The following is a 56,972-nucleotide window of genomic DNA, read 5'->3' as shown; positions in this document are numbered from 1 at the left end:
CCCGGCCGCGATCGCCTGGCGGCGTCGACGGCGCTGAGAGGGGGCACGTGAGAGGGGCCGGGTTCTTGCGAACCCGGCCCCTCTGCGTACGACTTCGGACGATCAGTCCTCGTCGTCGAGCTTGATCGAGGAGGTCTGCTGCACCTGCATCAGGAACTCCACGTTGCTCTTGGTCTTGCGCAGCCGGTCCAGCAGCAGCTCGACGGACTGCTGCGAGTCCAGCGCAGCAAGCACCCGGCGCAGCTTCCACATGATCTTCAGCTCGTCGCCCGCCAGCAGGATCTCCTCGCGACGGGTGCCGGAGGCGTTGACGTCGACGGCCGGGAAGATGCGGCGCTCGGCGAGCTGACGCGACAGGCGCAGCTCCCAGTTACCGGTGCCCTTGAACTCCTCGAAGATGACCTCGTCCATCTTCGAGCCGGAGTCGATCAGCGCGGTCGCGAGGATGGTGAGCGAGCCACCGTTCTCGATGTTGCGCGCCGCACCGAAGAACTTCTTCGGCGGGTAGAGCGCAGCGCTGTCGACACCACCGGACATGATGCGTCCGCTCGCGGGGGCCGCGAGGTTGTACGCACGGCCCAGGCGGGTGATGCCGTCCAGGAGCACGACGACGTCGTGGCCCATCTCGACGAGGCGCTTGGCCCGCTCGATGGCGAGCTCGGCGACCTCGGTGTGGTCGGCGGCCGGCCGGTCGAACGTCGAGGCGATGACCTCACCCTTGACCGAGCGCTGGAAGTCGGTGACCTCCTCCGGACGCTCGTCCACCAGGACGACCATCAGGTGGCACTCGGGGTTGTTGGTCGTGATCGCGTTGGCGATCGACTGCATGACCAGCGTCTTACCGGACTTCGCCGGGGCGACGATCAGGCCGCGCTGGCCCTTGCCGATCGGAGCGACGAGGTCGATGACCCGGTTGGTGATGTTCTTCTGGTCGTCCTCCAGGCGCAGGCGCTCCTGGGGGTACAGCGGCGTCAGCTTGGAGAACTCCACGCGCTTGCCGGCCTCGTCGGGCGTCTGGCCGTTGACCGTGTCGACCCGCACGAGCGCGTTGAACTTCTGCCGCGCCGGCGGCTGCTCGCCCTCACGCAGCGCCTTGATGGCACCGGTGATGGCGTCGCCCTTGCGCATGCCGTTCTTCTTGACCATGCCGAGCGGCACGTACACGTCGTTCGAGCCGGGCAGGTAGCCGCTGGTCCGGACGAAGGCGTAGTTGTCCAGGACGTCCAGGATGCCGGCCACGGGGACGAGGACGTCGTCCTCGCGCACCTGGGTGTCGACGTCGCCGAAGTCCTCGGCGCGCCCGCGGCCGCGCTTGCGGTCCCGACCGCGCTGGCGGCGACGGCCGCGACGCTCGTCGTCGTCGCGGTTGCCGCTGTCGCGGTTGCCGCCATCGCGGTTGCCGCTGCGGTTCTGGTTGCCCTGACGGTTGCCACCGTCCTGGCGGTCACGGTCGCCGCGCTCACCGCGGGACTCGTTGCCCTGGCGGTCGTTGCCGCCCTGACGGTCGCCGCGGTTGTCGCGGTTCTCGTTGCCCTGGCGGTCACGGTTGTCGTTGCCGCCCTGACGGTTGCCACCGTCCTGGCGGTCACGGTCGCCGCGCTCACCGCGGGACTCGTTGCCCTGACGGTCCCCGCGGTTGCCACGGTTCTCGTTGACCTGGCGGTTGTCGTTGCCGCCCTGACGGTTGTCGTTGCCGCCCTGACGGTTGCCACCGTCCTGACGGTCACGGTCGCCACGCTCACCACGGGCTTCCTCGCCCTGGTGGTCGCCACGGGGCTCCTGGCCCTGACGGTCGTTCTGCTGGCCGGCCTCGCGCCCACGGCCCTCGGCGGGACGCTCCTCGCGGGCGATGGTGCCGACGGCGCGGTCCTCGGCGCCACGGGGCGCGGAGGGCTCGCGAGTCTCGGTGACCACGGGCTCGACCGGGCTGGTGCCCGGCAGGGTCGCCGCGGCGTCCGGCGCGCTCGCCGGTCGCGCACCCGTGCTGGTGGCACGGCGCGGCGCACGACGCGCCGCGGGCTCGGTGGTCTGGAGACCGCCGCCGCTACGACCGCTGCCGATGGCGGCAACCAGGTCGCTCTTGCGCATCTTGGAGGTGCCCCTGATGCCCATGCTCGCGGCGAGCTGCTTGAGCTCGTCGAGCTTGAGGGCGCTGAGGCCACCTCGAGGTGTCGAGTCGCCCGCAGTGGATGCGGTGACCTCGGTGGTGTCTGTCACGAAGGATCCTTCCCCCTCGTCTGACCCGGTCTGGCCGGGGTTTGGGGTATTCACCAGCCAGGCTCAGACCCTGGCTACGCGCCCCACGGCTGCCCGGACGCCGATGCCGGCGCCACGCGCTCGTGAGGAGAAGAGTGCACCGGTCCCGACGTGTGACGTCGGGTCTGTGACCTCCGAGGGAAAACCCGTGGAGTGGTGGTGCACCCCACAATCTACACCCCGGTGCCCATCTCGGGCGAAACGACCCGCAGACCGGTGCTGGGGATCTGTGGTTCGAGCACTCGCCAGCCGGCGTGCGACCGGGCGGCGTCCACCACCTTCGCCGCGGTGTCGCAGGTCGCGAGCACCAGCACGGACGGGCCGGCGCCGGAGACCGTCGCCGCGTGACCATCCCGCCGAAGCCGGTCGACCATCGCCATCGTGACCGGGTACGACACGCGGCGGGCCTCCTGGTGCAGCCAGTCGCGCGTCGCCGGCAGCAGCAGCGCCGGCTCGGCGGTGAGGGCGTGGGTGAGCAGGGCGGCGCGGCCGCTGTTGCGCGCCGCGTCGGCAAGGGCGAGCCGGTCCGGCAGAGCCGCCCGCGCCTCGTGCGTCGAGAGTCGCTCGTCCGGGACGAGGACGACGGGACGAAGGTCGGGGTGCACGGCCAGGGACGCCGTGCGCCAGCCGCTCCCGTCGGCGTCGTCCGCCCAGGACACGGTGAGACCGCCGTACACGCTCGCCGACGCGTTGTCCGGGTGCCCTTCGATGCCGCTCGCGACGTCGTTGACGATCGCGAGCCCGGCCGCGGACGTCAGGTCCATCTCCGCGAGCCCCGCCGCGACGGCGACTCCGGCGACGATGGCCGAGGCGGACGAACCGAGACCGCGTGCGTGCGGAATCGCGTTGTGGCACACCAGGCCCAGACCCTCCGGCGCCCGGACGCCGAGGTGGTCCCACGCGGTCAGCATGGCGCGGTGGACCAGGTGCCCCTCGTCGTACGGGACCTCCGCGGCGCCCTCCCCGCTGACCTCGACGCGCAGGCCGACCCCACCGACGGTCACCGAGACCTGGTCCCACAGACCGAGCGCGAGACCGATCGAGTCGAACCCCGGACCCAGGTTGGCCGAGCTCGCCGGGACCCGCACCGCGAGCGAACGGCCCACGGCGACGTCCTGCACCTCAGCCCTCCAGGTCGAGTGCCGTGGCGGCGGTGACCGCGTCCACGGGGACCCGGGTCGGCTGCACGTCGCTGCCGTCCGCGTTCTTCAGGGCCCAGCCGGGATCCTTGAGACCGTGACCGGTCACGGTGCACACGATGCGCGCGCCGGCCGGGACCTCGCCGCGCTCGTGCAGCATCAGCAGGCCGGCCACGCTCGCGGCGGACGCCGGCTCGACGAAGATGCCCTCGGTGCTCGACAGCAGCCGGTGCGCCCGCAGGATCTGCTCGTCGCTGACGGCGTCGATCAGCCCGCCCGACTCGTCCCGCGCGGCCTGCGCCTGCTCCCAGGACGCGGGGTTGCCGATGCGGATGGCCGTGGCGATGGTGTCCGGGTGGTCGATCGGATGACCCTTGACAATGGGCGCCGCACCCGCCGCCTGGAACCCCCACATGCGCGGCGTCCGGGTCGCGAGAGCGCCCAGATCGCCTGCGGCGTCGAGGGATTCGCGATACCCGCGCCAGTACGCCGTGATGTTGCCGGCGTTCCCGACCGGCAGGCAGTGGATGTCGGGGGCGTCGCCGAGCGCCTCGGCGATCTCGAAGGACGCGGTCTTCTGGCCCTCTATGCGGGCGGGGTTGACCGAGTTGACCAGCTCGACGGGGTACGCCTCCGCGAGCTTGCGCGCGAGCGTGAGGCAGTCGTCGAAGTTGCCGTCCACCTGCAGCAGCGTCGCGCCGTGGGCAATCGCCTGGCTGAGCTTGCCCATCGCGATCTTGCCCTCGGGCACGAGGACACCGCAGGTCATGCCGGCCTTGGTGGCGTACGCGGCGGCCGACGCGCTGGTGTTGCCGGTCGAGGCGCAGATCACCGCCTTGGCGCCGTGCTTGGCCGCCACCGAGATCGCCGTGGTCATGCCGCGGTCCTTGAACGAGCCGGTGGGGTTGAGGCCCTCGTACTTGATGTGCACGTCGGCACCGACCCGCTCGCTCAGCCGTTCGGCGTGGATGAGCGGCGTACCGCCCTCACCCAGCGTCACGACCGGTGCACCCGCCAGCAGCGGCAACCGGTCGGCGTACTCGTTGATCACTCCGCGCCACTGGTGCGCCATCTCAGATCCCCTCCATGCGCAGGACGGACGTCACCGCGCTCACGTCGTCGAGCAGTCTCAGCCGGTCGACGGTCCTGGCCAGGGCCGCGTCCGTCGCCGCGTGCGTCGCGATCGTGATCGACGCCAGGCCGTCGCCGCTGCGGCGGACCCCCTGACGCATGCTCTCGATCGAGACCCCGTGCTCCGCAAAGGCGCTCGCGACATGAGCGAGCACGCCGGTGCGGTCCAGCACGTCGACGCGGATCGCGTACCGCGTCTCGACCTGGGCGAGCGGGAGGATCGGCAGGTCGGCGTACGCCGACTCCCCCGGCCCGCGGCTGCCCGTCACCTTGTGTCGCGCGGCCTGCACCAGGTCGCCGAGCACGGCCGAGGCGGTCGGGTCACCGCCGGCGCCCTGGCCGTAGAACATCAGCTCGCCGGCGAGCGCGGTCTCGATGAAGACCGCGTTGAACGCCTCGTGCACCGAGGCCAGCGGGTGCGAGCGCGGGACGAGGGTCGGGTGGACGCGCACGCTCAGGCTCTCCTCGCCGCGGTCGTCGCGGACCCGGGCGCAGATCGCGAGCAGCTTCACGACGCAGCCCATCTTCCGGGCGGCGCGGATGTCCTCGGCGGTGACGCTCATGATGCCCTCGCAGCTGACGTCCGGAGCGGCCACCCGGGTGTGGAACGCGAGCGAGGCGAGGATGGCGGCCTTGGCGCGGGCGTCGTACCCCTCGACGTCGGCGGTCGGGTCGGCCTCGGCGTACCCCAGCGCCTGCGCCTCGGCGAGCACCGTGTCCAGGTCCTCGTTGCTGCGGTCCATCTTGTCGAGGACGAAGTTGGTCGTGCCGTTGACGATGCCCATCACGCGCTCGACCGAGTCGCCGGCCAGCGACATCTGCAGCGGTCGCAGCAGCGGGATGGCCCCGGCGACGGACGCCTCGTAGTAGAGGTCGACGCCGTGCCGCGCGGCCGACTCGTACAGCCGGGGGCCGTCCTCGCCGAGCAGCGCCTTGTTCGCGGTGACGACGCTCGCGCCGTGCTCCATCGCGCGCAGCAGCAGGCCTCGGGCGGGCTCGATGCCACCCATCAGCTCGATCACGACGTCGGCCCGTGTCACGAGGCCCTCCGCGTCGGTGGTGAACAGAGCGGGGTCGAGCCCGGAGTCCGGCCGGGGCCGCGCCGGGTCGCGTACGGCAACGCCGACGATCTCCAGCGGTCGCCCGACGCGCGCGGCCAGCTCGTCCGCGTGCTCGACGAGCCGACGGGCCACGCTCGTGCCGACGGTGCCGCAGCCCAGCAGCGCCACCCGTACCGATGACTCGCTCACGGCGCTCACTCCCCTTCCAGCGCCAGCAGGTCCGCGACGGTCTCGCGGCGAACGACCACCCGCGACGCGCCGTCGCGCACCGCGACGACGGGCGGGCGGGGCGTGTGGTTGTACTGGCTGGCCAGGCTCCGGCAGTACGCACCGGTCGCGGGTACCGCGATCAGGTCGCCGGCGTGCACGTCGCCCGGGAGCAGCACGTCGCGGACCACGATGTCGCCGCTCTCGCAGTGCTTGCCGACGACGCGCGACTGAACGGGTGCGGCGTCGCTGGTGCGGTTCGCGAGCACGCAGGTGTAGCGAGCGTCGTACAGGGCCGGACGGGCGTTGTCGCTCATGCCGCCGTCGACCGAGACGTACGTGCGCACCAGGTCGTCGGTGGCCTGCACCGGCTTGACCGTCCCGACCTCGTACACGGTGACCCCGCCCGGCCCGACGATCGCCCGGCCGGGCTCGACCGAGATGTGCGGCACCGGAGCGCCCTGCTCGTGACAGGCCGTCGCGACGATCTCGGCGAGCTGGTCGGCCAGCTCCTGCGGCGCCATCGGCCGGTCATCGGGCAGGTAGGCGATGCCGAACCCGCCCCCGAGGTCGAGCTCGGGCAGGGTGATGCCGTGCTCCCGGGCCACCTCGAGCTGCAGGGCGATGAGGCGCGTCGCCGCGACCCGGAAGCCCTCGGCCTCGAAGATCTGGCTGCCGATGTGTGAGTGAAAACCCAGCAGTGCCAGCGCATCCGGGTGCTTGAGGACCGCCGCGACCGCGTCCGACACCTGACCGCCGGCCAGGCTGAAGCCGAACTTCTGGTCCTCGTGGGCGGTCGCGATGAACTCGTGCGTGTGCGCCTCGACCCCGGCCTTGACCCGGATCATCACCGGGACCACCACGCCGCGCGCCCGGGCGACGGAGGCGACCCGGTCGACCTCCTCGAAGGAGTCCACGACGATCCGTCCGACGCCGTACTCGACAGCCTCCGCGATCTCGGTCATCGACTTGTTGTTGCCGTGGAGCCCGATGTTCGCCCCCGGCACACCGGCGCGTCGCGCGATGGCCAGCTCCCCACCGGTGCAGACGTCGAGCCGCAGCCCCTCCTGCGTGATCCACCGCGCGAGCGCCGTCGACAGGAACGCCTTGCCCGCGTAGTACACGTCCGCCCGCGTCCCGATCCGCTCGAACGCAGTGGCGAACGCGTCGCGGAAGGCGACGGCCCTGCGGCGGACGTCCGCCTCGTCGAGCAGGTAGACCGGGGTCCCGTGCTCGGCGACGAGCGCCCGGACGTCGGCACCGGCGACCTGGAGGGCGCCCTCGGGCGTCCGCGTCGTCGCCGTCGGCCAGACATGGGCGTGCAGGGTGTTGACGTCGGGCGAGGTCACGCGTCCTCCTCAGATCTGCGCAGGCGCTGGTACACCGACCGTCTGCAGGCCGGTCGCCAGAACGATACGGGCCGCCTCCCGCGCCCGGGTCGCCGTCCACGTGACGGTCGCGGCGGGCGGGTCCGGGCGTGGTGAGAGCACCTCGGTGGCGACCGCCTCGACGTGCCGGACCCACGGCCGGGTCCGGCCGGTGCGGACGGTGTCAGCGAGCGCCATCGGCGCCTCACCCACCAGCGCGACGAGCCGTCCCGACGAGATCGGCGCGCGTCCCCGGGCGAGGCGGTCGTGCGCGAGGAGGACGGCGAAGGACGGGTTCTGCGGAGTCGCCGAGGCGAGGTCGTCCACGGCGACGTCCACCCGCGCGCTACCGGCGGAGCGGGCGGACGCCCAGCGAGCGGCGGCGTCGCCCACCAGTGCCGCCAGGTCGTCGTACGTCGAACGCCTGCCGTCGCGGGTGAGCAGCCACGGGCGGGACGGGTCGCGCAGGTCACGCGCGAGCGCGCCGGCCGCGGCCACGTCCGTGTCACTCAGCGGCTCTGCGAGCATCGCCTCCACCCCGGCCGGGTCGACGTCGAACGTCAGCAGGTCCTCGGCGTCGACCGTGACGCCGGGCAGGTCGGTGGCCATCGCGCGGAGCCGGTCGACCCCGCCGGCGTCGCGGACCCGGTGGTCGCGGAGCACGGTGGTGGTCCAACGCACCGGCGCCTGCCCGAGGTCCGGGCGAATCCGTACGGGCGCTCCGAGGACCGCCGAGAGGGCGGCGCCGAGGCGGTACGGGGTCACGAAGGCAGTCTAGGAACGCGGCTCCGGCGGCAGCCGTGGTCGCGCGGAGCCCGACCCTCGCCGAGGCGGCCCTCGAGGGCTGTTAGTCTTTCTCCTCGCGTCCGCACGTCGGGCGCACGCCCCCTTAGCTCAGGGGATAGAGCACCGCCCTCCGGAGGCGGGAGCGCAGGTTCGAATCCTGCAGGGGGCGCCCACAGATCGACGAGACCGCCGCGGAGACCCGCGGCGGTCTCGTCGTCTCCTCCACCGTTCACACGGTTCCGTCTCGTTCACCGTTCCGTGGTGGAACTGGTCAGGAGGGAATCAGACCCTGGTCAAGATCGTCGCGCCCGGGTGTGACTGACCTCACAGTGAGGCGACCCGCTGGACCGCCCGCTCGAGGAGACCCCCCGTGACCACCCACCGCCCTCTCGCCCGCCTCGCGGGCGTTCTCGCCCTCGGCCTGCTCAGCACGGCGGGGCCCTCGGTCGCCGCCGCGCACGCCGCCGACCCGACGCCCGGCCAGCGCACCGTCGCCGCCCTCGCCGCGGCCGGCCTGGACTCGACCATCGCGCTCAACAACTGCTCGGCCAGCCTGGTCCGCTTCCCGACGTCCCAGGACAGCGACCGGGCGATGATGCTGACGAACGGCCACTGCTACGAGGGCGGCTTCCTGTCGGCCGGGCAGGTGCTCACCAACAAGAGCAGCACCCGCAGCGGCACGCTGCTGGACGCGTCCGGCAGCTCGCGCGGCACGGTGAAGGCCGATCAGGTCATGTACGCCACCATGACCGGCACGGACGTCACGCTCTACCGGCTGACCGACACCTTCGCGGCGATCCGGACCCGGACGGGCGCGAACGCGCTCACCGTCTCCGACCAGCACCCGGTCGACAAGACGGCGATGACCATCCCGTCGTCCTACTGGAAGACCACCTACAGCTGCTCCATCAACGGGTTCGTCCCGCAGCTGCGTGAGGGTGAGTGGACCTGGAAGGACTCCATCCGTTACAACTTCCCCGGCTGCCAGACGATCCACGGCACCTCGGGCTCGCCCATCGTCGACAACGCCACGCTGAAGGTCATCGGCATCAACAACACGGGCAACGACGACGGCGCGATGTGCACCGAGAACAACCCGTGCGAGGTCAACGCCGACGGCACCACGACCGTCCAGAAGGGGCAGAGCTACGGCCAGCAGACGTACTGGTTCACCACCTGCCTGAGCAGCACGCGCGCCATTGACCTCACGGTCCCTGGCTGCCTGCTGACCGGCGCCTCCGGCGGCACGACCCCTCCGCCCACCGGCAGCAACCTGCTGACCAACCCCGGCTTCGAGTCGGGCCAGACCGGCTGGACGGGCACCTCCGGCGCGATCACCAGCAGCACCAGCCGCCCGGCCCACTCCGGCACCTGGAAGCTCTGGCTGGGCGGCAACGGCTCGACCTCCACCGAGAACGAGTCGCAGACGGTCAGCATCCCCGCGACCGCGTCGGCCCCGAAGCTGTCGTACTGGATCCGCACCGACACCGCCGAGACCGGCTCGACCGCGTACGACACGATGAAGGTGCAGGTCGTCAGCGGCACGACCACGTCGACGCTGGCGACGTACTCCAACGTCGGGACGAGCAGCACCTACGCGCAGAAGACGTTCGACCTGAGCGCGTACAAGGGCAAGAGCATCACGCTGAAGTTCCTGATGAACGAGGACTCCAGCCTGCAGACGAGCTTCGTCGTGGACGACACCGCCGTCACCGCCGGCTGATCCACGCGCCCGGGCCGGGCGGTCGCCGTACGCTGCGCCGGTACGGCGGCCGCCTGCTGTCAAGAGCCGATCAGGGCCCAGCCAGCACTCCCCCAAGGCTTGGCAAGGGCCGTTGACCGAGGCGTCCGAGCACCGAGACGGTGAGGCATCCATCGTCACCGATCCAGGAGTTACCTCGTGCCCTCCCGCCGTACCGTCGTCCGCCTTGTCGCCACCGCCGCCGTCGGCGTTGCCGGGGTCGGCCTCCCGCTGGCCCACGCCCAGGCGGAACCCGGGCCGAGCGGGCCGCCGCAGACCGTGCAGCGGCTGCAGGCTGCCGGCCTCGCCTCGACGATCAAGCTCGACAACTGCTCCGCGAGCCTGGTGCGCTTCTCGACGTCGAAGGACACCGACAAGGCGATGATGCTCACCAACGGGCACTGCTACGAGGGCGGGATGCCCTCTGCCGGTGAGGTTCTCGTGGACCAGCCCAGCTCCCGTGACGGTGAGCTGCTGGACGACTCGGGCGCCACGATCGGCTCGGTCACGGCCGAGAGCGTCATGTACGCGACGATGACCGGTACCGACGTCTCGCTCTACCGGCTCAGCGACACCTACGCCGACATCGCCGCCGACTCCGGCGCCAAGGCGCTCACCATCTCCTCGAGCAAGCCGGCCGACCAGAGCTCGATCTCCATCCCGTCGTCGTACTGGAGCAAGACGTACTCGTGCGGCGTCAACGGCTTCGTCGGCGAGCTGCGTGAGGGCGAGTGGACCTGGAAGGACTCGATCCGCTACCGGTTCCCCGACGACGGTTGCCAGACCATCCACGGCACCTCCGGCTCGCCGATCGTGGACGACACGAGCCTTGAGGTCGTCGGCGTCAACAACACCGGCAACGACGACGGTGAGATGTGCACGGAGAACAACCCGTGCGAGGTCGGCGAGGACGGCAAGACCACCGCCACCAAGGGCCAGAGCTACGGCCAGCAGACGTACTGGTTCACCACCTGCCTGACCGCGGACAACACGCTCGACCTGTCCAAGGACGGCTGCCTGCTCACCAAGCCGGGCGCCTGACCCTCCGCCTCCCCCGCCGAGTGCGCGTGTCCTGCGTGCTTCCGGCGCTGAGAACCGCAGGACGCGCGCACTCGACCGGAGACCGGCCCACCCAGCGGTGGGCCGGTCTTTGGTCGTCCGGGTTCAGGTTGACATGACCAGAAGGGGTGTTAATGTCGCTGTCACCTTAAGTACGCGACAGGAGCACCATGGGACGCCAGCACGCCGAGCGGGTCGACCTCGCGGTCTCGACGGTGATCTTCGCGCTGCGCCCGAGCCCGGACTCGGACCTGATGACGCTGTGGCTGCCGCTGGTCCGACGCATCCGTGAGCCGTACGAGGGCCGCTGGGCCCTCCCCGGCGGCTGGCTCTCCCCCGAGCACGACCTGGAGACCGCCGCCCGCGCGACGCTCGGCCGCACGACCGGGCTGACGCCGCGCTACCTCGAGCAGCTGTACGCCTTCGGCACGCTCGACCGCTCGGCCGACGACACCCGCGTGGTCTCGATCGTCTACTGGGCCCTGGTCCACGCCGACGAGGCCGCCCAGGCGATCGACAGCGACAACGTCGAATGGTTCGCCGTCGACGACCTGCCCGAGCTGGCGTTCGACCACCGCACGATCGTCGACTACGCCGTGTGGCGGCTGCGCACGAAGATGGAGTACTCCCGCATCGCGCACGGGTTCCTCGGCGAGACGTTCACCCTCGCCCAGCTGCGCCAGGTGCACGAGGCCGTCCGCGGCTGCTCCTTCGACCCGGCCAACTTCCGCCGGCAGATCCTGGCCACCGGATCGCTCGTCGACACCGGCGAGCACCTCACCGGCACGAGCCATCGGCCCCCACGCCTCTACCGCTACGACACCGCAGTGCAGCCGGCCGACCACGGCCCGCTGACCCCTTCGAAGGAGCAGGCATGACGTCCGTGAACGTCGCGATCACCACTCGGCCGAGCAGCAGCTGCGACACCGAGCTGGCCAAGGGACCGTGGGAGTTCGACCTGTCGCCCGGGTACGGACCGGGCGCGTCCGAGGACGACGTCATCCCGGCGCCGGTCACCCGCCCGGGGCAGCTGCCGGTGGCCTACCAGCGGATGAGCGATGAGGAGCTGCACGAGCGGATCCGCAACGCCAAGAAGGCACTCGGCGACCGGCTCGTCATCCTCGGCCACTTCTACCAGCGGGACGAGGTCGTGCAGTACGCCGACTTCCTGGGCGACTCCTTCCAGCTCGCCAACGCCGCGCTCACCAAGCCGGACGCCGAGACCATCGTCTTCTGCGGCGTGCACTTCATGGCCGAGACGGCCGACATCCTGGCCCGGCCCGAGCAGCGGGTGATCCTGCCCAACCTCGCGGCCGGCTGCTCGATGGCCGACATGGCCGACGAGGACTCCGTCGAGTCGGCGTGGGAGGAGCTGATGGAGCTCTACGGCGAGGAGCCGGACGCCGACGGCCGCCAGCCGGTCGTACCCGTCACGTACATGAACTCCTCGGCGGCGCTGAAGGCGTTCTGCGGCCGGCACGGCGGCATCGTCTGCACCTCCTCCAACGCCTCTACTGTGCTGGAGTGGGCGTTCGAGCGCGGGCAGCGGGTGCTGTTCTTCCCCGACCAGCACCTGGGCCGCAACACCGCCAAGGCGATGGGCATCGGCCTGGACCAGATGCCGATGTGGAACCCGCGAAAGCCTCTGGGCGGCAACACCGCCGAGCAGCTGGACGCGGCGCGGGTGATCCTCTGGCACGGGTTCTGCTCGGTGCACAAGCGGTTCACCGTCGACCAGATCGAGCAGGCGCGGGCCGAGCACCTCGGCGTGCGCGTCATCGTCCACCCCGAGTGCCCGATGCCGGTGGTCGACGCCGCCGACGAGGCCGGCTCGACCGACTACATCCGCAAGGCGATCGAGGCGGGCTCGCCGGGCGACGTCTTCGCGATCGGCACCGAGGTCAACCTCGTGAACCGCCTCCAGGCGGAGCACCCCGACATGACGATCTTCTGCCTCGACCCGGTGATCTGCCCGTGCTCGACGATGTACCGCATCCACCCGGGGTACCTCGCGTGGACGCTGGACGGGCTCGTCGAGGGTGAGGTGCGCAACCAGGTCTCGGTCGCACCGGACGTCGCCGCGGACGCGCGCGTGGCCCTGGAGCGCATGCTGGCCGCGCTGCCCGAGGGGCGGAAATGACGCGGGTCCTGGTCATCGGGAGCGGCGTCGCCGGGACGACCGCGGCGCTGGAGGCGTCCGCGCGCGGTCACGACGTCGTCCTCGTCACCAAGGCCGACCTCGCCGAGAGCAACACCCGGTACGCCCAGGGCGGCATCGCCGTCGTGTCGACACCGGACGACAGCGTCGAGTCGCACCTGCACGACACCCTCGTCGCCGGGGCCGGTCTCAGCGACACCGACACCGCACTCGCACTCTGCTCCGGCGGCCCCGAGGCCGTGCAGCGACTGATCGACCGGGGCGTGCGGTTCGACCGCGGCCCCGACGGCGAGCTCGCCCACGGCCTGGAGGCGGCGCACTCCCACGCGCGCATCCTGCACGCCGGCGGTGACGCGACCGGCGCGGCCATCGCGTACGCGCTGGTCGACCGGCTGCGCGACAGCGGCGTCCGAGTTCTGACCAACCGCACCGTCGTCGAGCTCGTGACGCACGACGGTGCGGGCACCGGCGTACGGCTGCTCGACGGCGAGGTCCTGACGGCGGACGCCGTGGTGCTGGCCACCGGCGGTGCGGGCCAGCTGTTCCCGTTCACCACCAACCCGGAGGTCGCGACCGGCGACGGCATCGCGCTCGCGCTGCGCGCCGGTGCGGTCGCCGCGGACCTGGAGCTCTACCAGTTCCACCCGACCGCGCTGGACGGTCCGGAGTCGTTCCTGGTCTCCGAGGCCGTCCGCGGCGAGGGAGCCGTTCTCGTCGACGCCGACGGCCGCCGGTTCATGACCGACGTCCACCCGGACGCCGAGCTCGCGCCGCGTGACGTGGTCGCCCGGGGCATCGCGGCGCAGATGGCGAAGCAGCCGGGCACCCCGGTACGTCTCGACGCCACCGCCCTCGGCGCGACGTTCCTGGCGCGGCGCTTCCCGACCATCGACGCCGCGTGCCGCGCCCGCGGGCTCGACTGGTCCATCGCACCGATCCCGGTGACGCCGGCGGCCCACTACTACATGGGCGGCGTACGGACCGACTCCTGGGGCCGCACCAGCCTGCCCGGTCTGTACGCGGTTGGCGAGGTCGCCTGCAACGGGCTGCACGGCGCCAACCGGCTCGCCTCCAACTCCCTGCTGGAGGGCGCGGTGTACGGCATCCGCTGCGTGCGAGCCATCGAGGAGAGCCCGGACGCGGAGGCGTTCGACGGCGCGTGGGCGCACGTCCGCACGGCCCACCTCGGCGACGAGCCCGGCGCGGGCGCGTTCACCCGGGACGACCTGCAGCAGCTGATGTGGCGGGCGGCCGGCCTGGCGCGTACCGGTGACGGGCTGCGGGAGGCGTCCGCGACGCTGCGCTCGTGGCGCACCCCGGACGTCACCGACGCGAAGTCGGCCGAGGACGCCAACCTCCTCCTGCTGGCCCGCGCGGTGGTCGGCTCCGCCCTGGCCCGTGAGGAGTCGCGCGGCGGCCACTACCGCACCGACTTCCCCACGCCGCTCGACCCGGCCCGCCACTCCTCGATCAGGATGGACTCCCATGCTTGAGCACAGCCAGATCCTGCGCGTCGTCGAGCTCGCCCTCGAGGAGGACGCCCCGTCCGGCGACCTCACCTCGGAGGCGTTCATCCCCGAGTCCGCCACCGCGACAGCAGATCTCGTGGCCCGTGAGGCGGGCGTGATGGCCGGTGGCTCCGTCCTCGAGGTCGCGTTCACGGCGTACGACGCGCGCGTGGAGGTCGAGCTGCTGGTCGCCGACGGTGACGGGTTCGACGCCCGCGACGTGCTCGCCCGGGTGAGCGGGCCGGCGAGGTCGGTGCTGCGCTCCGAGCGCGTGGCGCTCAACCTGGTGCAACGGATGTGCGCCATCGCCACCCAGACGTCCGCGTACGTCGAGGCCGTGGCCGGTACCGAGGCCCGCGTGGTCGACACCCGCAAGACCACGCCCGGGCTGCGCGCGCTGGAGCGCCACGCGGTCCAGTGCGGTGGGGGCCACAACCACCGGTTCTCGCTGTCCGACGCCGTGCTGGCCAAGGACAACCACCTGGCGCTGCTGCCCGATGTCACCGCCGCGATCAGGGCCGCTCGCGCGATGCTTCCTCACACCACGCACATCGAGGTCGAGGTGGACCGCCTGGACCAGATCGAGCCGGTGCTCGCGGGTGGCGTCGACACGATCATGCTCGACAACTTCACGCCGGACGAGCTGCGCGAAGGGGTCCGGCTCGTGGCCGGTCGCGCGATCGTCGAGGCGAGCGGCGGGATCACGCTGGACACCATCGGTGACGTCGCCCGGACCGGGGTGGACGTGATCTCGGTGGGCGCGCTGACCCACTCCGTGCGCGCGCTCGACCTCGGCCTGGACGTGAAGGTGTCATGACCTACCTCGACCACGCCGCCACCTCGCCGCCGCGACGGGAGGTGCTCGAAGCCGTACTCCCCTACCTGACAAGGGATTTCGGCAACGCATCGAGCCAGCACGACCTCGGCGCCTCGGCACACGCAGCGCTCGAGGACGCTCGGGCGCGGGTCGCCGCCCGGCTGGGCGCTCGGGCGAGCGAGGTCGTCTTCACCTCCGGCGGGACCGAGGCGGACAACACCGCCGTCAAGGGCATCGCCCTGGCCGCGCCGCGCGGGCGCCACGTGATCGTGTCCGCGGTCGAGCACCCGGCCGTGCTCGAGTCGGCCGCGTTCCTGGAGCGCATCGGGTACGACGTCACCCACCTTCCGGTCGACCACGACGGGCTGGTGCACGTCGAGGCGTTGCGTGCAGAGCTCCGCCCGGACACGACGCTGGTGAGCGTCCAGTACGCCAACAACGAGGTCGGCACCGTCCAGCCGGTGGCCGAGCTGGCGGCCGTCGCGCAGGAGCTCGGTGTCCCCTTCCACACCGACGCGGTCCAGGCGGCGGGGTGGCTCGACCTGGGCGTCGACGCGCTCGGGGTGCGCGCCATGAGCCTCTCGGGCCACAAGCTGGGTGCGCCCAAGGGCGTCGGCGTGCTCTACGTGCGGCGGCGTACCCCGATCGAGCCGCTGCTGCACGGCGGCGGTCAGGAGCGCGGGCTCCGCTCGGGGACCAGCGACGTCGCGTCGGCCGTCGGGTTCGCCACTGCTCTGGACCTGGTCGATCTGGCGCGTTCCGAACCCGTTGCCGCGCAACGCGATTCACTGATCGCCGAGGTGCTCGACCGGGTCTCCGGTGCCCGGCTGACCGGCCACCCGGACCGCCGGCTGCCCGGCCACGCGTCGTTCGTCTTCGACGGCGTCAGCGGCGAGTCCGTCCTGCTCCGGCTGCAGGAGCGCGGGACACTGTGCTCCAGCGGCTCGGCCTGCGCCGCCGGCAGTGACGAGCCGTCCCCGGTGCTGCTGGCCATGGGGTACGACCCGGCGCTCGCGCAGACCGCCGTACGGCTCACGTTCGACGAGCGCACCCCGGCCGCCGACCTGGACGCCGTCGCGGGGCAGATCGCCGACGCCGTAGGAGCCGTCCGAAAGCTCGCCGCCGGCTGACCCGGCCGCCGCCCACCCCGGCAAAAACTGACCACCGGCACACCCATTCCTGTGCCCACCACCAACTTCTGCCGCCCACCCCGGCAAAAACTGGCCACCAGCACACGCATACGTGTGCCGGGCACCAGCTTTTGCCAGAACGCGGACCTGGGGCGAGGGGTGGGCGGTCAGCCGGAGTTGCGCAGGGCGGTCGCGAGGCCGTTCATCGTCAGCAGGATCCCGCGGCGCACCTGCTCGCTCTCGTCGCCCGCGCGGTAGCGGTGCAGCAGCTCGACCTGCAGGTGGTTGAGCGGCTCGAGGTAGGGGAACCGATTGAAGACGGACCGCTTCAGCGCGGCGTTGTCCCACAGCACGTCCTCGTGCCCCGTCACCTGCCCGAACATCCGCACCGTCCGCTCGTGCTCCTGCACGATCTTGCCGAAGACGCGCCCGCGCAGCTCCTCGTCCTGCACCAGCCGCGAGTACCGTTCCGCGATACCGAGATCCGATTTCGCCATCACCTGCGCGAGGTTGGACATGACGGTGCGGAAGAACGGCCACCGCTCGTAGTAGCCGCGCAGCGTCGACAGCCGCTCCTCGTCCCCGCCGACCCACTGCTCCAGAGCCGACCCGGTGCCGTACCACCCGGGCAGCATCACCCGCGACAGCGACCAGCTCATCACCCACGGGATCGCGCGCAGGTCCGAGATCTGCTCGGTCGGCTTGCGGGAGGCCGGGCGTGAGCCGATGTTGAGCGCGCCGATCTCACCCACCGGGGTGGAGGTCTTGAAGTACTCCACGAATCCCGGTGTGCGGTGGACGAGGTCGGCGTACGACTCCCGCGCCAGCGCCGCCAGCTCGTCCAGGTGGGCGTACGCGGAGCCGGTCTCGTCGCCCAGGCGTTCGGTGTCCAGGAGGGACGCCTCCAGCGTCGCCGAGACGATGGCCTCGAGGTTGCGGACGGCCAGCCGCGGCTCGGCGTACTTCGCGGCGATGATCTCGCCCTGCTCGGTGAGCCGCAACGAGCCGCGGACGGCGCCGCGCGGCTGGGCGAGGATCGCCTCGTAGCTCGGGCCGCCGCCGCGTCCGACCGTGCCACCGCGCCCGTGGAACAGCCGCAGGCGCAGACCGTGCTCGCGCGCGACCTCGACGAGGTCCAGCTCGGCGCGGTAGAGCGCCCAGTTGGCCGCCAGGTAGCCGCCGTCCTTGTTGGAGTCGCTGTAGCCGAGCATGACCTCCTGCAGGCTGCCTTTGCGCTCGACCAGGGCGCGGTACGCCGGGACCGCGAGCGCCGCCCGCACCGTCGTCGCCGAGACCTGCAGGTCCTCGATCGTCTCGAAGAGCGGCACGATGTTGACCGGGCTGGTCCCCGTGACGGGGTCGAGCAGGCCGGCCTCCTTGAGCAGCACCGCGCACTCCAGCAGGTCGGACACGCTGGTGCACATGCTGATCACGTAGTTCGGCACCGCCTCCGGCCCGAACGTCCGGATCGCCCGCGCTGCGGCCGCGGTGATCGCCAGCTCGCGGGTCGTCTGCTCGGACAGCTCGGCGTCCGCGCCGATGAGCGGCCGCCGCGACCGGAGCACCTCGACCAGCAGGTCGACGCGCTCCTTCTCGTCCAGGCCGGCGTACGCGTCGTGCACCCCGGCCCAGGCGAACAGCTCGGCGACGGTCTGCTCGTGGACGTCGGAGTTCTGCCGCAGGTCCAGGCCGTACAGGTGGAAGCCGAACGTCCGCACCGCCTCGCGCAGCCGCAGCAGCCGGTCGTCGGCGATCAGGTCGTCGCCGTCCGCGCGCAGCGAGGCGTCGATGACGTCCAGCTCGGCGAGCAGCTCGCCGGGGGTGTCGTACGCGGTCGCCTCCCCGATGCTGCCGCCGCCCAGCCACTCGTCGAAGAAGACGTCGTACGTGCACACCAACCGGTGGTGGATCCAGCGCAGCGCCTGGCGGTACGGCTCGTCGTCGCGGGCGTCGTCCTCGCTGCGCGCGGCCAGGGCGAGCAGGTCCTCGCTCACGGCGGTCAGACGCACGGACAGGGACAGGCTGGTCTCGAGCGTGCTCACCTCGTCGAGGTAGTGGGTCAGCGCGGTCTGCGCGGCGCGCGAGGACGCCGTGGCGACGACGTCGGCGTCGACGTTGGGGTTGCCGTCGCGGTCGCCACCGATCCACGAACCCGCACGCAGGAGCGGCTGGGGCAGCAGGTCCGTACCGGGGTACAGCTCGGCGAGCTCGCGCCGGACGCGGGCGTTGATCTGCGGCATCACCTCGAAGAGGGACGCCTCGAAGAAACGCAGCCCGACCTCGATCTCGTCCTGGATGCGGACGCGCTGCAGCCGGATCAGGGCGGTCTGCCAGAGGGTGATGACCTGGATCGTGATCGTCCGCAGCGCCGACTCCTCCTCGGCATCGCTCAGCGTCATCCGCTCGCGAATCCGCATCGTGTCCGCGATCCGCGACTGGGCCTCGAACACCGTACGGCGGCGCGTCTCGGTCGGGTGGGCCGTGATGACCGGCACGACGGTCGCGTCCTGCAGGACGTCGGCCACCTCGGCCGGGTCCAGCTGCGCCTCGGCGAGCGCGGCGAACCCGGCGGCGAGGGAGTCCGCGGGCGGCGGGTCGCCGGCACGGACGTGCAGGGCGCGGCGGCGCTCGCGGTGCAGGTCCTCGGCAAGGTTGGCCAGCAGCGCGAACAGGCTGAAGGCCCGGATCACGTGCAGCGAGTCCTGGGTCGACAGGTCCCGGAAGAGATCGGCGAACCCCTCGCGGTCGACCTCCTGGCGGCGCACCGCGAACGCCCGCCGCCGCGCCTCCTCGACGAGCCCGAAGACGCGCTCGCCCTCCTGCTCCCGGATGACGTCACCGAGCAGACCCCCGAGGAGGCGGATGTCCTCCCGGAGCGGCTCGGTGGCGGCACGCCCCTCGGCGCTGACGTCGAAGACCAGGTGTGGCGACATGCCACACAGCATGGTGGGTCGCCCACCGCGGGCGAACCCGGCGTTCGCCACGCGGGCACCCGGACGCTCAGCGCTGGGTCTGGTCGGCCACCTCGCCGACGAGCTCCTCCAGCAGGTCCTCGAGGAAGACGACGCCGACGACCGCGCCCTCGGCGTCCACCGCGCGGGCCAGGTGCGAGCCGGTCCGCTGCATCGTCAGCAGGACATCCTCGACCTCGTCGGCGGTCCGCACGGTCGCCAGCGGTCGGATCCGCTTCGGCGGTACGGGGTCCTCGTACAGCTCGTCGGTGGCGTACAGCACGTCCTTCAGGTGCAGGTACCCCGCGATCGCGCCGTTCCGGTCGGTCACCGGGTAGCGGGAGAAGCCGCGCTTGGCGACCAGCTGCTCCAGGTCGGCGGGCGAGGCGCCGATCGGCAGGGTGACCAGTCCGTCCAGGGGTACGGCGACGTCGCCGGCGACCCGGTCGCTGAACTCCAGGGCGGCCCGGGTGCGGTCCTGCTGCTCCTTCTCCAGCAGGCCCTCGCGGTGGCTCTCCTCCATGATCATGTGCACCTCCTCCGCCGAGAAGGTCGAGGCGACCTCGTCCTTGGGCTCGATGCCGAACCGGCGCACGAGCCACTTGGCGATGGCCTCCAGCAGCCGGATCAGCGGACGCAGCGCCTTGGTGATCCACAGCAGCACCGGCGCGAGCAGCAGCGCCGCCCGGTCGGGGCCGGCGATGGCGAGGTTCTTCGGGATCATCTCGCCGACGACGACGTGCAGGTACACGACGATCAGCAGCGCGAGCAGCAGCGCGACGATCTCGGCCGCCTCCTCGGGCAGGCCGACCGCGTGGAACGGACCCACCAGCAGGTGGTGCAGGGCGTCCTCGGCGACCGCACCGAGGAGCACCGAGCAGACGGTGATGCCGAGCTGGGCGCAGGCGAGCAGGGAGGCGACGTTCTCCAGGGCCTCCAGGACGAGCTTGGCGCGCCGGCTGCCCTCGGCGGCCAGCGGCTCCATCTGCGAGCGGCGGGCCGCCATGACGGAGAACTCCGCCCCGACGAAGAAGGCGTTGCCGAGCAGGAGCAGCAGCGAGAACCAGAGCGCCATCAGGCCTGCTCCCCCTCGACCGGCTCGTCGGCCGGCAGCTGGGACAGCCTCAGCCGGTCCACCCGCCGCTTGTCCATCGAGACGACCCGCAGCAGCCACCCGTCGGCGCGGACCTCGTCCCCGACCTGCGGGACCCGCCCGACCTGCTCCATCACGAAGCCGCCGATGGTCTCGTACGTCGCCCCGTCGGGGATGTGCGCGCCGATGCGGTCGCGGACCTCGTCCGGACGCCACAGGCCCGAGACCGTCCAGGAGCCGTCCGGCAGCATCCGGCTCGGGTCCCGGACCCGGTCGTGCTCGTCGCTGACCTCGCCGACGATCTCCTCGATGACGTCCTCGAGGGTGACGACGCCACTGGTGCCGGAGTACTCGTCGATGACGATGGCCAGCTGGAAGCCGCCCTTGCGCAGCAGCACCAGCAACGGGTCGAGCCGGATCGTCTCCGGCACGACGACCGGCGGGATCATCAGCGCGGACACCGGCACGTCCGACCGGCGCTCGGGCGGTACGGCGATCGCCTTCTTCACGTGCACCACGCCGCGGACGTCGTCCCAGCCCTCCCCGAGCACGGGGAAGCGGGAGTGGCCCGTCCGCCGGGCGAGGCCGACCACGTCGTCCGCGGTCGCCGTACGGTCGACCGACACCGACCGTACGCGGGGGGTCATCACGTCGCTCGCGGTCCGCTCGCCGAAGTCCAGCGAGCGGGTGAGCAGCCGCGCGGTGCCCTGCTCGATCGTCCCGGCCTCGGCGGAGCGGCGCACCATGGAGGAGAGCTCCTGCGGGGTCCGCGCCGCCGACAGCTCCTCCTGCGGCTCGACGTCCAGCAGCCGCAGCACGCTGTTGGCGGAGCCGTTCAGCAGCCGGATCAGCGGACGGGTGAGGACCGAGAACGCGCGGACGGGCCGGGCCACGACGCGTGCCACCGGCAGCGGCGCGGAGATGCCGAGGAACTGCGGGAGCAGCTCGCCGAAGATCATCGAGAAGATCGTCGCCAGGACCAGCGCCAGCGTCGTGCTCGCCGCGACGGCGGCCCCCTCGCCGAGGCCGAGCCCGCCCAGCGGCGCCTCCAGCAGCGCTCCGAGCGAGGGCTCCACCAGGAAGCCCAGCACCAGGGTCGTCAGGGTGATGCCGACCTGAGCGGCCGACAGCTGCGTCGACAGCTGACGCAACGAGCCCAGCACGGGTACGGCGGCGCGGTCACCCCCGTCGATCGCCCGCTGCACCGTCGGGCGGTCCAGCGCGACGAACGAGAACTCCGCCGCCACGAACACCGCCGTCCCGGCAGTCAGCACAACTCCGGCGAGGACAAGCAGCCACTCCGTCATAGTGGCGCTCATCCTAGATGCGGCGACCTGGCACCTGCGGAACGCGGGAGTGGTGGGATGGAGCACATGGCGACACACCGGGGGTGCGTGTGACCACCGCCCCGACACCGAGTCCGACGAGCACCGGCGCGCGCATCGAGATCGCCGGCCTGACCAAGAGTTTCGGCGACTTCCGCGCGGTCGACGACCTGTCCTTCGTGGTCGAGCCCGGCCGGGTGACCGGCTTCCTCGGCCCGAACGGCGCCGGCAAGACCACGACGTTGCGCATGCTGCTCGGGCTGATCCGCCCCAGCGCGGGAAGCGCGACGATCGACGGGCGGCCGTACGCCGAGCTCGACAACCCCATGCAGGTCGTCGGGTCCGCGCTCGAGGCGACGAGCTTCCATCCCGGCCGCACGGGTCGGGACCACCTGCGGGTGCTGGCGGCCGCGTCACGCGTCCCCGACGCGCGGGTCGACGAGCTCCTGGAGCTGGTCGGCATCGCCGCCGCGGCGGGCAAGCGCGCCGGTACGTACTCCATGGGGATGCGCCAGCGCCTCGGGCTGGCCGCGGCGCTGCTCGGCGACCCGCGGGTGCTGATCCTGGACGAGCCGGCCAACGGCCTCGACCCCGAGGGCATCCGGTGGCTGCGCGGGTTCCTGCGTCATCTGTCCACCGAGGGCAAGACGATCCTGGTGTCCAGCCACCTGCTCAACGAGGTCGAGCAGACCGTCGACGACGTCGTGATCATCGCCAACGGCCGTCTCGTCCAGCAGGGGCCGATCAGCACCCTGCACGGCGACCGTCGCCAGCTGGTCCGCACCACCGACCCGGACCGCCTCGGCGCGGCACTCGGCGAGGACGGCCTGCTCGTCGTCCGTACCGGCGACGACTCCCTCGAGGTCACCAGCGAGGACGCCCGACGCATCGGCGACACGGCCCTGCGGCTGGGGCTGCCGATCTACGAGCTGCGCGAGTCCCGGTCGGACCTGGAGGACCTGTTCTTCCAGCTGACCTCCGCTCCGGAGAACCGCAACCGCAACCTGGGCGCCACCGAGCCCACCACCGACGTCCAGCCGGGAGAGGTGCAGTGATGGGCGCCGCCATCAGGTCCGAGCTCCGCAAGATCTTCACCACCCGGCTGTGGTGGGGCATGGCGATCCCGATCGTGCTGCTGGCCGCCGGCGTCACCGCGCTGCTCGCGGCCACGTCCGAGCCGGAGAAGGCCAACCCCGACCTGGGGGTCCCGGCGATGTCGCAGACGCAGTTCGCGATCAACACCTACACCGGCGCGGTCGGGCTGGGCTACCTGCTGACGATGTGCGTGGGCATCGTCGCGATCGGCTCGGAGTACCGGCACCAGACGATCACGTCCACCTTCCTCGCCGTGCCTCACCGCACCCGCGTCATGGCCGCCAAGGTCGTCGCCCTGCTGGTGACAGGTGCGTTCTACGGGCTGCTGTTCGTCGTCGCCGCGGTCGCGGCCGGCGCCGCCGTGCTGTCGTCCCGGGGACTGTCGACGTTCGGCGAGGGCTTCGCCGTCCCGCGCGCGCTGCTGCTCATGCTGCTCGTGCTCGGGCTGTGGGCCCTGATCGGGCTGGGCGCCGGCATCCTCATCCCCAACCAGGTGGCCGCGCTGATGATCATGGTCGGCATCGCCTGGATCCTCGAGCCGATCCTCGGCGGCGTCCTGGCCTCCCAGGACTGGGGCGAGGGCGTCTCGAAGTTCTTCCCCAGCAGGGCGACCCAGGCGATGCTCTCCCAGCAGTCCACCGGCATCAACGACAGCGTTCCCGTGGAGCGGCTGTCCTGGCCGGCGGGCGCCCTGGTGCTGCTGGCGTACTCCGCCCTGCTGGCCGGAATCGGGACCTGGTTGACCACCCGTCGGGACGTCAGCTGACTCCTCCGGCCGACGTCCGGCGAGGGCGGTGTGTCCCCCGACACAGCGGACACACCGCCCGTCCCGCGTGCCGAGCCCGGTCCATCGCCGTGACACCCGCCGCAGTAGGCTTGCCCTCGTCTGTGCTATATGCGCAGCGACGGCTTCCCAACTTCGAATCGACGCATGAAAGAGGCGCATCCGCGTGTCATCTCAGTCCCCCAGCGGCGACCCACTCGCGGCCTTCGGCCCGAATGAGTGGCTAGTGGACGAGCTCTACCAGCAGTACCTCGACGACAAGAACTCCGTGGACGAGGCGTGGTGGGAGTTCTTCGCGGACTACGAGCCGGCGGCCACCTCCGGCAACGGTGGCGGCGCGTCGACGCAGACGCAGCAGCCGTCGTCCCAGCCGCAGACGCAGACGCAGCAGCCGTCCGCGCAGCCGCAGTCGGCCCCTCAGGCCGAGCAGGCGACGACGCCGTCCGCCCCCGCCGCGAGCGCGCCCGCGCCGGCCGCGACGGAGACGAAGCCGGCGACGCCGAAGGCCGAGGCCCCCGCGCCGAGCCCGGCCGGCGCGCCCGAGTCCGACGCCGCGGACAACGAGCCGCCGCAGCAGCAGCCGGAGGAGACCGACCACACCGCGCCCGGCCAGCCCGACCCGGCCAAGGCCGAGGGGAGCGCGAGCCGGCTGACCCCGCGTGAGGGCTTCAGCACCTCCGTCGAGCCGGTCGAGAACGCCGGCGCCTCCGAGGCCGTGCCGCTGCGTGGAGTCGCCGCCCGCATCGTCACCAACATGGAGGACAGCCTCGAGGTTCCGACCGCGACGAGCGTGCGTGCGGTCCCGGCCAAGCTGCTGATCGACAACCGCATCGTCATCAACAACCACCTCTCCCGCAGCCGCGGCGGAAAGGTGAGCTTCACCCACCTCATCGGGTACGCGATCGTCAAGGCGCTGCACGACGTCCCGGAGATGAACTTCGCGCTCGGTGCGGACGAGAAGGGCAAGCCCCAGCTGCTCAAGCCGGGCCACGTCAACTTCGGTCTCGCCATCGACCTGCAGAAGGACGACGGCAGCCGGACCCTCGTCGTCCCGAGCATCAAGGGCGCCGAGAACATGGACTTCGCCCAGTTCTGGACGGCGTACGAGGACATGGTGCGCAAGGCGCGCACCAACAAGCTCACGCTGGACGACTACGCCGGCACGACCATCAGCCTGACCAACCCCGGCGGTATCGGCACCAACCACTCGGTGCCGCGGCTGATGAAGGGTGCGGGCGCGATCATCGGCGTCGGCGCGCTGGAGTACCCCGCGGAGTGGCAGGGCGCCAGCCAGGAGCGACTCACCAGCAACGCCGTCAGCAAGATCCTGACGCTGACCTCCACGTACGACCACCGCGTCATCCAGGGCGCGGTGTCCGGTGAGTTCCTGCGCCGGGTGCACCAGCTGCTGCTGGGCGAGAACGGCTTCTACGACGAGATCTTCGCCGCGCTGCGGATCCCGTACGAGCCGGTCCGCTGGGTGCAGGACATCTCGGTCACCCACGACGACGACATCTCCAAGGTCGCCCGGGTGCAGGAGCTGATCCACGCCTACCGGGTACGCGGTCACCTGATGGCCGACACCGACCCGCTGGAGTACAAGCAGCGCAAGCACCCCGACCTCGACATCACCACCCACGGCCTGACGCTGTGGGACCTCGAGCGCTCGTTCCCGACGGGCGGCTTCGGCGGGCAGCCGTTCCTGAAGCTGCGCAAGATCCTGGGCATCCTGCGTGACTCCTACTGCCGCACGGTCGGCATCGAGTACATGCACATGCAGGACCCGACCGAGCGCCGCTGGATCCAGGACAAGGTCGAGAAGCCGTACGCCAAGCCGTCGGCGGACGACCAGCTGCGGATCCTGCGCAAGCTGAACGCCGCGGAGGCCTTCGAGACCTTCCTGCAGACCAAGTACATCGGTCAGAAGCGGTTCAGCCTCGAGGGCGGCGAGTCGGTCATCGCGGTCATGGACCGGATCCTGAGCGAGGCCGCCGACGAGAACCTCGACGAGGTCTGCATCGGCATGCCGCACCGCGGCCGGCTGAACGTCCTGGCCAACATCGCGGGCAAGTCCTACGGCCAGATCTTCCGGGAGTTCGAGGGCCAGCAGGACCCCAAGTCCGTCCAGGGCTCCGGCGACGTGAAGTACCACCTGGGCACCGAGGGCGAGTTCGTCTCCGACGAGGGCAACAAGACCAAGGTCTACCTCGCCGCGAACCCCTCCCACCTGGAGGCCGTGAACCCGGTCCTGGAGGGCATCGCCCGCGCCAAGCAGGACCGCATCAACCTCGCCGGTACCGCGTTCACGGTGCTGCCGATCCTGCTGCACGGTGACGCGGCGTTCGCCGGTCAGGGCGTGGTCGCCGAGACGCTGAACCTGTCGCAGCTGCGCGGGTACCGCACCGGCGGCACGATCCACGTCGTCATCAACAACCAGGTCGGCTTCACCACGGCGCCGAGCAGCTCGCGCAGCTCGACGTACTCCACCGACGTGGCCCGGATGGTGCAGGCGCCGATCTTCCACGTCAACGGCGACGACCCCGAGGCGTGCGTCCGGGTCGCCGAGCTCGCTTACGAGTTCCGGCAGAAGTTCCACAAGGACGTCGTCATCGACATGGTGTGCTACCGCCGCCGCGGGCACAACGAGGGCGATGACCCCTCGATGACGCAGCCGCTGATGTACAACCTGATCGAGGCCAAGCGCAGCGTCCGCAAGCTCTACACCGAAGCGCTCATCGGCCGCGGTGACATCTCGGTCGAGGACGCCGAGGCCGCGCTGAAGGACTACCAGCAGCAGCTGGAGCGGGTCTTCATCGAGACCAAGGAGGCGCGCAAGCAGGCCGCCGCCGACACCACCCCGGCCAAGCCGGACGCGAGCACGGGCACGGACGCCGAGGGCCACGGCGGCCTGGAGCGCCCGTCCGCGCAGGAGCAGGACGACCGGGACGGGTGGCAGCAGACCACCCGGCCGACGGCCATCTCGCAGCGCGACCTGAAGCTCATCGGCGACACCTGGGTCAACCCGCCGGCGGGCTTCACCCTGCACCCGAAGCTGAAGCAGCTCATGGAGCGGCGCTCGGCGATGGCCAGCGAGGGTGGCATCGACTGGGCGATGGGCGAGCTCACCGCGTTCGGCTCGCTGCTGCTGGAGGGCACCCCGGTGCGCCTCGCCGGGCAGGACTCTCGCCGCGGCACGTTCGTCCAGCGTCACTCGGTGCTGGTCGACAAGAGCACCGGCGCCGAGTGGACCCCGCTGCGGTACCTGTCCGACGGGCAGGCGTGGTTCTGGGTGTACGACTCGCTGCTGTCGGAGTACGCCGCGATGGGCTTCGAGTACGGCTACTCGGTCGAGCGCCCGGACGCGCTCGTGCTGTGGGAGGCGCAGTTCGGCGACTTCGTCAACGGCGCACAGACCGTGGTGGACGAGTTCATCTCCTCCTCGGAGCAGAAGTGGGCGCAGCGCTCCTCGGTGGTGCTGCTGCTGCCGCACGGCTACGAGGGCCAGGGTCCGGACCACTCCTCGGCGCGCATCGAGCGCTTCCTTGCGATGTTCGGCGAGGACAACATGACGATCGCCTACCCGAGCACGCCGGCGTCGTACTTCCACCTGCTGCGTCGGCAGGCGTACGCGCGTCCGCGCCGTCCGTTGATCGTCTTCACCCCGAAGCAGCTGCTGCGCCTCAAGGCGGCCACCTCCTCGCCGGAGGACTTCACGAACGGCACGTTCCGTCCGGTGATCCCCGACACCACGGTGGCCGCGGAGAAGGTCGACCGGGTGCTGCTCGGCTCGAGCCGCATCATCTACGACCTCGAGGCGGAGCGGAAGAAGCGCGGCGACGACGCCACGGCCATCGTGCGCATCGAGCAGCTCGCGCCGATCCCCGCCCAGGAGATCGCCGACGCGGTGAAGGCGTACCCGAAGGCCGAGCTGGTCTGGGTCCAGGACGAGCCGAAGAACCAGGGCGCCTGGCCGTTCATGGCCCTGAACCTGCCCGAGCAGCTGACCGCCCACGGTGAGCAGCGCGGCCTGCGGGTCGTGTCGCGGGCGGCGTCCGCGTCGCCGGCGACGGGTTCGGCCAAGAAGCACCAGGCCCAGCTCGCCGAGCTCATCGCCCAGGCGTTCGACCGCTGATGACGATTCCCCAGCCGGGTGCGCCGGCCGTCCAGGTCCCATCCGGCTGGGGCGTCCGCGTCCCGACGCCCGACGATCTCGCTGCGCTGGTGTCGCTGCTGGCCGCGCACCAGCAGGCCGTGCGCGGGCGCAGCAGCGTCGACGCGGACGCGGTCCGGTCCGAGGTCGTCGGTCCGGGCTCGTGGACGCGCCGCCACCTGCTCGCCGTCGACTCCCACGGCGACGTCGCGGCGTGGGCCCGGGTCCACGACCGCGCGGCGGGTCGAACGACGATCGACGTCACCGTGCGTCCGGACGTGGACGACGCGCAGGCCGACCCGGTCGCGGCGTCGTTGTTCGAGTGGTGCTGCGAGACCGCGCGCGAGATCGGTCGCGTCCGCGAGCAGGCGACCACCCAGCTGGACGCCACAGCGATCGCCGGTGACGAGCGGCAGGCGCGGTGGATGACCGCCGCCGGCCTCGTGCTCACCCGCACCTGGCTGCAGATGTCGCGGCCGGTGACGGCCGAGGAGGCGTCGCCCGACGCGTTCCCGGCGCCCCGAGCCGGGGTCGTCGTACGCCGGGTCGCCCAGCACGAGGGCGGCCTGCCGGTCGCCGAGGACCTGCGTGCCGTCCACCTGGTGCTCGAGGAGTCCTTCGCCGACCACTTCAACTCCTACCGCGAGAGCTTCGCGGAGTTCGTCACCCGCCTGCGCGAGGACCCCGGCCACCGCTGGGACCACTGGTGGCTCGCGACGGTCGAGCTCCCGAGCGGCCCGCTGCTCGCCGGCGCGGTCGTCGGGTCGGTGCTCCCCGAGGACGCCGACGGGTTCGAGGGCAGCTACATCGACTACATCGGTGTCCACCGGGAGGCCCGGGGCCGCGGCGTCGCGAAGGCGTTGCTGCACACGGTGATCCGGGACGCCGCCGAGCGCGGTCGCAACCGCGTCGGACTCGAGGTCGATGCCGACTCCCCCACCGGAGCCGACGGCCTGTACGTCTCGATGGGCTGGGAGACCTCCTACCGCACCGAGTCCTGGCAGCGAGACGTCGCCACCGCCTGAGGAAGCCGGTGCCCAGCCGGTCGACACGACGACGGCCTGGCGTCACGGCTGTGAACGGCCCCCGCGATAGCCTCCCGGTGTGTACTTCACCGACCGGGGACTCGAGGAGCTGATCGCGCGCCGGGGCGACGAGGACGTCAGCATCGCGTGGCTCGCCGAACAGCTGCGCGTGTTCGTCGACCTGAACCCCGAGTTCGAGACGCCGGTGGAGCGGCTGGCGACGTGGCTGGCCCGGTTGGACGACGACGAGTGACGAGGCACCCCATCGCATGAGCTACCCACACGAGGGCAGTGAGCCCGACTTCACCCCCAGCGCCGAGTTCCACGTCGCCGACGGCCCCCGCCAGATCGGCCTGTGCTTCGTCGGCGACTCGTTGGTGTCGGGCCTGGGCGATCCCAAGGCCCTCGGCTGGGTCTCTCGGGTGATCGCCCGCACCTCGATCGGCGAGGCGCAGCTGGCGTCGTACAACCTCGGCGTGCGCGGGGAGAGCTCGACGGACGTGCTCGGCCGCTGGCGTGCGGAGACCACGCCCCGGTGGGCGCGCAGCAACGAGCGGCGCCTGGTGGTCAGCTTCGGCACCAACGACATCCACCAGGGCATGACGACCGCCCGCTCGCGCCTCAACCTCGCCAACATCCTCGACGACGCCGCGACCACCGGCATCGCCACGTACGTCGTCGGGCCGCCACCGACCGCAGACTCCGAGATCAACAACCGCCTGGAGACCCTGGTCGACGCGCAGGCCGACGTCTGCTCGCGCCGCCGCGTCACCTACGTCGACTGCTACCGACCGCTGCTGGGCCACGAGCAGTGGCAGTCCGACCTCGCCGCCGGCGACGGCTTCCACCCCGGTCAGGCCGGCTACGGCCTGATCGCCTGGCTGGTCCTGCACGCCGGCTGGCAGGAGTGGCTCGCGCTCTGACCTGCCCGGCCGACTGCGCGCGTCCTGCTTCGCCGGCCGAGTGCGCGCGTCCTGCCCGCCACACCGGTCGAGTGCGCGTGTCCTGCTGGAATTTCACACCGCAACCAGCAGGACACGCGCACTCGGCCAAGAGGTTCGGGGGCAGATGGGGCTCGGCCGGCCGCAAGCCACACTCGCGATATATCTTGACTCTCCTTGTTGACGCGATATATCGTCACTTCACCGATCGCGATACATCGCGTATGACTCGAAGGGGAGCAGCTCATGGCGCAGAAGTGGGAGATCGAGGGGCCGCGGGTCCTCGACATCGGCGACGAGAACGAGCGCGTACGGTCGCTCACCGTCGGGCTCATCGGTGGCCACGTGGACGTCGTCACCCACGACGACTCCCCCACCGCACGGGTCGAGGTGTACGAGGTCTCCGGCCGGCCGCTCCAGGTGCGGTGGGACGGCAGCGCGCTGAAGATCCTGCATGTCAAGGGCGACGGCCAGAACGTCTGGGAGGCGATCAAGGGCTTCGGCCGGACCGTCCAGCGGCACAAGGCCCGCATCAGCGTGTCGATCCCGCGCGACGCCGAGGCGTCGGTGTCGACCGTCAGCGCGGGCGCGGTGGTCGGCAACCTCGACGCCGACGCCAAGATCAACACGGTCAACGGAGAGGTGACGGTCGACGCGCTCGATGGCGACATCGTCATCAACACCGTGTCGGGGGTCATCGAGGCGCACCACCTGTCGGGCGAGCTGCGGGCGGGGACCGTGTCGGGCGGCATCACCGTGCACGACAGCACGCTGGACCCCATCGACCTCAACACCGTCAGTGGCGACATCACCCTGGACCTCACCAACGACCGCGTCCGCATCACCAGCAACTCGGTGTCGGGCGACGTCACCATCCGGATGCCGCTGGGCGACGGGTACGACCTCAAGGTGAGCACGATCAGCGGCGCCGCCATCGTCGACGGAGCCCAGCTGGGCGGCAACCACATCGGCCAGCGCGGCGGTTCGCTGCATCAGGGCGACGGCGCACTCCGGCTCAAGGCGACCTCGGTGTCCGGCGACGTCGTCGTCCTGCGCTCCCCCGACGACGCCCGCCCGACCGACCGCACGGCGCAGGAGCAGGCGTGAACGCCGTCTTCATGCCCAACGCGCTCCGGCTGGCGACCCTCGTGCCGGCGCGGTCGGCCGGCCGCGCGCGACATCCCGTCGTCGCGCCTCCCGCCCGTCCCGTACGGGTTCCGTTACGGCGCGCCGGCGGCGAGCGGGGCCCGTCATGAGCCCGGTCTTCGCCCACGGCCAGCTACGGCTGTACCTCCTGGCGCTGCTCGCCGACGGCCCACGGCACGGGTACGAGGTGATGCGCGACCTGGAGGAACGGTTCGACGGCTTGTACACCCCGAGCGCCGGCACGGTGTACCCGCGGCTGGCCAAGCTGGAGGAGGAGGGCCTGGTCACCCGGACCGACGAGGGCCGCAAGGCGACGTACGCCATCACGGACTCGGGTCGGGCCGAGGTCGCGGACCGCCGGGACGACCTGGGTCACCTGGAGCAGGACCTGGAACGCTCGGCGCAGCGCCTGGCCGACGAGGTTCGGGAGCGGGTCCGCGGCGGCGCGGCCGACCTGCGGGCCGAGCTCAAGCAGGCGGCGAGGGACGCCCGGCGCACGGCACGACCGGCGGGCGGCGGCTTCGACCGTGCGTCGTACTCGGCGGACGCGGGACTGCTCGGCGAGATCGAGACCGCCCTGCACGAGCTGCGGCACGAGGCGCGCCGTCTCAGCCGCGACCGGCGGACGACCGACGCCGTACGACGCGACGTCCTCGAGGTGGTCCGGCGGGCCCGCAACGGTGTCCAGGAGGCCGCGCGGCGTCGCTGAGACCGGTGGCGCCGCTGGGACCGGTGGCGCCGCCACTGGTCCCAGCGGACCTCGGGTCAGGCGTGCGGTCGGCCCAGCGCGCGGTAGGTCCAGCCGGCCGCACGCCACCGAGCCGGGTCGAGCTTGTTCCGTCCGTCGATCACGACGGGCTTGCGAACGAGGGGCGTGAGGCGGGCCGGGTCGAGGTCCCGGTAGTCCTGCCACTCGGTGAGGTGCAGGACGACGTGGGCGCCGGCCACGGCCTCCTCGACCGTGTCCGCGTAGGTGAGGTCGGCGCGGTGCTTGCGCGCCACCGGCAGCGCCTTGGGGTCGTGCACGCGCACCTCGGCTCCGGCCGCGCGGGCCATCTCGGCCACGTCGAGCGCCGGCGAGTCCCGGATGTCGTCGCTGTTGGGCTTGAACGCCGCGCCCAGCACGGCGACGGCCCGACCGGCCAGCGTGCCGCCGCACTCCTCGCGAGCCAGGTCGATCATCCGAGCCCGGCGGCGCAGGTTGATCGAGTCGACCTCGCGCAGGAACGTCAGCGCCTGGTCGGCGCCGAGCTCGCCGGCGCGGGCCATGAAGGCGCGGATGTCCTTGGGCAGGCAACCGCCGCCGAAGCCGACCCCGGCACCGAGGAACCTGCTGCCGATGCGGTCGTCGTGGCCGATGGCCTCGGCCAGCCGCACCACGTCGCCGCCGGCGGCCTCGCACACCTCGGACATCGCGTTGATGAACGAGATCTTGGTTGCGAGGAAGGCGTTGGCCGCGACCTTGACCAGCTCGGCCGTCGGGTAGTCCATCACCAGCCGGGGCGTCCCCGTCGAGAGCGGCCGCTCGTACACCTGGTCCAGCAGCGCGACGTCGTCGTCGGCGTGCGAGCCCTCGACGCCGTACACGAAGCGGTCGGGTGTGACGGTGTCCTCGATCGCGAACCCCTCACGCAGGAACTCGGGGTTCCACGCCAGCCGGACCTCGACACCGGCCGGAGCGCCGTCCTGGAGGGTGCGCTTGAGCGCGGCAGCCGTCCCCACCGGGACGGTCGACTTGCCGACGACCAGGCTGCCCTCGTCCAGGTACGGCGCGAGGGAGCGCCCGGCGGAGAACACGTAGGTGGTGTCGGCGGCGTTCTCGCCGGCCAGCTGCGGGGTCCCCACGCAGACGAAGTGGACCTGCGCCTCGGCCACCTGCGCGTAGTCGGTGGTGAAGGTGAGGCGGCCCGTGGGCAGCACCTCGGCGAGCAGCTCGTCCAGGCCCGGCTCGAAGATCGCCGGCTTGCCCGCGGCCAGCGCCTCGATCTTGGCCTCGTCGCTGTCCACGGCGATGACCCGGTGGCCGAGGTGGGCCATACAGGCGGCGTGGACGGCTCCGAGGTAGCCCGTCCCGATCACGGAGATAGTCAGCGACACGCCGGTCACCTTAACCGCCCGGTAGCCACCCGCGCGCCTCGTCGGACGACCAGAGGGTGAACATCGGCCCGGGGACGGACGTCGAGTCCGGTCACGGTGACGTCACGTTCAACAGTCGCCCACATCGTGGTCGCCGCGCAATGGCAGGATGCTGGCCAGTCACGCACGGCTCCGTGGAAGGAACCCCCCATCATGCTCGCTCGACGCAACCGCGCCACCAGCGCTCTCGGTATGGCAGCCGCCGCCTCCCTCGCGCTCGCCCTCAGCGCCTGCGGGTCCGACTCGCTGGACTCCGGCGGCGGACAGTCCAGCGCTCCCGCCGACCCGACGACCGAGGTCTCGGCGGACTCGGCCCTGGCGTCGAAGGTCCCGGCCGACATCAAGGCCAAGGGCACGCTCACGATCGGCACCGACGCCTCGTACGCCCCGAACGAGTTCACCGGCGCGGACGGCAAGTCCATCGAGGGCATGGACGTCGATCTGCTCAAGGCCGTCGCGGCCAAGCTCGGCCTGAAGGTGAACTTCCAGGCCGCCGGCTTCGACTCGCTCATCCTCGGCGTCAAGAGCGGCAAGTACGACGCCAGCATCTCCTCGTTCACGATCAACGACGAGCGCAAGAAGGAGGTGACCATGGTCAGCTACTTCAACGCCGGCACGCAGTGGGCGGTCAAGAAGGGCAACCCGGAGAAGGTCTCCGCCGACAACGCCTGTGGTCTGTCGATCGGGGTCCAGAAGGGCACGACGCAGATCGATGACCTGACCAACCGCAGCAAGCAGTGCACGGCCGCGGGCAAGCCCGCGATCAAGCAGGTCGTCGAGCAGGACCAGAGCAAGGTCACCGCCGACCTCGTCTCCGGGAAGGTCGTCGCGATGGCCGCCGACTCCCCGGTCGGCCTCTACGCGGTGCAGCAGACCGGCGGCCAGCTCGAGCCGCTCGGCAGCATCTACGACTCGGCTCCCTACGGCGTCGTGGTGCCCAAGGCCCAGACCGCCTTCGGCCAGGCCCTCGCCGACGGGTTCACCGCCATCAAGAAGGACGCCGTCTACGAGACGATCCTGAAGAAGTGGGGCAACGAGACCGGCGCGATCGACACCTTCGAGGTGAACCCGTGACGGCCGGTACATCGGTCGACCAGGAAGCACGCCCCGGCAAGATCGAGGCTCGTCCCGTCCGTCACCCCTGGCGCTACGTCGGCGTCGTGATCATCGCGCTGCTCGTGGCGATGATCATCAGCTCGCTGGTCACCAACGAGCGGTGGGACCTGCCCTTCGCCCTCCGGGTGATGAACTACAAGCCGATCATCCAGGGACTCATCCAGGGCACGATCATCGGCACCGTCGGCGCCATGATCATCGGCATCGTCGGCGGCATCCTGCTGGCGATGATGCGGCTGTCGGAGAACCCGGTCCTGCGAGGGGTCGCGTTCCTCTACACGTGGTTCTTCCGCGCGATCCCGCGGCTGGTGCTGCTGGCGATGCTCGGTACGGGTGTCGGCTACCTCTACCCGAAGCTGGACTTCGGTCTGCCGTTCAGCCAGCAGATCACCAGCGCGTTCGGGATGAGCAACGACCTGACGTTCTACCAGCTCGACGTGAACAGCATCAGCAACGGCATCATCATCGGCATCCTCGGCCTCGGGCTCTCCGAGGCCGCCTACATGGCCGAGATCGCCCGGGCCGGCATCCAGTCGGTCGACCGCGGGCAGTCCGAGGCCGCTCAGGCGCTCGGCATGTCCAACGGCAAGGCCATGCGTCGGGTGATCCTGCCGCAGGCCATGCGCGTGATCGTGCCGCCGACCGGCAACGAGACCATCGCCATGGTGAAGGACACCTCGCTGCTGTCGATCGTCCCGGTGACCGCGGAGCTGTGGTACCAGATCACGGTGGTCGGCAGCCGCACGCTGAAGATCATGCCGACGTACGTCGCCGGCTTCGCCTGGTACCTCGTGGTCTGCACGATCCTGATGATCGGTCAGTACTTCCTGGAGCGGCGCTTCGGCCGTGGGTTCGGGACGACCGCGCCGGGACGTACGCGGATGCTCGGCCTGGGCAGCAGAGAGGGAGGCGCCTGACATGACCGACACGACAACCACCGCTGACACCCGCGCGGTGTCCGACGTCCCGCTCGTACGGGCGCTCAACGTCAGCAAGGCGTTCTACGGCAACGAGGTCCTCAAGGGCATCGACCTGGACGTCCGCGAGGGTGAGGTCGTCTGCCTGCTCGGGCCGTCCGGTTCGGGCAAGACGACGTTCCTGCGCTGCATCAACCAGCTGGAGACGATCGACGGCGGTCGCATCTGGATCGACGGCGACCTGATGGGGTACGACGACCGGAACGGCCAGCTCCACCGCCTGCACGACAAGCGCATCGCGGCTCAGCGGCGCGACATCGGCATGGTGTTTCAGCGGTTCAACCTGTTCCCGCACATGACGGCGCTGCAGAACGTCATGGAGGGCCCGGTCCAGGTCAAGGGGCAGGGCAAGGGCGAGTCGCGTGCGGCCGCGCTGGAGCTGCTGGAGCGGGTCGGGCTGCAGGAGCACTGCGCCCACTTCCCGGCTCAGCTGTCCGGTGGCCAGCAGCAGCGCGTCGCTATCGCGCGCGCCCTGGCGATGAAGCCCAAGCTGATGCTCTTCGACGAGCCGACCTCGGCCCTCGACCCCGAGCTGGTGGGCGAGGTCCTGGCGGTGATGCGCGAGCTCGCGCAGGACGGCATGACGATGATCGTCGTGACGCACGAGATGTCGTTCGCGCGACAGGTCGCCGACCGGGTGGTGTTCATGGACGCCGGCGTCGTCGTCGAGTCCGGGCCGCCCGCGGAGGTCATCAACCGGCCGCAGCACGAACGCACCCGTGCGTTCCTGTCGCGGCTGCACGCCGAGGAGGAGCACCGGCGCGAGGCGATCGAGGACCCGCTGCACGGGAACGATCACTGACGGTGCGCCTCGGGGTCGCCGTCGTGCGGGGCCGGTCGATGCTGCCGACCTACCGCGACGGCGACCGGCTGCTCGTCCTGCACGGCGGCCGCGTCGTCCCGGGGCGCGTGCACGTCGTCGACCTCCCACCCGGACCGCACGGCCCTCGTCCGGTCGCCGTCAAGCGGATCAGCAGGCGTGACGGCAGACGGTGGTGGCTCGACTCGGACAACCCGCGTGAGGGCGTCGACTCCTGGACGCTCGGCGCGATCGAGCCGGCGGCCGTCCGCGCCCGCGTCCTCCTGCGCCTCCCCCGACGGTCGTTCCGAGATCTCGTCCACCGCCGTTGACGGGCCGCCAGGGTGATCGTCCAGGGCGATCGGCCGTAGGGCGGTGTGCAGATGCGACGTCATCGCACGGGCCGGACCCCCGGTTTTCGCCGAGCAGCGGCAGGGGTACGTTTCGAGACGAACGGCCCGCCACTGCGAAAGGGAGTCTGAGACATGCTCAAGCGTTTGTTCGCCCCCACCATCGAGGTCAGCGCACACTGCGACCTGCCCTGCGGTGTGTACGACCCGGCGCAGGCTCGCATCGAGGCCGAGTCGGTCAAGGCGATCTGCCAGAAGGTCGCCGAGAAGTCCGACGACGCCGACTTCAAGATGCGTGCGACGATCATCAAGGAGCAGCGCTCCGAGCTGGTCAAGCACCACCTGTGGGTGCTGTGGACCGACTACTTCAAGCCGCCGCACTTCGAGAAGTACCCGCAGCTGCACACGCTGGTCAACGAGGCCACCAAGCTCGCGGGCGCCGGCGGCACCAAGGCCAGCTGGGACGTCGCCACGGCCGACCAGCTCCTCGCCAAGATCGACGAGATCGCCACGATCTTCGCCGAGACGAAGAAGGGCTGACCGGCTCCACCGGCTCTCGATGAGGGTCCGCTCCGCACCGCGGGGCGGACCCTCTCGCCTGTCCGGGGCACCCCGGGAGCAATGACGTCCAAATGTGACCTGTGACGGGGATCACGCCGGTAGCGTGCGCTTGTTCATCTGTCCGGGCTCCTCTGGAGGTCCTTTCGTGACCCAACACGAGAACCCCGACCAGGCACCGCCGGCCAACACCGGCCTGCTCTGGGTCGCGGGCGTCCTACTACTCATCCCCATGCTCGCGCTCGTCCCCGTGGGCTGGTACGCCAAGAAGGACCCCGTCCTGTGGGGCTTCCCGTTCTTCATCTGGTACCAGCTGATGTGGGTCTTCCTCTGCTCGGCGTGCACGCTGGCCGCGTACGCCCTCGTGAAGAAGGCGCGCCCGCACGTACCCATGCGCACGTCGGCGCACCTGGACCCGGAGGGTGACCACTGATGCCCGCACAGCTTCCGTTCGCGCCGAACCCGTCCACGCCCGGCACGGGCGTCAACGGCGTCGCGCTGACCGTCCTCATCGTGCTGTTCCTGATCGTGACGGTCATGGGCTTCATGGCAGCGCGCTGGCGGCGTGCCGAGTCGATGGAGTCGCTGGACGAGTGGGGCCTGGGTGGTCGCTCGTTCGGCACCTGGATCACCTGGTTCCTGCTGGGCGGTGACCTGTACACGGCGTACACGTTCGTCGCCGTTCCTGCCGCCATGTTCGCCTCGGGTGCCGTGGCCGGCTTCTTCGCGGTCCCGTACACGATCGTCGCCTACCCGATCATCTTCTTCTTCATGTCGCGGCTGTGGTCGATCAGCCACCGGCACGGGTACGTCACGTCGGCCGACTTCGTCCGCGGCCGCTACGGCTCCCGGTCGCTGTCGCTCGCGATCTCGGTCACCGGGTTCGTGGCGCTGATGCCGTACATCGCGCTGCAGCTGGTCGGTATCCAGGCCGTCCTGGAGGTCGCCGGCATCGGTGGCAGCGGCAACTGGCTGGCCAAGGACCTGCCCCTGCTGATCGCGTTCGGCGTGCTCGCGGCGTACACCTACTCCAGCGGTCTGCGTGCCCCGGCCGTCATCGCGTTCGTGAAGGACATCCTGATCTACCTGGTGATCATCGTCGCGATCATCTACCTGCCCTCGAAGGTCGGTGGCTGGAGCCACATCTTCGACGCGGTGCACGCCAAGACCGAGACGACGCCTCCGCCGTCCAAGCCCGGGTACGGGCCGGCGTCGCCGTTCGTGGACACCGTGGGCCCGAAGGCGCAGTGGGCGTACGTGACGCTGGCGTTCGGGTCGGCGATGGCACTGTTCATGTACCCGCACTCGATCACCGCGGTGCTCTCGTCCAAGAACCGTTCGACGATCCGCCGCAACGCCTCCATCCTGCCGGCGTACTCGTTCGTGCTCGCGCTGCTGGCGCTGCTCGGCTGGGTCGCCATCGCGGCCGGTACGAAGCCGATCGGCCTGGACGGCAAGCCCAACGCCCAGCTGGTCGTCCCGCAGCTGTTCGAGGACCAGTTCCCCGACTGGTTCGCCGGGGTGGCGTTCGCGGCGATCGCGATCGGTGCCCTCGTGCCGGCGGCGATCATGTCGATCGCGGCGGCGAACACGTTCACGCGCAACATCTACAAGGAGTGGATCCGTCCCCACGCGACCGTCGCCGAGGAGGCGAAGGTCTCCAAGATCACCTCGCTGGTGGTGAAGCTGTTCGCGCTGGTGTTCGTCTTCACGATGGACAAGCAGAACGCGATCAACTTCCAGCTGCTGGGCGGCATCTGGATCCTGCAGACGTTCCCCGCGATCGTCGTCGGCCTCTACACGCGCTGGCTGCACCGGTGGGCACTGCTGGCCGGCTGGGCCGTCGCGATGATCTACGGCACGTGGCAGGCGTACGGCATCAAGAGCCCCGCCACCAAGCACTTCGGCGGCTCGCTCGACACGATCCCGGTGATCGGCAAGCTGGGTTACATCGCCCTCACGGCGTTCGTGCTCAACGTCCTGATCGCGGTCGTCCTCACGCTCGTGCTGCGCGCTGCGAAGGTGCCCGAGGGCGTCGACGAGACGGCGAAGGCGGACTACTTCGTCGACTCCGACGACCCGCGCGTGCAGGCGTACGACGCCGACCCGTACGACGACGTGGAGGCCTCGCCGGGTAAGGCCTGAGTCCTACCCGCGGAGGGCGGTCGTCCGGTGTACGCCGGGTGGCCGCCCTTCGCGATGTCCGCGATCAGTGGCCCGCCATCCACCGCGAGTACGCAGCGCCGAGCTCGAACCGGCTCTGCACCTCGAACATCGCGTTGAGTCCAGCCACGTCGTTGCGGACCGTCCGACTGGTGACCTTCAGCTCGGCGGCGATCTTCTCGTCCGTCAGCCCGTAGGACATGAGGTGCAGGATCCGCAGCTGCCGCAACGTCGGCCGCAGGTCCCTACGCCGATCCCTCGGCAGCACCGGCTTGCTCACCGGCATGATCCCCTTGAACACCTGCCGAAGGTTGGACAGGACGACGTGGTCAGTCACGAGCACGGAGGCCGGGAGTTCAGACGTGCTGGTCTTGATCCGAGCGATCCGATCGTCGACGAGATGGAAGCTGATGGGCGTAACAGGCGTGCTCTCACCCAGGAAGCTGCCTTGGCATGGACAGGAACTCGACGCACACACCACCGCGGATCGGGCGGTTCGTACCACCACGCGACTTCTGATGCCCCTGCGCGCCGACCGCTCATGCAGCACCCGAAGTCCGTCGTCCATCACGACGTACGCGCCGTCCCGCGCGGAGTCGAGCGAGTGCCTGCAGGACGCCTCGAGCCGAGCCATCCCACTGTTGTGCTCGGCATCGCCGAGCCACACGTCCGCGATGCCGGGTTCGTGGACTACGTCGCGGCGTTGCAGCACCTGCTGTACATCGGGCGTCATCACGTCGTGCTTGCCGCGCGATGCCCGCGCACTGATGGACCGTAGGAGTGCCAGCGCGGACGAGGCGTGTGCCTCGCCAGATCCGTTCGTCATCCGCCAGCCACCCAGCGCGTGTACGCCGCGCCTAGCTCGAACCGGCTCTGCACCTCAAACATCACGTACAGACTCCTGACGTCGTTGCGAACGGTGCGGCTGGTGACCTTCAGCTCGGCCGCGATTTTCTCGTCCGTCAGCCCGTACGACATCAGGTGCAAGATCCGCAACTGCCGCAACGTCGGCCGCAGGTTCCGACGCCGGTCCCTCGGCAGCACCGGCCGGCTGGTGAACGCGATGCTGTCGATGTAGGTCTGGACGTTGGCGATCACACGCCGGTCGACGGTTAGGAGATGATGCATCTCGGGCGCCCGCGCCTGAGGTACACCGACGATCGCAATCCGCTCGTCGACGAGGAAGGCGTGCAACTCGATGTCCACCTTCTCGCCGAAGTAGCTTGGCGGCAGATTCGTGCAGGGACATCCGCTCGTACAAATCACTGCGGGCGCGATGCCTCGGCGGAGGTTGGTCGCGCGGATGCCTCGATCTGCCGAGCGCCGGTGCGCCGCCACGCCCCGACCATCGTCATTGCTCTCGACCACGTGCGGTGCCACTCCTCGCACCGTGTGACGGCATGACGGCTCAAGTTCAAGCAAACCGTCGCGGGCTTCACCCCATCCAACCCAGGCCGCCTCGATCCCCGGCGCTTCGGCGAGCGATCGTGGCCGCTTACGCCAGTCATCGAGCCATTCGGTTGTGTCGACGCTACCTGTACTCGCGGCCCGCGCAGTGATCGCGCGCAGGGCCTCAATCGGGCTGGCCATCACTGGCCCGATCTCCACCTGGAGTAGGCGGCCCCGAGGTCGAACCCGCTCTTCACCTCAAACATCATGTACAGCGCCACCACGTGGGTGCGGATTGTCCGGCTGGTCACTTTCAGTTCCGCTCGATCTTCTCGTCCGTCGGGCCGTACGCCATCAGATGCAGCATTCGCATCTTTTGATTGTGCCGTGCTGGCGGGCAGCGCGGCACAGTAGAACCGTCCCAGTTCCTCCATCACATGCCCCGGCGCGCCGGCAACAATGGTACTAGAAATTCCTACCAGATTGCTCGGCTCACGGTGTCTGAACCCGCACTGCTCGCCAGTGGCGGCTCGCTTCCGCCCCCCGTCACGCGGGCAAGCACCTCGACAACCTCTGGGTCGTACTCGTAACCTAGGCCGAGGCGAAGGCGAAGCAAGGCTTGGTTGCGTTTACTTCCGTTTCCGCTGCTGAAATCGTCATAGGCATTGCAGACCTTCAAGATGCGGGCCGACAACGTAAGCGGCTCTCCCTCCTCGATCAGGCGCCGAAATGGAACTGCTTGTTGACGCACCACCTCGACGACACTCTCCGACGCACCGGTACGACTTACAATTTCCGCACCCTCATCAGCAATGCGTTGTTGATCACGCGGAGCAGCATCGACGGTAGCGCCGGCCGGAATCGGTTCCCCCAAAGAGACCTGGCCAATGTCGTGCAACAAGGCAGCACTTTCGAGGTCGGCCACTTGCTGGTCGGAAAGCTGCATAAAGCGACCTACCAGTGCCGCCAATCTGGAGACTCGCTGGGCATGTTCCTGATTTGTATAGCCCGCGAGATCAGTAAGTCTCGATAAGGCAGCGACCGCTTGTCGTCGAGCGGTCTGGGTTCGCTGCTGCCGCTGCATCGCAAACCTCATCAGGACTAGAGGGACCATGAACAGCGGCAATGCAAGGACGCCAAGGTGTTTGATACCTAGGGCGACCACCGTGCCGGTCGAAACAGCGGCGAGTGACGCCGGTACCATCTCAATCAAGTCTTCGCGACAGATGCGCCATAGGCCGCGGCCACTCCGAGCAACCCGTAAAGCAACTTGCATCAAAGTCTCTGCGACATGTCCAACTCCTGCGATGCACAGCATCGCTAACGCAACTTTCCACCGCGATGATTCCCACTTATCAGTTTCACTCGCCATAGTTCCCTGTGTCGCGAACTCAGCTTGTCTAAAGAGGAAAGCAATTAGCGCTATGTACAAGATTCTAATTGCATAAGCGGGAACGTCGACCTCCTGTCGGTCTCGAATCCATAGCGTCGCTACTCCTCCAACGAGAGCGGCGGTAGTCAGGACGACGACAGTGGCGACTCCGCAAGTAAGACGTTCGTCGTTCGGCAGTTTAGTGGAGAAAGCTAGTCCGACTGCTCCGGCGACCGCTACAGGTGACAAGCCTCGCTGTCCGAGGCCACCGAGACGGAGTAATTCGCCAATATACATAAGCAAGAAGAAGCACAGACAGACAACTACTTCACCGCTCGTAGTACGTGTTGGGCCGCTCACGAGCGCCAAGACGCTTGCACTGATCACTACGGCGGCTGAGGAAGTCGCCCACAGATCGGCAATTCTCCCTGCGGCGCGATCGCTGACGCTGATCACCGTACCGTCACAGCGACATGACCTGAGGTGATCAAGTCACTTACTCCAGGATCATTGTGATCAGGGGCTACCGCTTGCGACAGACCAAAGCTCTTCCGCTCGATACGACCTCGATCAGCGATACGGCCGAGAGATTCGACAAGCGATGGGTCGAGATGTGTGCCGCTGCGCGCCCGTAGAATCCGCAACGTTTCGTCTATAGTTACGTCCGCTCGCCCTCGCCTCACAGCTACGTACGTGTCACCAACAGCGATAATCCGGGCGAGCAACGGGATAGCCGAACCGGCTAAGCCATCTGGATAGCCGCGCCCATCCCACCTCTCGTGATGGTGGCGAATTGCAGCGACGCTCTCTTTCAAGAAGTCGATGTCCTCGATCATCGCGACCCCGCGATCTGGGTGAGAGCGAATCTGCCTGAGATCGGCGGCAGTCAAACGACCGTCAATACGGCTCTGCTGTAGTGCTGGCGCGACAAGACCGATATCGTGAAGAACTGCGGCAAATTTAAGCGCATCAAGTTGTTTTGGTCGCAACTTACGCTCTTCACCAATCAGTGCAGCGATACTCGCCACCGCGCTACTCGTACCCTTGATGGACGGGTGGCGCGCTTCGACGGCGGCTACCAGCGTACGCGTGGTTCGCAGCCGCGCATCCTCCTCAGCGAGCATTTGCTGGATGGACCATTGCGCTAGTAGCAGCGGCGCAACCACCAAGACGATCGAGACAGGGCCGAGCCCGTCTATCTGCCATAAGAACGCAAATAGAAAGGCTACCAAGCCATGGCCGATATAGGTGAGACCGCCGGCGCGCACAACATCCAAGATCGCCACGCGGAGAAGTGCCTGTGTCGTGATCCGCAGGACGCCGCCGAGGAGCATCGCGTTGACCAAAAGCATGATGCCAGCCGCCCCAACCATGGGCGCCAACATCCTAATGGAAATTCCAGCCGGACCTGGATCTATCGCCCCGGGGGACTGACCGCCGAATGCAAAATAGCAGAATCCACCGGTTAATCCAATGAGCCCGGACTGTACCGCGTTAAATGATCGACCGACGCGTTGCTGCTTCCGAAAGGCCAAGAGCGAAGTAGCGAATCCGATGACCGCCGCGCCAACGGCACCCACCAATCCGACGGCCGCAATAAGAACGATTGCGGTGAGTGCAACGCCCATGTTGCCGGACACTTGACGCGCCCTCAACAATTCTCCACACATGCCCATGAAAGTCAGCGCAAGAACCGCACCAAAGTCTAGCCGCTGATCGGTGCCGATGATCGATCCGACAATTCCGGCAACAAGACACGCGGTCAGCGCAAAAACATAAAGCCATACAGAGGTGGGTTTAATGGCCGTTCCTCCCCAGCAGAGATGCGGACACCGAGGCGCGGCCTCGCGTTTACGGCTCCCAGCTAACGGTGCCCTGGGACAACTGCTGGACGTGACCGTTGTGCATGCCGAGCATTGACGCCAGAAGCGACCACATGACGTTCCTCCTCCAGGCCACGCGGGGGGACGTGGCCTCGTGGTCTCGCCGACCCATGACGAGACATACGACTACTTTACCTGGACGCCCTAGAAGTCGCCAGGAATCTCTCAGGTGCGCAGTTGTCCTCCACCGCGCGACCTGTGGGACACTACCTCGGTTCGCCCTGGCCTGTCCGGGGTTCCACCAAGCAGGGAGCATCACATGAGCAAGCGCGCACGCAAGCGCCGCTCGCGCAAGGGCAAGGCCTCGAACCACGGCAAGAAGCCCAACGCTTGAGCAGGCGGCCGGCGACCGGCTGTCCTACGACACAGCCCCCGAGGTGCATCGGCACCTGCGGGGGCTGCGTTGTTGGTACGCGTGTGGTCAGTCGCGCTCGACCTGCACGCTCGTGACGGTGATGGAGATGCGCGTCATGATCTGGGCGCGCAGCGCGGTGGGCGCCTCCTCGCACGCGCAGGAGCGCTGCAGCAGCGACTTCAGCAGCAGGTCCCGCTCGTACTCATCCACGCAAGGCGGGCACTCCAGCAGGTGGTGCTTGAGCCGCTCCTGCGACGCGCGGTCGAGCTCGCCGTCCAGGTAGGCGTAGATCTGCTCCATGACGGCCTGGCACTCGGGCTTGGTCACGACGGCGCTCCCTCACGGATGAAGCCACGCTCCAGGGCGTAGTCCGTCAGCAGCTCGCGCAGCTGGCGACGGCCGCGGTGCAGCCGCGACATGACGGTGCCGATCGGAGTCTCCATGATCTCGGCGATCTCCTTGTACGCGAACCCCTCGACATCGGCGAGGTAGACCGCCATCCGGAAGTCGTCGGGCAGCTGCTGCAGGGCCCGCTTCACGTCGGCGTCCGGCAGGTGGTCCAGAGCCTCGACCTCGGCCGAGCGCAGCCCGCTGGAGCTGTGCGCCTCGGCGCGGGCCAGCTGGTAGTCCTCGATGTCGGAGGAGTCGGACTGCTGCGGCTGCCGCTGCTTCTTGCGGTAGGTGTTGATGTAGGTGTTCGTGAGGATCCGGTACAGCCAGGCCTTGAGGTTGGTGCCGGGCTTGTACTGGTGGAACGCGGCGTACGCCTTGGCGAACGTCTCCTGCACCAGGTCCTCGGCGTCGCTCGGGTTGCGCGTCGTGCGCAGGGCGGCGCTGTACAGCTGGTCCAGGAAGGGCATCGCCTCGCGCTCGAAGCGCGCGGCCCGCTCGGCAGGGGTCTCGGCCGCGACATCCACGGTGGCGTCGTCGGTGGTCCGGTCGTTCGGTGTCTCCGAGGAGACGGACTCGTCAGTCATCGCTGACCAGTTTAGTCCTCGGTCGGACACAGGCGTCTCCGAGCCGGATCGCACCCCATCGGTGCGGTACCCGGTCGGCGTACAGGCGGCGAGCAGCAACGAGAGCTCCTTCTGCTGTCGGCAAGCGGCGCGTGCCCACGAGGAGCACACCGGCGTCAACGCCGCCGACGCGTTCACCCATTCCCGCGGCCGCCTGAGAACCAGTACGTTTTCCGGCATGCCTCGCGCCAAGACCGCCCAGAGCTTCCGTGACCTGCTGTGCGACCAGGTACGGCATGAGTTCACCGCCTCGCAGCAGTACATCGCGATCGCGGTGTGGTTCGACGACCACGACCTCCCCCGGCTGGCGTCGCACTTCTACGCGCAGGCCGTCGAGGAGCGCAACCACGCCATGATGATCGTGCGGTACCTCCTCGACCGCGACTGGGGCGTCCGCATCCCCGGCGTCGACGAGGTGCGCGGCGACTTCGAGGCGCCGACCGAGCCGATCGCCCTGGCGCTGTCCCAGGAGAAGATCGTCACGACCCAGATCGAGGCCCTCTTCCGAGCAGCCCGGTCCGAGGGTGACGTCCTCGGCGAGCAGTTCATGCTCTGGTTCCTCAAGGAGCAGGTCGAGGAGGTCGCCGCCATGAACACGCTGCTCACGATCGCCGAGCGCGCCGGCAAGGACTGGTTCCAGATCGAGGACCACCTGGCCCGCGAGCGCGTCGGCGACCAGGGCGAGGACAGCTCCGCGCCGACGGCTGCCGGCGGTGCGCTCTAGGCCGACTGCTCCCGCAGCAGCGGGACGACGTCGCGCGAGAACTGGTCGAGGAACCGCCGCTGGTCGTGCCCCGGCGCGTGGAAGACCAGGTGGCTGAAGCCGAGGTCCAGGTACGGCTTGAGCTGCTCGACCACGGTCTCCGGCTCCGAGGCGACGATCCACCGCGAGGCGACCTGCTCGATCGGTAGCTCGTCGGCGACGCGCTCCATCTCCTGCGGGTCGTGCACCGAGTGCTTCTGCTCCGCGGTCAGCGACAGCGGCGCCCAGAACCGGGTGTTCTCCAGCGCCTGGTCGGGGTCGGTGTCGTAGGACACCTTGACCTCGAGCAGCTGCTCCACCGATCCGGCGTCCCGCTCGCCGGCCGCCATGCCGTCGTGCATCGCCGGCACGAGCTGGTCGGCGTACAGCTCGCGACCCTTCCCGGAGGTGCAGATCATCCCGTCGCCCATCCGGCCCGCGTACTTCGCCACGGTCGGACCGCCGGCGGCGACGTACACCGGGATCGGCTCGTCGGGGCGGTCGTAGATCGTGGCGTCCGAGGTGCGGTAGTAGTCGCCCTCGAAGGTCACCCGCTCCTGGGTCCACAGCCGTCGCATCAGCCGTACGGACTCCCGCAGCCGGCCGAACCGCTCCTTGAACTCCGGCCACTCCTGCTGGCCGACGGCGATCTCGTTGAGGGCCTCACCGGTGCCGACCCCGAGAATCACCCGACCCGGGTAGAGGCAGCCGAGGGTGGCGAACGTCTGGGCGAGAACCGCCGGGTTGTACCGGAACGTCGGGGTGAGGACCGAGGTGCCGAGCCGGATCCGCTCGGTCCGCTCCCCTGCAGCCGCGAGCCAGGTCAGGGCGTGCGGGGCGTGACCGCCGTTGTGCCTCCACGGCTGGAAGTGGTCGGAGGCGAACGCCGAGTCCAGCCCCACCGACTCGGCATGGACGGCGAGCTCGACGAGCTCGCGGGGGTCGAACTGCTCGGCTGATGCCTTGTACCCGATCGTGAGCGCCATGCGGCCAGGCTATGCCTGCGTGCGATCAGGCCGAGAGGGTGTTGAGCCAGGAACGCACCTCGTCGACGACGTCCTCGGGGTGCTTGCTGAAGCTGTGGTCGCCGCGCGCCCGGAACACGTGGGCCCGCGCGCCGAGCGCCTCGCGGACGTCCTCGGGTGATCCGAACGGGTCGCGGTCACCCTGCACGACGGCGAACGGGAGGCCGGCGTCGAGCACCAGCCGCGCCTCGGCCGCCCGCGAGCTCTCCGGCCGGCCCGGCGGGTGCAGCGGGAACGACAGCGCGAGGACGGCGTCCGCACCGACCTGGACGGCCGTACGGCACCCGACCCGGGCACCGGCCGAGCGCCCACCCTGGACCAGCGGCCTCGGCAGCCTCCAGCGCCCCGAGGTCAGGGCGGCCATCACCGGTAGCCACGCCCGGTCCAGTGTCGCCGGTGGAGGTGCCAGCCGCTTGCCCGCCACCCGCCACGGCTGCTCGACCAGCACGTACGTCCAGCCCTCGTCGACGATCGCCCGCAGCGCCTCCAGGTCCTTGGCGCCGATGCCGCCGCCGGCACCGTGGCTGAGCACGACCGAGCCCCGGGGGTCGCCGGCCCGCAGCACATGGGCGCGGGCCGTCCCGACCGGCGTCTCGATCTCCCGGACCGCCACGACTAGCGCGCCCCGATGACTTCGCCGGTCATCGGGTCGACGACGCCGTCGAGCTCCTCCTGACCCACCGGATCGACGAGCGCGGGCCCGTTGTTGCGGTTGCTGCTGACGGCCCGGCTGACCGGCCAGGCCTCGAACCGCCCCGGCGGCGCGCCCTGCAGGAGTCGCTCGACGACGTCCGGGTCCTTCTGCCCCGGATCCAGCCACGCCTGCCAGTCCCCGCGGTCCAGGACCATGGGCTGCCGGTCGTGGATCCGGTCCAGCCCGGGCTCCGCGGCGGTGGTGATGATCGCGTACGAGGCGAGCCAGGCGAGCGGGTCGTCGGGTTCCTTGCTGCGGTCCTTCCAGAACTCGTACACCCCGGCGAAGGCGATGCGGTCCCCGTCCGCGCGGCGGACGTAGAACGGCTGCTTGCGCGGCTTCCCCTTCGCGTCGACCGCGGTCGGGCTGGCCTGCCACTCGTACCAGCCGTCGGCGGGGATCAGGCAGCGCCGGGAGATGGCCGCCTTGGCGTACGCCCGGCTGCCCAGGATGTCCTCCGACCGGGCGTTGATCATGCGCGTGCCGACCTTGACGTCCTTCGACCACGGCGGCACCAGTCCCCAGGTGAGCAGCCGGAGCTGACGGGTCGGGTCGCCGTCGGCGTCGCCCCGCGGCCTGCGGGTCAGGACGACCGGGGTCTGCTTGGTGGGCGCCACGTTGAAGTCCGGCTCACCCACCGGCGGGTCCTGCGGGTTGACCAGGACGCTGCGGGTGGCCTCCTCCAAGCGGTCCTCGTCGATGTCGAACTCGTCGATCAGGTCCTCGGCGCTCGCGCTCGAGGCATAGCGGCCGCACATGATGGCGAGCATAGGCGCGTCCACGGACTCATCTCCCGCCCGGACGCCGCGCGGGCATACCGTAGGCCCAGGAGAAGCACCCCCGACCCACGCAAGGAGTGGAACGCATGCTCGTTCGTCGCCTGGCACGTCCCCTGCTCGCCTCGTACTTCGTCTACGAGGGCCTCAACAATGTGCGCACGCCCAAGGCGCACGCCGAGGAGCTCGCACCGTTCGTCGAGAAGGCCGCCAAGGAGACGGGCGTACCCAACGACCCGGAGCTGATCGTCCGCGGGGTCGGCGGCGCCCAGCTGGTGGGTGCCGCGCTGCTGGGCACCGGCCGGTTCCCGCGCCCCGCCGCGGTCCTGGTCGGCGCGCTCATGGGCCCCAGCACCTACGTGCACGAGGGGTTCTGGGCCGAGACCGACCCGGCGCGCAAGGCGCAGAAGAAGTCCGGCTTCTTCCGCAACGCCGCCATCCTCGGCGGCGTGATCCTGGCCGCCGTCGACACGGCCGGCAAGCCGAGCCTGCGCTGGCGGGCCGCCCAGGGCGCCGACCAGTCGCGCCGTGGTGCCCGGCGAGCCGCCCGCGCGGCGCGTCGTGAGGCGAAGCTGCTCGCGACCCAGGCGGGGAGCTCACTGCCCTGATGCCTGCTCGACCATCGCCCGCCACCGTCGACGCCGACTGGCCCGCCCCGTACGCCGAGGCGCCGATCGACGCGACGGTGACCGTCCCGGGCAGCAAGTCCTTGACCAACAGGTACCTGGTGCTCGCCGCCCTCGCCGGCGACGAGAGCCTGCTGCGCCGGCCGTTGCGCTCGCGCGACACCCTGCTCATGGCCGAGGCACTGCGCCGCCTCGGGACGGACATCTCGGACGTCGGTGGTGACTGGCTGGTCCGGCCCGGCGAGCTGCGCGGGCCGGCCAGCGTCGCCACCGGGCTGGCGGGCACGGTCATGCGGTTCGTCCCGCCGGTCGCGGCCCTTGCTCGCGGACCGGTCGCCTTCGACGGCGACGAGCACGCACGCTCGCGGCCGATGGGACCAGTGCTGCACGCGCTGCGCTCACTCGGTGTCGAGATCGAGGACGCGGGTACGCCGTGCCTGCCGTTCACGGTCCACGGCACCGGATCGGTCGCGGGCGGCACGGTCGTGATGGACGCCTCGGCGTCCTCCCAGTTCGTCTCCGCCCTCCTGCTGGCGGGGGCACGGTTCGACACCGGCGTCACGGTCGTCCACGAGGGCAAGCCGCTGCCGTCCCAGCCGCACGTCGACATGACGGTGGAGGCGCTGCGGGACGCCGGCGTGGTCGTGGACGACGGCGACGCCAACGCCTGGCGGGTCGAACCGTCGGAGATCCACTCCCTCGATGTGGAGGTCGAGCCCGACCTGTCCAACGCGGCACCGTTCGTCGCGGCGGCGCTGGTGGTCGGCGGAACGGTGCGCGTTCCGTCCTGGCCGCAGTTCACGACGCAGGCCGGAGACGCCATCCGCGACATCCTCGACGCGATGGGTGCCGAGGTGAGCCTCGGCCGCGACGGCCTCACCGTCCGCGGTTCCGGTGCCGTCGAGGGTGTGGACATCGACCTGCACGACGTCGGCGAGCTCACGCCGGTCGTCGCCGCGGTCGCCGCGCTCGCGTCGTCGCCCTCGCGGCTGCGGGGCATCGCCCACCTGCGCGGGCACGAGACCGACCGCCTGGCGGCGATCAGCACCGAGCTGCGCCGGCTCGGCGGCGACTGCGACGAGACCGAGGACGGCCTCGTCATCCACCCGCGGCGGCTGCACGGCGGCCTGATGCACACCTACGGCGACCACCGGATGGCGATGGCCGCCGCGGTGCTCGGACTCCGCGTGCCGGGCATCGTCATCCAGGACGTCGCCACCACCGGAAAGACCCTGCCCGACTTCACCGAACGCTGGACCGCCCTGCTGGGGCGGGCGTGAGGACGCGCCCGTGACGTCGGCTCGCCGCTACGACGAGAGCGACGTACGAATTCGTCCGAACCGCAAGGGTTCTCGGCCCCGCACGAAGGAACGGCCCGCCCACAAGGACGCCGTCATCGGCTTCGTCACCGGCGTCGACCGCGGGCGCCGGACGGTGCTCGTGGACGGCCGGACGGTCATCGCCATGCGGGCCAGGGAGCTGGGCCGGCAGAGCATCGTCGTGGGCGACCGGGTGGCGCTCGTCGGTGACACCAGCGGGGCCGAGGGCACGCTCGCGCGCATCGTCCGCATCGAGGAGCGCAGCAGCGTGCTGCGCCGCACGGCCGACGACACCGACCCCGTCGAACGCGTCATCGTCGCCAACGCCGACCAGCTCGTCATCGTCACCGCGCTCGCCGACCCCGAGCCACGCCCCCGCATGGTCGACCGCTGCCTCGTCGCCGCGTACGACGCCGGCATGGACCCGCTGCTCGTCCTCACCAAGGCGGACCTGCGCCCCGCCGAGGACTTCCTGAGCCGGTACGCGCCGCTGGACGTGCCGTACGTCGTCACCTCGGTCACCCAGGACGGCATCGCCGGTCTCGAGGAGGTCCACGAGCAGCTGGTCGACCGCGTCAGCGTCCTGGTCGGTCACTCCGGTGTCGGCAAGTCGACCCTGGTCAACGCGCTCGTGCCGGGCTCGGAGCGGGCCATCGGCCACGTGAACGCCGTCACCGGCCGCGGGCGGCACACCTCCACGTCGGCCGTCGCGCTGGCGCTGAAGGACGGAGGGTGGGTGGTCGACACCCCCGGCGTCCGCTCGTTCGGCCTCGCCCACGTCGACCCGACGAAGATCGTCAAGCTCTTCCCCGACCTGGAACCGGGCACCGCCGAGTGCCCGCGCGGTTGCACTCACGACGAGGAGGAGTGCGCCCTGGACGACTGGGTGGCGGAGGGCCACGCCGGCCCGGCCGGGCCCTCTCGGCTGGAGTCGTTGCGCCGGCTGCTGCGATCCCGCTCGGGTGAGTCCGAGTAGCCGGGCTCGTGCCTCCGCCCGCGACGTCGTCAGGGGTGTCGTCGCGCACACCCGGCCGCCGCGCCGCCCGCTTCGTCGTCGACAAGGCCGTCCGACCGGTGGCCGCCCGTCGGGACTGGCTGCGCGAGCACATCGTCGTGCTCGCCCTACTCGTCCTCGGAGTCGTGCTCAGCCTGGGACTGACCGCGTCTGCCGCGCAGGTGTACGAGTCGGTCGAGGACGGCGGGCATCTCGCCGGCCTGGACCAACCCGTCCTGCGTTCCGCCGAGCGGATGCGGACCCCGGCCAACAAGGAGGCTGTCACCTGGTTCACCGACCTCGGCGGCCCCCTGTGGTTCCCGGTGATCGCCGGCGTGATCCTGCTGGCGGTCGCGCTGTGGCGGCGCAGCGTGGAGCCGCTGGTGCTCGGTGCCATCGGCCTCGCCGGCGGGCTCGCCATGACGTCCGTCGGGAAGGCGGTCATCGGTCGGGCTCGGCCGCCGCTGCGCGACGCCGTGCCGCCGTACGAGTCGTCCCCGTCCTTCCCGAGCGGCCACGCCCTGATGGCGACCGTCCTGGCCGGGATCGTCGGCTACCTGCTGCTGCGCGCGGTCCTGCGGCCCTGGCTCCGCGCGCTGGTGGTGGCACTCTGCGCACTGTGGGCGCTCGCCATGGGTCTGTCGCGCGTCTTCCTCGGGCATCACTGGTTGACGGACGTCTGTGCGGGGTGGGTGCTCGGCCTCGGCTGGGTGGCGGCGATCGTGACGCTGCACCAGGCCTGGCTGCTGACCCGCGACGCAGACGGGGTTGAGCCCGAAGTGCGCTGACGGACGCCCCGGTTCGGCTACGGTCGGCCGGGTGCCGACGTACGACGACGACCTCCGCCTGGCCCACGTGCTGGCGGACGCGGTCGAATCCACCACCACCAGGCGGTTCAAGGCGAGCGACCTGGTCGTGGAGACCAAGCCGGACCTCTCCCCCGTCTCCGACGCCGACCTCGCGGCCGAGGAGCTGATCCGCGGTCAGCTGAAGCGGACCCGCCCCCGCGACGCGGTCTCCGGCGAGGAGTTCGAGACCACCGGCCACGGGCCACGGCGCTGGGTGATCGACCCGATCGACGGCACCAAGAACTTCGTCCGGGGCGTGCCCGTGTGGGCGACCCTGATCGGCCTGGTCGTCGACGAGAAGCCGGTCCTCGGTCTGGTCGCCGCACCGGCCCTGAACCGGCGCTGGTGGGCCGCCACGGGCTCGGGCGCGTGGACCGGTCGGAGCCTGTCCTCGGCCAAGCGCATCGGTGTCTCCAAGGTGTCGAGGGTCTCCGATGCGTCGATGTCGTACTCCTCACTCGGCGGGTGGGCGAAGGTCGGTCGCCGTGACCAGCTGCTCGACCTGATGGACGACTGCTGGCGCACCCGGGCGTACGGCGACTTCTGGTCGCACATGCTGGTAGCCGAGGGCGCCGTCGACATCGCCCCCGAGCCCGAGCTCGCGGTGTACGACATGGCCGCCCTGGTCCCGATCGTGCAGGAGGCGGGCGGCCGGTTCACCGGTCTGGACGGTCGCGAGGGCTGCTGGAGCGGCAACGCGCTGTCGACCAACGGCCTGCTGCACGACGACGTCCTGGCGCGGCTCGGGACCCGCGCGGACGCCGACACCCTGCCGACGGGCTGAGGCCCTGCACGCGGCCCCGGTGTCGGCGCTCGACCGGCGGTGGGAGGATGACCCGGTCTGAGCCGGCATGTCGGAAGGAGCCCCCATGACCGCCGTGACCACCGAGGTCCCGCAGCGCCGAGAGATCAAGACCGCCCTGCCCGGTCCCCGCTCGCAGGAGCTGGCCGCCCGCCGTGCGAACGTCGTCGCCGGTGGCGTCGGCTCCGTGATGCCCGTGTACGCCGCGCGCGCGTCCGGCGGGATCATCGAGGACGTCGACGGCAACCTGCTGATCGACCTCGGGTCGGGCATCGCGGTGACGACGGTCGGCTCGTCCGCGCCGCGCGTCGTCGAGGGCGTGCAGCGGCAGGTCGCCGACATCACCCACACGTGCTTCATGATCAGCCCGTACGAGGGGTACGTGCAGGTCTGCGAGCAGCTCGCCGAGCTCACCCCCGGCGACCACGCGAAGAAGTCCGCGCTGTTCAACTCCGGCGCCGAGGCCGTCGAGAACGCCGTGAAGATCGCCAGGTACGCCACCGGCCGGCAGGCCGTCGTCGCGGTCGACCACGCTTACCACGGCCGGACCAACCTGACGATGGCGCTCACAGCCAAGGCGATGCCGTACAAGAAGGGCTTCGGTCCGTTCGCGTCCGACGTCTACCGGGTGCCGACGTCCTACCCGTTCCGCGACCCGGAGGGCATGACCGGTGAGCAGGCCGCGCAGCGCGCGATCCTCGCCGCCGAGAAGGCCGTCGGCGCCTCCGACATCGCCGCGCTGATCATCGAGCCGATCCAGGGTGAGGGCGGCTTCATCGTCCCGGCTCCGGGGTTCCTCGCCGCCATCGCAGCGTGGTGCACCGACAACGGCATCGTGCTGATCGCCGACGAGGTGCAGAGCGGGTTCGCCCGCACCGGCGCGTGGTTCGCCTCCGACCACGAGGGCGTCGTCCCGGACCTCGTCACCACCGCCAAGGGCATCGCCGGCGGACTCCCGCTCGCTGCGGTCACCGGCCGCGCCGAGCTGATGGACTCCGTCCACTCCGGTGGCCTCGGCGGCACGTACGGCGGCAACCCGGTCGCGTGCGCCGCGGCACTCGGGGCCATCGAGACGATGCGCGAGGAGAACCTCGTCGAGCGCGCGCAGCACATCGAGGACCTCGCCCTCGGCCGGCTGCGCGAGCTGCAGCAGGCCAACCCCGCGATCGGCGACGTCCGCGGGCGCGGCGGCATGCTGGCGATCGAGATCGTCAAGCCCGGCACGACCGAGCCCGATGCCGCACTGACCGCCGCGGTCGCGAAGAAGTGCCACGAGCAGGGCGTCGTGATCCTCACCTGCGGCACGTACGGCAACGTCATCCGGCTGCTGCCGCCGCTGGTGATCAGCGACGAGCTGCTGCTGGAGGGCCTGGACGTCCTCGCCGCCGCCTTCTGACGGCGGCGCTCCTCGGATCGAACCGAGATCGGTGCTCCTGACGCAGCTCGAACCGCGTCAGGAGCACCGATCGCAGTCAGGGCGCCGGAACGACGGGCTGGTCGCCGCGGACCTCGGCGGCTGTCTCGTCCGCCGTCGCGCGCCGCGGGGCCGAGCCGAACTCACGGAAGCTGCGGCGGGCCAGCGGCAGCAGCGTCACCACGAAGTAGGCCAGGCCGAGACCGAGCATCGCCCACCGGACGCCGGCCAGCGTGACGAGCGCACCGCCGACCAGGCCGCCGAACGGGATACCCACCCAGCACAGAGCGGTGCTCAACGAGGACACCCGGCCCATCAGCGGCTTCGGGATGCGCTCGAAGATCACCGCGCCGAGGATCGGGTTGAGGAACCCCGAGGCGAAGCCGGCGACCGCCAGCGTGACCATGACGACGGCGACCGGTGAGTCGAGGGCGTAGACCAGGAACCGCGGCAGCCCGGTGACCAGGAACGCGACCGCGTACACCGGCAGTCGAGGCAGTCGCTCCCCCAGCGCGGCGGCCAGCGCGGCACCCCCGACCGAGCACGCCGAGAAGACCGCGAACATCAGCCCCAGCAGGCCGGCGCCGTGGCCAGCGTCCTTGATCCACACCGGCAGCACCACCGAGCTCCACGCCTGGTCCAGCAGGTTGGTGAGCGCCAGCATCGTGACGATCCCGACCAGCACGGCGTCCTTGCGCAGGAAGTCCCAGCCATCCTCGAGCTCGTCCCGGTAGGTCGTGATCGACGCGCCGGTGGCCACCGGCTCCGCCGGTCGCGGCGTGGCGGGGATGCCCCACCGGACCAGAAGTGCGGCGAGGGCGAAGGTCGCGGCGTTGACCGCCAGCGCCTGGCTCGGCCCGACCAGCGCCACCAGACCGCCGGCGAGACCGGCCCCGACGGTGGTCCCGAGCCGCTCGATCACCCCGGCGACGCCGGTCACGCGCTCCAGCGGCATGTCGGCCTGCTCCGCCACGTCCGGCACCATCGAGTACTTGGCGCTGTCGGAAGGTCCACGGAGGGCACCCATCGCGAAGACGATCGGGAGCAGCAGGGGGAACGTCAGCGCCCCGAGCAGGTGCAGCAGCGGCACGAGCCCGACCACCAGGACCGAGACCGCATCGCACGACACGGCGACGCGGCGGGCTCCCACGCGATCGATCAGCGGCCCACCCAAGGCCTTGGACAGGACGTACGGCAGCATCTCGGCGAACGCGACCAGCCCGGTGAGCGACGCACTGCCGGTCGTGGTGAGCACCAGCCACGGGATCGCGATGGTCGACAGCCGCGTTCCCGCGATGGAGAACGTCTCTGCTACAGCCAGCGCGGCAAAGGGCCTGCGACGGCTCATGGCTGGGCCTCTTCGTCCCGGTGAGTGATCCGTCCCGGCTGCGGAAAGGCCTGGACCTGAACGGTGTAGAGCTCGGTGCCCTCCGGTCGAGGGCCGCCGAGCGCAGGCGTCTGCTCGGCCACCTCGCGCACGACGTCGTACAACCGGTCACGCAGTGCGCGCGCCTGAGCCGCGGTCAGCACCAGAGTCTGGTCGCTCGATCCGGCCGTCTCCTGCCACTCCGGCGGCAGCTCGAGGTACTCCTGGACCGCGCGCTGGGCGTTGGCGGTCTGCACGGTCAGGGCGGCCTGGGCGAACGCGATCCCGGCCTCCCGCTGCTCCTGCGTGGAGTCGTCCTTGAGGAAGTGCGTCGACTGGTGACGGGCACGCCACCACCGGTCGCGCTTGCTGCCGCGGGCGTCGTCCTCCTCGATGAAGCCGTGCTGCGCGAGCTGTCGCAGGTGGTAGCTGGTGGCGCCGGAGTTGAGGTCCAGCCGGTCCGCCAGCTGCGTGGCCGTCGCGGGACCGTCGAGCCGCAGCATGCCGAGCATCCGCAGCCGGACGGGATGGGTGAGCGCCTTCAGCGCGGTGGCGTCGGGCACGACACTGCTGACGGTGCGAGCAACCGGCGTCGCGTCCTCGGTGCCTTCGGAGGGGCTCATGCCTTCACCGTAAACCGCAAACGCCTGTTTGCAAAGATCTGTTTGCAAACAGGTGTTTGCGGTCTCGTTATCACGCGATGACGGTGACCTCACCGAGCCCAAGGGCGCGGACGGCATCGGCATGCTGCTCCGCGTCCCCGACCAGCACCGTCGTCCAGGAGCCCACGACGGCCGCCCACGCCTCCTGCAGCCGCTCCGGCGTGAGGTCGCGCACCTGCTGGAGGTAGTCGGTCACGAACCCCGTGCCCAGGCCGTCCAGCCGCAGCCGTACGGCCTCGTCGGCGACCGCGTCCGCCGTCGCGTAGCGCGCGGGTGCGGTCATGCCGATGTAGTCGATCGCCGACCGCGTCTCCTCCTGGGTGAAGCCTTCCGCCGCACTCTCCAGCACACCGACCAGCAGCTCGAGGGACTCGGCCGTGACGTCGCCCCGCACCGAGCCGGCGGCGACGAAGACCCCGTCGTGGCGGCGCGGCCGGAAGACGGTCCGCATCCCGTACGTGTAGCCCTTCTCCTCACGCAGCAACGCGTCCACCCGCGCACCGGGAGAGCCGCCGAGGACGAAGCTCAGAGCCGGGTACGCGGCCCAGCCGCCCTCCGCCCGCCGGTTCGGGCCCAGCGTGCCGACGTACATCTCGGTCTGGACCGAGCCCGGACGATCGACGAAGACGATGCGCTGCGACTGGGGGTCGCGTACGTCCCGCGCATCAGCGAGATCCGTTGCGGTAGAGGCAGGCTCGGCATCCCATGCGCCGATGGTCC

At 70.4% G+C, this 56,972-nt stretch carries 53 protein-coding genes and 1 tRNA gene (2 of these 54 cut by a window edge); 32 read left to right on the top strand and 22 right to left on the bottom strand.

Annotated elements, in window-relative coordinates; genetic code table 11:
• Positions 1-37: the final stretch of a DUF6463 family protein gene (locus P4R38_RS12730; RefSeq protein ID WP_277192442.1), read on the top strand. 377 nt of this gene lie to the left of the window's left edge; the window shows 37 of its 414 coding nt (coding positions 378-414); its start codon lies beyond the left edge, outside the window; the stop codon is at positions 35-37.
• A 65-nt stretch (positions 38-102) separates the two neighbouring features.
• On the opposite strand, the gene rho is transcribed toward P4R38_RS12730, so the two are convergent.
• The 6 genes from rho to P4R38_RS12700 all read right to left on the bottom strand — a co-directional run bounded on the left by rho (position 103) and on the right by P4R38_RS12700 (position 7,926).
• Positions 103-2,217, bottom strand: coding sequence for a transcription termination factor Rho (gene rho / locus P4R38_RS12725; RefSeq protein WP_277192441.1), 2,115 nt, complete (start codon positions 2,215-2,217; stop codon positions 103-105).
• Between the two features lie 212 nt (positions 2,218-2,429).
• On the bottom strand, positions 2,430-3,362 hold the full coding sequence (thrB, locus tag P4R38_RS12720) for a homoserine kinase (RefSeq protein ID WP_277192440.1): 933 nt from the start codon (positions 3,360-3,362) through the stop codon (positions 2,430-2,432).
• A 16-nt stretch (positions 3,363-3,378) separates the two neighbouring features.
• Positions 3,379-4,467 carry a threonine synthase gene (thrC, locus tag P4R38_RS12715; protein WP_277192439.1) on the bottom strand — a complete coding sequence of 363 codons (1,089 nt, stop codon included), beginning with the start codon at positions 4,465-4,467 and terminating at the stop codon, positions 3,379-3,381.
• A 1-nt stretch (position 4,468) separates the two neighbouring features.
• Positions 4,469-5,785, bottom strand: coding sequence for a homoserine dehydrogenase (locus tag P4R38_RS12710; protein WP_409201260.1), 1,317 nt, complete (start codon positions 5,783-5,785; stop codon positions 4,469-4,471).
• Positions 5,782-7,143 carry a diaminopimelate decarboxylase gene (gene lysA, locus P4R38_RS12705; protein ID WP_277192437.1) on the bottom strand — a complete coding sequence of 454 codons (1,362 nt, stop codon included), beginning with the start codon at positions 7,141-7,143 and terminating at the stop codon, positions 5,782-5,784. The genes P4R38_RS12710 and lysA overlap by 4 nt, the downstream gene beginning before the upstream one ends.
• Positions 7,144-7,152: 9 nt before the next feature.
• On the bottom strand, positions 7,153-7,926 hold the full coding sequence (locus tag P4R38_RS12700) for a hypothetical protein (RefSeq protein ID WP_277192436.1): 774 nt from the start codon (positions 7,924-7,926) through the stop codon (positions 7,153-7,155).
• A 118-nt stretch (positions 7,927-8,044) separates the two neighbouring features.
• On the opposite strand from P4R38_RS12700, the gene P4R38_RS12695 reads away from it, so the two are divergent.
• The 8 genes from P4R38_RS12695 (at position 8,045) to P4R38_RS12660 (ending at position 16,360) form a co-directional block, all read left to right on the top strand.
• A tRNA-Arg gene (locus tag P4R38_RS12695) sits at positions 8,045-8,116 on the top strand.
• Between the two features lie 201 nt (positions 8,117-8,317).
• Positions 8,318-9,670 (top strand): trypsin-like peptidase domain-containing protein, encoded by a 1,353-nt coding sequence (locus tag P4R38_RS12690; RefSeq protein WP_277192435.1) that lies wholly within the window; start codon positions 8,318-8,320, stop codon positions 9,668-9,670.
• A gap of 177 nt (positions 9,671-9,847) precedes the next feature.
• A complete protein-coding gene (locus P4R38_RS12685) occupies positions 9,848-10,729 on the top strand; it encodes a trypsin-like peptidase domain-containing protein (RefSeq protein ID WP_277192434.1) in 882 nt (293 codons plus the stop codon).
• 188 nt (positions 10,730-10,917) lie between these two features.
• Positions 10,918-11,625: an NUDIX hydrolase gene (locus tag P4R38_RS12680; protein WP_275238419.1), complete on the top strand. Its 708-nt coding sequence runs from the start codon at positions 10,918-10,920 to the stop codon at positions 11,623-11,625.
• Positions 11,622-12,887, top strand: a complete 1,266-nt coding sequence (gene nadA / locus P4R38_RS12675; RefSeq protein ID WP_277192433.1) for a quinolinate synthase NadA — start codon at positions 11,622-11,624, stop codon at positions 12,885-12,887. The genes P4R38_RS12680 and nadA overlap by 4 nt, the downstream gene beginning before the upstream one ends.
• Positions 12,884-14,398: an L-aspartate oxidase gene (nadB, locus tag P4R38_RS12670; protein WP_277192432.1), complete on the top strand. Its 1,515-nt coding sequence runs from the start codon at positions 12,884-12,886 to the stop codon at positions 14,396-14,398. The genes nadA and nadB overlap by 4 nt, the downstream gene beginning before the upstream one ends.
• Positions 14,391-15,230, top strand: a complete 840-nt coding sequence (gene nadC / locus P4R38_RS12665; RefSeq protein ID WP_277192431.1) for a carboxylating nicotinate-nucleotide diphosphorylase — start codon at positions 14,391-14,393, stop codon at positions 15,228-15,230. Before nadB ends, nadC begins: the two co-directional genes overlap by 8 nt.
• On the top strand, positions 15,227-16,360 hold the full coding sequence (locus P4R38_RS12660; RefSeq protein WP_277192430.1) for a cysteine desulfurase family protein: 1,134 nt from the start codon (positions 15,227-15,229) through the stop codon (positions 16,358-16,360). The genes nadC and P4R38_RS12660 overlap by 4 nt, the downstream gene beginning before the upstream one ends.
• 167 nt (positions 16,361-16,527) lie before the next feature.
• Here the strand turns inward: P4R38_RS12660 and ppc are convergent, their stop codons facing one another.
• From ppc to P4R38_RS12645, 3 genes are all read right to left on the bottom strand, one after another.
• Positions 16,528-19,293, bottom strand: coding sequence for a phosphoenolpyruvate carboxylase (gene ppc / locus P4R38_RS12655; RefSeq protein WP_277192429.1), 2,766 nt, complete (start codon positions 19,291-19,293; stop codon positions 16,528-16,530).
• Between the two features lie 67 nt (positions 19,294-19,360).
• Entirely contained in the window at positions 19,361-20,386 is a 1,026-nt protein-coding gene (locus tag P4R38_RS12650; protein WP_275238413.1) for a hemolysin family protein, read from the bottom strand.
• Positions 20,386-21,711: a hemolysin family protein gene (locus P4R38_RS12645; protein ID WP_277192428.1), complete on the bottom strand. Its 1,326-nt coding sequence runs from the start codon at positions 21,709-21,711 to the stop codon at positions 20,386-20,388. The genes P4R38_RS12650 and P4R38_RS12645 overlap by 1 nt, the downstream gene beginning before the upstream one ends.
• A gap of 89 nt (positions 21,712-21,800) precedes the next feature.
• Between P4R38_RS12645 and P4R38_RS12640 the strand changes: the two genes are divergently transcribed.
• From P4R38_RS12640 to P4R38_RS12605, 8 genes are all read left to right on the top strand, one after another.
• Positions 21,801-22,784: an ABC transporter ATP-binding protein gene (locus tag P4R38_RS12640; protein ID WP_277192427.1), complete on the top strand. Its 984-nt coding sequence runs from the start codon at positions 21,801-21,803 to the stop codon at positions 22,782-22,784.
• Complete coding sequence (locus P4R38_RS12635; RefSeq protein ID WP_277192426.1) at positions 22,784-23,590, top strand: ABC transporter permease subunit; 807 nt, start codon at positions 22,784-22,786, stop codon at positions 23,588-23,590. Before P4R38_RS12640 ends, P4R38_RS12635 begins: the two co-directional genes overlap by 1 nt.
• 184 nt (positions 23,591-23,774) lie before the next feature.
• The gene (locus tag P4R38_RS12630; protein ID WP_277192425.1) at positions 23,775-27,740 is read left to right on the top strand and encodes a multifunctional oxoglutarate decarboxylase/oxoglutarate dehydrogenase thiamine pyrophosphate-binding subunit/dihydrolipoyllysine-residue succinyltransferase subunit; all 3,966 of its coding nucleotides are present in this window, start codon (positions 23,775-23,777) and stop codon (positions 27,738-27,740) included.
• Entirely contained in the window at positions 27,740-28,783 is a 1,044-nt protein-coding gene (locus P4R38_RS12625) for a GNAT family N-acetyltransferase (RefSeq protein WP_277192424.1), read from the top strand. The genes P4R38_RS12630 and P4R38_RS12625 overlap by 1 nt, the downstream gene beginning before the upstream one ends.
• 79 nt (positions 28,784-28,862) lie before the next feature.
• Positions 28,863-29,036 (top strand): DUF6104 family protein, encoded by a 174-nt coding sequence (locus tag P4R38_RS12620; protein WP_275238407.1) that lies wholly within the window; start codon positions 28,863-28,865, stop codon positions 29,034-29,036.
• 16 nt (positions 29,037-29,052) lie between these two features.
• Positions 29,053-29,706 (top strand): DUF459 domain-containing protein, encoded by a 654-nt coding sequence (locus tag P4R38_RS12615; protein WP_275238406.1) that lies wholly within the window; start codon positions 29,053-29,055, stop codon positions 29,704-29,706.
• A gap of 264 nt (positions 29,707-29,970) precedes the next feature.
• Complete coding sequence (locus P4R38_RS12610; RefSeq protein ID WP_275238405.1) at positions 29,971-30,831, top strand: DUF4097 family beta strand repeat-containing protein; 861 nt, start codon at positions 29,971-29,973, stop codon at positions 30,829-30,831.
• Between the two features lie 145 nt (positions 30,832-30,976).
• Positions 30,977-31,579: a PadR family transcriptional regulator gene (locus P4R38_RS12605; RefSeq protein WP_277192423.1), complete on the top strand. Its 603-nt coding sequence runs from the start codon at positions 30,977-30,979 to the stop codon at positions 31,577-31,579.
• 56 nt (positions 31,580-31,635) lie between these two features.
• Here the strand turns inward: P4R38_RS12605 and P4R38_RS12600 are convergent, their stop codons facing one another.
• The gene (locus P4R38_RS12600; protein WP_277192472.1) at positions 31,636-32,961 is read right to left on the bottom strand and encodes a UDP-glucose dehydrogenase family protein; all 1,326 of its coding nucleotides are present in this window, start codon (positions 32,959-32,961) and stop codon (positions 31,636-31,638) included.
• A gap of 198 nt (positions 32,962-33,159) precedes the next feature.
• Between P4R38_RS12600 and P4R38_RS12595 the strand changes: the two genes are divergently transcribed.
• The 7 genes from P4R38_RS12595 (at position 33,160) to mctP (ending at position 38,951) form a co-directional block, all read left to right on the top strand.
• Positions 33,160-34,080, top strand: a complete 921-nt coding sequence (locus tag P4R38_RS12595; RefSeq protein ID WP_277192422.1) for an ABC transporter substrate-binding protein — start codon at positions 33,160-33,162, stop codon at positions 34,078-34,080.
• Positions 34,077-35,039, top strand: coding sequence for an amino acid ABC transporter permease (locus tag P4R38_RS12590; RefSeq protein WP_277192421.1), 963 nt, complete (start codon positions 34,077-34,079; stop codon positions 35,037-35,039). The genes P4R38_RS12595 and P4R38_RS12590 overlap by 4 nt, the downstream gene beginning before the upstream one ends.
• A gap of 1 nt (position 35,040) precedes the next feature.
• Entirely contained in the window at positions 35,041-35,901 is an 861-nt protein-coding gene (locus tag P4R38_RS12585) for an amino acid ABC transporter ATP-binding protein (protein ID WP_277192420.1), read from the top strand.
• Between the two features lie 2 nt (positions 35,902-35,903).
• Positions 35,904-36,230: a S24 family peptidase gene (locus P4R38_RS12580; protein WP_277192419.1), complete on the top strand. Its 327-nt coding sequence runs from the start codon at positions 35,904-35,906 to the stop codon at positions 36,228-36,230.
• Positions 36,231-36,383: 153 nt separating this feature from the next.
• Entirely contained in the window at positions 36,384-36,788 is a 405-nt protein-coding gene (gene sodN / locus P4R38_RS12575) for a superoxide dismutase, Ni (protein ID WP_275238399.1), read from the top strand.
• Between the two features lie 166 nt (positions 36,789-36,954).
• Complete coding sequence (locus P4R38_RS12570; RefSeq protein WP_275238398.1) at positions 36,955-37,239, top strand: DUF3311 domain-containing protein; 285 nt, start codon at positions 36,955-36,957, stop codon at positions 37,237-37,239.
• Positions 37,239-38,951, top strand: coding sequence for a monocarboxylate uptake permease MctP (gene mctP, locus P4R38_RS12565; protein WP_277192418.1), 1,713 nt, complete (start codon positions 37,239-37,241; stop codon positions 38,949-38,951). The genes P4R38_RS12570 and mctP overlap by 1 nt, the downstream gene beginning before the upstream one ends.
• Before the next feature lie 64 nt (positions 38,952-39,015).
• Here the strand turns inward: mctP and P4R38_RS12560 are convergent, their stop codons facing one another.
• The 4 genes from P4R38_RS12560 to P4R38_RS12545 form a co-directional block, all read right to left on the bottom strand.
• The gene (locus tag P4R38_RS12560; protein ID WP_409201259.1) at positions 39,016-39,705 is read right to left on the bottom strand and encodes a hypothetical protein; all 690 of its coding nucleotides are present in this window, start codon (positions 39,703-39,705) and stop codon (positions 39,016-39,018) included.
• Between the two features lie 86 nt (positions 39,706-39,791).
• Positions 39,792-40,559, bottom strand: a complete 768-nt coding sequence (locus tag P4R38_RS12555) for a helix-turn-helix transcriptional regulator (RefSeq protein ID WP_277192417.1) — start codon at positions 40,557-40,559, stop codon at positions 39,792-39,794.
• A gap of 274 nt (positions 40,560-40,833) precedes the next feature.
• Positions 40,834-41,676, bottom strand: a complete 843-nt coding sequence (locus P4R38_RS12550; protein WP_277192416.1) for an HD-GYP domain-containing protein — start codon at positions 41,674-41,676, stop codon at positions 40,834-40,836.
• A gap of 506 nt (positions 41,677-42,182) precedes the next feature.
• Positions 42,183-43,370, bottom strand: a complete 1,188-nt coding sequence (locus P4R38_RS12545) for an HD-GYP domain-containing protein (protein WP_277192415.1) — start codon at positions 43,368-43,370, stop codon at positions 42,183-42,185.
• Positions 43,371-43,872: 502 nt separating this feature from the next.
• On the opposite strand from P4R38_RS12545, the gene P4R38_RS20110 reads away from it, so the two are divergent.
• Positions 43,873-43,947, top strand: coding sequence for a 50S ribosomal protein bL37 (locus tag P4R38_RS20110; RefSeq protein WP_409201263.1), 75 nt, complete (start codon positions 43,873-43,875; stop codon positions 43,945-43,947).
• An 87-nt stretch (positions 43,948-44,034) separates the two neighbouring features.
• Here the strand turns inward: P4R38_RS20110 and rsrA are convergent, their stop codons facing one another.
• Positions 44,035-44,295 (bottom strand): mycothiol system anti-sigma-R factor, encoded by a 261-nt coding sequence (rsrA, locus tag P4R38_RS12540; protein WP_275238390.1) that lies wholly within the window; start codon positions 44,293-44,295, stop codon positions 44,035-44,037.
• Entirely contained in the window at positions 44,292-44,945 is a 654-nt protein-coding gene (locus P4R38_RS12535) for a sigma-70 family RNA polymerase sigma factor (protein ID WP_275238389.1), read from the bottom strand. The genes rsrA and P4R38_RS12535 overlap by 4 nt, the downstream gene beginning before the upstream one ends.
• Before the next feature lie 217 nt (positions 44,946-45,162).
• On the opposite strand from P4R38_RS12535, the gene P4R38_RS12530 reads away from it, so the two are divergent.
• Complete coding sequence (locus tag P4R38_RS12530; protein ID WP_275238388.1) at positions 45,163-45,708, top strand: ferritin; 546 nt, start codon at positions 45,163-45,165, stop codon at positions 45,706-45,708.
• Here P4R38_RS12530 and fgd read toward each other — a convergent pair.
• Genes fgd through P4R38_RS12515 form a run of 3 tightly spaced genes read right to left on the bottom strand, consistent with a single transcriptional unit; the run spans position 45,705 to position 48,203 of the window.
• Positions 45,705-46,712 carry a glucose-6-phosphate dehydrogenase (coenzyme-F420) gene (gene fgd / locus P4R38_RS12525; protein WP_277192414.1) on the bottom strand — a complete coding sequence of 336 codons (1,008 nt, stop codon included), beginning with the start codon at positions 46,710-46,712 and terminating at the stop codon, positions 45,705-45,707. The two genes, P4R38_RS12530 and fgd, sit on opposite strands and share 4 nt — an antisense overlap.
• A gap of 25 nt (positions 46,713-46,737) precedes the next feature.
• Positions 46,738-47,364, bottom strand: coding sequence for an alpha/beta hydrolase family protein (locus P4R38_RS12520; protein ID WP_277192413.1), 627 nt, complete (start codon positions 47,362-47,364; stop codon positions 46,738-46,740).
• Between the two features lie 2 nt (positions 47,365-47,366).
• Positions 47,367-48,203, bottom strand: coding sequence for an SOS response-associated peptidase (locus P4R38_RS12515; RefSeq protein ID WP_277192470.1), 837 nt, complete (start codon positions 48,201-48,203; stop codon positions 47,367-47,369).
• Positions 48,204-48,310: 107 nt separating this feature from the next.
• On the opposite strand from P4R38_RS12515, the gene P4R38_RS12510 reads away from it, so the two are divergent.
• The 6 genes from P4R38_RS12510 (at position 48,311) to gabT (ending at position 54,206) form a co-directional block, all read left to right on the top strand.
• Complete coding sequence (locus tag P4R38_RS12510) at positions 48,311-48,829, top strand: DoxX family protein (RefSeq protein WP_277192412.1); 519 nt, start codon at positions 48,311-48,313, stop codon at positions 48,827-48,829.
• Positions 48,829-50,127: a 3-phosphoshikimate 1-carboxyvinyltransferase gene (gene aroA / locus P4R38_RS12505; RefSeq protein ID WP_277192411.1), complete on the top strand. Its 1,299-nt coding sequence runs from the start codon at positions 48,829-48,831 to the stop codon at positions 50,125-50,127. Before P4R38_RS12510 ends, aroA begins: the two co-directional genes overlap by 1 nt.
• A gap of 10 nt (positions 50,128-50,137) precedes the next feature.
• Positions 50,138-51,142 (top strand): ribosome small subunit-dependent GTPase A, encoded by a 1,005-nt coding sequence (gene rsgA / locus P4R38_RS12500; protein WP_277192410.1) that lies wholly within the window; start codon positions 50,138-50,140, stop codon positions 51,140-51,142.
• Positions 51,143-51,177: 35 nt separating this feature from the next.
• Complete coding sequence (locus tag P4R38_RS12495) at positions 51,178-51,948, top strand: phosphatase PAP2 family protein (protein WP_277192409.1); 771 nt, start codon at positions 51,178-51,180, stop codon at positions 51,946-51,948.
• Between the two features lie 31 nt (positions 51,949-51,979).
• On the top strand, positions 51,980-52,792 hold the full coding sequence (hisN, locus tag P4R38_RS12490) for a histidinol-phosphatase (RefSeq protein ID WP_275238381.1): 813 nt from the start codon (positions 51,980-51,982) through the stop codon (positions 52,790-52,792).
• A gap of 85 nt (positions 52,793-52,877) precedes the next feature.
• Positions 52,878-54,206, top strand: a complete 1,329-nt coding sequence (gene gabT / locus P4R38_RS12485) for a 4-aminobutyrate--2-oxoglutarate transaminase (protein WP_275238380.1) — start codon at positions 52,878-52,880, stop codon at positions 54,204-54,206.
• Positions 54,207-54,282: 76 nt separating this feature from the next.
• Here the strand turns inward: gabT and P4R38_RS12480 are convergent, their stop codons facing one another.
• The 3 genes from P4R38_RS12480 to P4R38_RS12470 all read right to left on the bottom strand — a co-directional run.
• Entirely contained in the window at positions 54,283-55,572 is a 1,290-nt protein-coding gene (locus tag P4R38_RS12480) for an MFS transporter (protein WP_275238379.1), read from the bottom strand.
• Positions 55,569-56,213 (bottom strand): ArsR/SmtB family transcription factor, encoded by a 645-nt coding sequence (locus P4R38_RS12475; RefSeq protein WP_275238378.1) that lies wholly within the window; start codon positions 56,211-56,213, stop codon positions 55,569-55,571. Before P4R38_RS12475 ends, P4R38_RS12480 begins: the two co-directional genes overlap by 4 nt.
• Positions 56,214-56,283: 70 nt before the next feature.
• Positions 56,284-56,972: the 3' portion of a M16 family metallopeptidase gene (locus P4R38_RS12470; protein ID WP_275238377.1), read on the bottom strand. It continues 664 nt past the right edge of the window; the window shows 689 of its 1,353 coding nt (coding positions 665-1,353); its start codon lies off the right edge, out of view; it ends in the stop codon at positions 56,284-56,286.

It is taken from the genome of Luteipulveratus flavus (assembly GCF_029439465.1).
Lineage (GTDB): Bacteria > Actinomycetota > Actinomycetes > Actinomycetales > Dermatophilaceae > Luteipulveratus > Luteipulveratus flavus.
Note: the sequence above shows the minus strand (reverse complement) of the source record. Positions and strands in the feature narration are given on the sequence as shown.

Excerpts from the sequence above, each read along its gene's own strand:
- sodN (WP_275238399.1), top strand. The coding sequence starts at position 36,384 with ATGCTCAAGCGTTTGTTCGCCCCCACCATCGAGGTCAGCGCACACTGC.
- P4R38_RS12650 (WP_275238413.1), bottom strand. The coding sequence starts at position 20,386 with ATGGCGCTCTGGTTCTCGCTGCTGCTCCTGCTCGGCAACGCCTTCTTC.
- P4R38_RS12530 (WP_275238388.1), top strand. The coding sequence starts at position 45,163 with ATGCCTCGCGCCAAGACCGCCCAGAGCTTCCGTGACCTGCTGTGCGAC.
- P4R38_RS12610 (WP_275238405.1), top strand. The coding sequence starts at position 29,971 with ATGGCGCAGAAGTGGGAGATCGAGGGGCCGCGGGTCCTCGACATCGGC.
- P4R38_RS12550 (WP_277192416.1), bottom strand. The coding sequence starts at position 41,676 with ATGCTGTGCATCGCAGGAGTTGGACATGTCGCAGAGACTTTGATGCAA.
- P4R38_RS12605 (WP_277192423.1), top strand. The coding sequence starts at position 30,977 with ATGAGCCCGGTCTTCGCCCACGGCCAGCTACGGCTGTACCTCCTGGCG.
- P4R38_RS12645 (WP_277192428.1), bottom strand. The coding sequence starts at position 21,711 with ATGACGGAGTGGCTGCTTGTCCTCGCCGGAGTTGTGCTGACTGCCGGG.
- gabT (WP_275238380.1), top strand. The coding sequence starts at position 52,878 with ATGACCGCCGTGACCACCGAGGTCCCGCAGCGCCGAGAGATCAAGACC.
- P4R38_RS12585 (WP_277192420.1), top strand. The coding sequence starts at position 35,041 with ATGACCGACACGACAACCACCGCTGACACCCGCGCGGTGTCCGACGTC.
- P4R38_RS12535 (WP_275238389.1), bottom strand. The coding sequence starts at position 44,945 with ATGACTGACGAGTCCGTCTCCTCGGAGACACCGAACGACCGGACCACC.
- P4R38_RS12475 (WP_275238378.1), bottom strand. The coding sequence starts at position 56,213 with ATGAGCCCCTCCGAAGGCACCGAGGACGCGACGCCGGTTGCTCGCACC.
- P4R38_RS12555 (WP_277192417.1), bottom strand. The coding sequence starts at position 40,559 with ATGGCCAGCCCGATTGAGGCCCTGCGCGCGATCACTGCGCGGGCCGCG.
- P4R38_RS12510 (WP_277192412.1), top strand. The coding sequence starts at position 48,311 with ATGCTCGTTCGTCGCCTGGCACGTCCCCTGCTCGCCTCGTACTTCGTC.
- P4R38_RS12635 (WP_277192426.1), top strand. The coding sequence starts at position 22,784 with ATGGGCGCCGCCATCAGGTCCGAGCTCCGCAAGATCTTCACCACCCGG.
- P4R38_RS12515 (WP_277192470.1), bottom strand. The coding sequence starts at position 48,203 with ATGTGCGGCCGCTATGCCTCGAGCGCGAGCGCCGAGGACCTGATCGAC.
- P4R38_RS12625 (WP_277192424.1), top strand. The coding sequence starts at position 27,740 with ATGACGATTCCCCAGCCGGGTGCGCCGGCCGTCCAGGTCCCATCCGGC.
- ppc (WP_277192429.1), bottom strand. The coding sequence starts at position 19,293 with ATGTCGCCACACCTGGTCTTCGACGTCAGCGCCGAGGGGCGTGCCGCC.
- thrC (WP_277192439.1), bottom strand. The coding sequence starts at position 4,467 with ATGGCGCACCAGTGGCGCGGAGTGATCAACGAGTACGCCGACCGGTTG.
- fgd (WP_277192414.1), bottom strand. The coding sequence starts at position 46,712 with ATGGCGCTCACGATCGGGTACAAGGCATCAGCCGAGCAGTTCGACCCC.
- nadC (WP_277192431.1), top strand. The coding sequence starts at position 14,391 with ATGCTTGAGCACAGCCAGATCCTGCGCGTCGTCGAGCTCGCCCTCGAG.
- P4R38_RS12660 (WP_277192430.1), top strand. The coding sequence starts at position 15,227 with ATGACCTACCTCGACCACGCCGCCACCTCGCCGCCGCGACGGGAGGTG.
- P4R38_RS12595 (WP_277192422.1), top strand. The coding sequence starts at position 33,160 with ATGCTCGCTCGACGCAACCGCGCCACCAGCGCTCTCGGTATGGCAGCC.
- nadA (WP_277192433.1), top strand. The coding sequence starts at position 11,622 with ATGACGTCCGTGAACGTCGCGATCACCACTCGGCCGAGCAGCAGCTGC.
- P4R38_RS12480 (WP_275238379.1), bottom strand. The coding sequence starts at position 55,572 with ATGAGCCGTCGCAGGCCCTTTGCCGCGCTGGCTGTAGCAGAGACGTTC.
- aroA (WP_277192411.1), top strand. The coding sequence starts at position 48,829 with ATGCCTGCTCGACCATCGCCCGCCACCGTCGACGCCGACTGGCCCGCC.
- P4R38_RS12680 (WP_275238419.1), top strand. The coding sequence starts at position 10,918 with ATGGGACGCCAGCACGCCGAGCGGGTCGACCTCGCGGTCTCGACGGTG.
- mctP (WP_277192418.1), top strand. The coding sequence starts at position 37,239 with ATGCCCGCACAGCTTCCGTTCGCGCCGAACCCGTCCACGCCCGGCACG.
- nadB (WP_277192432.1), top strand. The coding sequence starts at position 12,884 with ATGACGCGGGTCCTGGTCATCGGGAGCGGCGTCGCCGGGACGACCGCG.
- P4R38_RS12615 (WP_275238406.1), top strand. The coding sequence starts at position 29,053 with ATGAGCTACCCACACGAGGGCAGTGAGCCCGACTTCACCCCCAGCGCC.